This is a genomic window from Myxacorys sp., from assembly GCF_059501405.1.
In genome coordinates this window covers 1-56,304 of the sequence record NZ_JCACCM010000172.1, presented here as the reverse complement: position 1 = coordinate 56,304, position 56,304 = coordinate 1, and the positions used below count along the sequence as shown (strand labels likewise).

At 48.0% G+C, this 56,304-nt stretch carries 58 protein-coding genes (1 of these 58 only partly in view); 34 read left to right on the top strand and 24 right to left on the bottom strand.

What is annotated here, in order from left to right; all coding sequences use genetic code 11:
- A protein-coding gene (thrB, locus tag AC5I6P_RS24485; RefSeq protein WP_495696385.1) for a homoserine kinase crosses the window boundary here: on the bottom strand, positions 1-608 show its 5' portion. Its footprint begins 319 nt before the window's first position; the window shows 608 of its 927 coding nt (coding positions 1-608); it begins with the start codon at positions 606-608; its stop codon lies off the left edge, out of view.
- Between the two features lie 188 nt (positions 609-796).
- On the opposite strand from thrB, the gene AC5I6P_RS24480 reads away from it, so the two are divergent.
- Positions 797-1,417 (top strand): chorismate lyase, encoded by a 621-nt coding sequence (locus AC5I6P_RS24480; RefSeq protein WP_495696384.1) that lies wholly within the window; start codon positions 797-799, stop codon positions 1,415-1,417.
- Here AC5I6P_RS24480 and hpsU read toward each other — a convergent pair whose 3' ends face one another.
- The 5 genes from hpsU to AC5I6P_RS24455 all read right to left on the bottom strand — a co-directional run bounded on the left by hpsU (position 1,418) and on the right by AC5I6P_RS24455 (position 7,449).
- The gene (gene hpsU, locus AC5I6P_RS24475; protein WP_495696383.1) at positions 1,418-1,963 is read right to left on the bottom strand and encodes a hormogonium polysaccharide biosynthesis acetyltransferase HpsU; all 546 of its coding nucleotides are present in this window, start codon (positions 1,961-1,963) and stop codon (positions 1,418-1,420) included.
- Positions 1,964-2,034: 71 nt separating this feature from the next.
- Positions 2,035-2,970, bottom strand: coding sequence for a glycosyltransferase family 2 protein (locus AC5I6P_RS24470; protein WP_495696382.1), 936 nt, complete (start codon positions 2,968-2,970; stop codon positions 2,035-2,037).
- 474 nt (positions 2,971-3,444) lie between these two features.
- Positions 3,445-4,722: a glycosyltransferase family 4 protein gene (locus AC5I6P_RS24465; RefSeq protein WP_495696381.1), complete on the bottom strand. Its 1,278-nt coding sequence runs from the start codon at positions 4,720-4,722 to the stop codon at positions 3,445-3,447.
- Between the two features lie 772 nt (positions 4,723-5,494).
- Positions 5,495-6,382 (bottom strand): NAD(P)-dependent oxidoreductase, encoded by an 888-nt coding sequence (locus tag AC5I6P_RS24460; RefSeq protein ID WP_495696380.1) that lies wholly within the window; start codon positions 6,380-6,382, stop codon positions 5,495-5,497.
- Between the two features lie 80 nt (positions 6,383-6,462).
- Positions 6,463-7,449, bottom strand: coding sequence for an Hpt domain-containing protein (locus tag AC5I6P_RS24455; protein WP_495696379.1), 987 nt, complete (start codon positions 7,447-7,449; stop codon positions 6,463-6,465).
- A gap of 337 nt (positions 7,450-7,786) precedes the next feature.
- Here AC5I6P_RS24455 and AC5I6P_RS24450 point away from each other — a divergent pair, with 337 nt between their 5' ends.
- The 9 genes from AC5I6P_RS24450 (at position 7,787) to AC5I6P_RS24410 (ending at position 16,136) form a co-directional block, all read left to right on the top strand.
- Positions 7,787-8,833 (top strand): type IV pilin-like G/H family protein, encoded by a 1,047-nt coding sequence (locus AC5I6P_RS24450; RefSeq protein WP_495696378.1) that lies wholly within the window; start codon positions 7,787-7,789, stop codon positions 8,831-8,833.
- Positions 8,834-8,867: 34 nt separating this feature from the next.
- Positions 8,868-9,314 carry a VOC family protein gene (locus AC5I6P_RS24445; protein ID WP_495696377.1) on the top strand — a complete coding sequence of 149 codons (447 nt, stop codon included), beginning with the start codon at positions 8,868-8,870 and terminating at the stop codon, positions 9,312-9,314.
- Between the two features lie 247 nt (positions 9,315-9,561).
- Positions 9,562-9,702 carry a QAALIT motif small membrane protein gene (locus AC5I6P_RS24440; protein ID WP_495696376.1) on the top strand — a complete coding sequence of 47 codons (141 nt, stop codon included), beginning with the start codon at positions 9,562-9,564 and terminating at the stop codon, positions 9,700-9,702.
- Between the two features lie 23 nt (positions 9,703-9,725).
- Entirely contained in the window at positions 9,726-10,073 is a 348-nt protein-coding gene (locus AC5I6P_RS24435; RefSeq protein ID WP_495696375.1) for a DUF952 domain-containing protein, read from the top strand.
- Positions 10,074-10,177: 104 nt separating this feature from the next.
- The gene (locus AC5I6P_RS24430) at positions 10,178-11,890 is read left to right on the top strand and encodes an ABC transporter ATP-binding protein (RefSeq protein ID WP_495696374.1); all 1,713 of its coding nucleotides are present in this window, start codon (positions 10,178-10,180) and stop codon (positions 11,888-11,890) included.
- Positions 11,891-12,157: 267 nt separating this feature from the next.
- On the top strand, positions 12,158-13,747 hold the full coding sequence (gpmI, locus tag AC5I6P_RS24425; RefSeq protein WP_495696373.1) for a 2,3-bisphosphoglycerate-independent phosphoglycerate mutase: 1,590 nt from the start codon (positions 12,158-12,160) through the stop codon (positions 13,745-13,747).
- A 122-nt stretch (positions 13,748-13,869) separates the two neighbouring features.
- Positions 13,870-14,103 (top strand): preprotein translocase subunit SecG, encoded by a 234-nt coding sequence (gene secG / locus AC5I6P_RS24420; RefSeq protein WP_495696372.1) that lies wholly within the window; start codon positions 13,870-13,872, stop codon positions 14,101-14,103.
- 32 nt (positions 14,104-14,135) lie between these two features.
- Entirely contained in the window at positions 14,136-14,906 is a 771-nt protein-coding gene (locus AC5I6P_RS24415) for a peptidase (protein ID WP_495696371.1), read from the top strand.
- 30 nt (positions 14,907-14,936) lie between these two features.
- Positions 14,937-16,136 carry a DUF2252 domain-containing protein gene (locus tag AC5I6P_RS24410; RefSeq protein WP_495696370.1) on the top strand — a complete coding sequence of 400 codons (1,200 nt, stop codon included), beginning with the start codon at positions 14,937-14,939 and terminating at the stop codon, positions 16,134-16,136.
- Here AC5I6P_RS24410 and AC5I6P_RS24405 read toward each other — a convergent pair.
- Both AC5I6P_RS24405 and AC5I6P_RS24400 read right to left on the bottom strand, forming a co-directional pair.
- Positions 16,133-16,525 carry a histidine kinase gene (locus tag AC5I6P_RS24405; protein ID WP_495696369.1) on the bottom strand — a complete coding sequence of 131 codons (393 nt, stop codon included), beginning with the start codon at positions 16,523-16,525 and terminating at the stop codon, positions 16,133-16,135. The genes AC5I6P_RS24410 and AC5I6P_RS24405 overlap by 4 nt on opposite strands.
- A 197-nt stretch (positions 16,526-16,722) precedes the next feature.
- Positions 16,723-16,854: a hypothetical protein gene (locus AC5I6P_RS24400; protein ID WP_495696368.1), complete on the bottom strand. Its 132-nt coding sequence runs from the start codon at positions 16,852-16,854 to the stop codon at positions 16,723-16,725.
- A gap of 229 nt (positions 16,855-17,083) precedes the next feature.
- On the opposite strand from AC5I6P_RS24400, the gene AC5I6P_RS24395 reads away from it, so the two are divergent.
- The gene (locus AC5I6P_RS24395; protein WP_495696367.1) at positions 17,084-18,343 is read left to right on the top strand and encodes a molybdopterin molybdotransferase MoeA; all 1,260 of its coding nucleotides are present in this window, start codon (positions 17,084-17,086) and stop codon (positions 18,341-18,343) included.
- Between the two features lie 101 nt (positions 18,344-18,444).
- Here AC5I6P_RS24395 and ftsZ read toward each other — a convergent pair whose 3' ends face one another.
- The 3 genes from ftsZ to AC5I6P_RS24380 form a co-directional block, all read right to left on the bottom strand.
- Positions 18,445-19,752 carry a cell division protein FtsZ gene (ftsZ, locus tag AC5I6P_RS24390; RefSeq protein WP_495696366.1) on the bottom strand — a complete coding sequence of 436 codons (1,308 nt, stop codon included), beginning with the start codon at positions 19,750-19,752 and terminating at the stop codon, positions 18,445-18,447.
- A 104-nt stretch (positions 19,753-19,856) separates the two neighbouring features.
- Positions 19,857-20,684: a cell division protein FtsQ/DivIB gene (locus AC5I6P_RS24385; protein WP_495696365.1), complete on the bottom strand. Its 828-nt coding sequence runs from the start codon at positions 20,682-20,684 to the stop codon at positions 19,857-19,859.
- Positions 20,685-21,043: 359 nt separating this feature from the next.
- Positions 21,044-21,496: a DUF4168 domain-containing protein gene (locus tag AC5I6P_RS24380; RefSeq protein WP_495696364.1), complete on the bottom strand. Its 453-nt coding sequence runs from the start codon at positions 21,494-21,496 to the stop codon at positions 21,044-21,046.
- A 45-nt stretch (positions 21,497-21,541) separates the two neighbouring features.
- Here AC5I6P_RS24380 and AC5I6P_RS24375 point away from each other — a divergent pair, with 45 nt between their 5' ends.
- A complete protein-coding gene (locus tag AC5I6P_RS24375) occupies positions 21,542-21,838 on the top strand; it encodes a DUF2288 domain-containing protein (protein WP_495696363.1) in 297 nt (98 codons plus the stop codon).
- A 96-nt stretch (positions 21,839-21,934) separates the two neighbouring features.
- Here the strand turns inward: AC5I6P_RS24375 and AC5I6P_RS24370 are convergent, their stop codons facing one another.
- A complete protein-coding gene (locus AC5I6P_RS24370; protein ID WP_495696362.1) occupies positions 21,935-22,570 on the bottom strand; it encodes a YdcF family protein in 636 nt (211 codons plus the stop codon).
- A 136-nt stretch (positions 22,571-22,706) separates the two neighbouring features.
- Positions 22,707-23,591, bottom strand: a complete 885-nt coding sequence (locus tag AC5I6P_RS24365; RefSeq protein WP_495696361.1) for a tetratricopeptide repeat protein — start codon at positions 23,589-23,591, stop codon at positions 22,707-22,709.
- Between the two features lie 163 nt (positions 23,592-23,754).
- Between AC5I6P_RS24365 and thyX the strand changes: the two genes are divergently transcribed.
- From thyX to AC5I6P_RS24350, 3 genes are all read left to right on the top strand, one after another.
- On the top strand, positions 23,755-24,477 hold the full coding sequence (thyX, locus tag AC5I6P_RS24360) for an FAD-dependent thymidylate synthase (RefSeq protein WP_495696360.1): 723 nt from the start codon (positions 23,755-23,757) through the stop codon (positions 24,475-24,477).
- A 153-nt stretch (positions 24,478-24,630) separates the two neighbouring features.
- The gene (locus AC5I6P_RS24355; RefSeq protein WP_495696359.1) at positions 24,631-25,287 is read left to right on the top strand and encodes a MotA/TolQ/ExbB proton channel family protein; all 657 of its coding nucleotides are present in this window, start codon (positions 24,631-24,633) and stop codon (positions 25,285-25,287) included.
- A gap of 46 nt (positions 25,288-25,333) precedes the next feature.
- Entirely contained in the window at positions 25,334-25,999 is a 666-nt protein-coding gene (locus AC5I6P_RS24350) for an ExbD/TolR family protein (RefSeq protein WP_495696358.1), read from the top strand.
- Between the two features lie 54 nt (positions 26,000-26,053).
- On the opposite strand, the gene AC5I6P_RS24345 is transcribed toward AC5I6P_RS24350, so the two are convergent.
- Positions 26,054-27,256 carry a homospermidine biosynthesis protein gene (locus AC5I6P_RS24345; protein WP_495696357.1) on the bottom strand — a complete coding sequence of 401 codons (1,203 nt, stop codon included), beginning with the start codon at positions 27,254-27,256 and terminating at the stop codon, positions 26,054-26,056.
- Positions 27,257-27,994: 738 nt separating this feature from the next.
- Here AC5I6P_RS24345 and cobO point away from each other — a divergent pair.
- Positions 27,995-28,630: a cob(I)yrinic acid a,c-diamide adenosyltransferase gene (cobO, locus tag AC5I6P_RS24340; RefSeq protein ID WP_495696356.1), complete on the top strand. Its 636-nt coding sequence runs from the start codon at positions 27,995-27,997 to the stop codon at positions 28,628-28,630.
- A 399-nt stretch (positions 28,631-29,029) separates the two neighbouring features.
- Positions 29,030-31,699, top strand: coding sequence for an FG-GAP-like repeat-containing protein (locus tag AC5I6P_RS24335; protein WP_495696355.1), 2,670 nt, complete (start codon positions 29,030-29,032; stop codon positions 31,697-31,699).
- Positions 31,700-31,899: 200 nt separating this feature from the next.
- On the opposite strand, the gene AC5I6P_RS24330 is transcribed toward AC5I6P_RS24335, so the two are convergent.
- The gene (locus AC5I6P_RS24330) at positions 31,900-32,829 is read right to left on the bottom strand and encodes a peptidoglycan recognition protein family protein (RefSeq protein ID WP_495696354.1); all 930 of its coding nucleotides are present in this window, start codon (positions 32,827-32,829) and stop codon (positions 31,900-31,902) included.
- Positions 32,830-33,033: 204 nt separating this feature from the next.
- The gene (locus AC5I6P_RS24325; RefSeq protein ID WP_495696353.1) at positions 33,034-33,372 is read right to left on the bottom strand and encodes a hypothetical protein; all 339 of its coding nucleotides are present in this window, start codon (positions 33,370-33,372) and stop codon (positions 33,034-33,036) included.
- 355 nt (positions 33,373-33,727) lie between these two features.
- Here AC5I6P_RS24325 and AC5I6P_RS24320 point away from each other — a divergent pair, with 355 nt between their 5' ends.
- From AC5I6P_RS24320 to AC5I6P_RS24295, 6 genes are all read left to right on the top strand, one after another.
- A complete protein-coding gene (locus AC5I6P_RS24320) occupies positions 33,728-34,519 on the top strand; it encodes an LmeA family phospholipid-binding protein (protein ID WP_495696352.1) in 792 nt (263 codons plus the stop codon).
- A 144-nt stretch (positions 34,520-34,663) separates the two neighbouring features.
- A complete protein-coding gene (locus tag AC5I6P_RS24315; protein WP_495696351.1) occupies positions 34,664-35,293 on the top strand; it encodes a MotA/TolQ/ExbB proton channel family protein in 630 nt (209 codons plus the stop codon).
- Complete coding sequence (locus AC5I6P_RS24310; protein WP_495696350.1) at positions 35,280-35,681, top strand: ExbD/TolR family protein; 402 nt, start codon at positions 35,280-35,282, stop codon at positions 35,679-35,681. The genes AC5I6P_RS24315 and AC5I6P_RS24310 overlap by 14 nt, the downstream gene beginning before the upstream one ends.
- Positions 35,682-36,190: 509 nt before the next feature.
- Complete coding sequence (locus AC5I6P_RS24305; RefSeq protein ID WP_495696349.1) at positions 36,191-37,621, top strand: form I ribulose bisphosphate carboxylase large subunit; 1,431 nt, start codon at positions 36,191-36,193, stop codon at positions 37,619-37,621.
- 100 nt (positions 37,622-37,721) lie between these two features.
- A complete protein-coding gene (rcbX, locus tag AC5I6P_RS24300; protein WP_495696348.1) occupies positions 37,722-38,123 on the top strand; it encodes a RuBisCO chaperone RbcX in 402 nt (133 codons plus the stop codon).
- Positions 38,124-38,171: 48 nt separating this feature from the next.
- On the top strand, positions 38,172-38,525 hold the full coding sequence (locus AC5I6P_RS24295; RefSeq protein WP_495696347.1) for a ribulose bisphosphate carboxylase small subunit: 354 nt from the start codon (positions 38,172-38,174) through the stop codon (positions 38,523-38,525).
- A 270-nt stretch (positions 38,526-38,795) separates the two neighbouring features.
- Here the strand turns inward: AC5I6P_RS24295 and AC5I6P_RS24290 are convergent, their stop codons facing one another.
- Entirely contained in the window at positions 38,796-38,978 is a 183-nt protein-coding gene (locus AC5I6P_RS24290) for a hypothetical protein (protein WP_495696346.1), read from the bottom strand.
- Positions 38,979-39,009: 31 nt separating this feature from the next.
- Positions 39,010-39,351 (bottom strand): DUF6972 family protein, encoded by a 342-nt coding sequence (locus AC5I6P_RS24285; RefSeq protein ID WP_495696345.1) that lies wholly within the window; start codon positions 39,349-39,351, stop codon positions 39,010-39,012.
- 754 nt (positions 39,352-40,105) lie between these two features.
- On the opposite strand from AC5I6P_RS24285, the gene AC5I6P_RS24280 reads away from it, so the two are divergent.
- The 3 genes from AC5I6P_RS24280 to AC5I6P_RS24270 all read left to right on the top strand — a co-directional run bounded on the left by AC5I6P_RS24280 (position 40,106) and on the right by AC5I6P_RS24270 (position 43,319).
- A complete protein-coding gene (locus tag AC5I6P_RS24280; RefSeq protein ID WP_495696344.1) occupies positions 40,106-41,068 on the top strand; it encodes a response regulator in 963 nt (320 codons plus the stop codon).
- Positions 41,069-41,292: 224 nt separating this feature from the next.
- Positions 41,293-41,988, top strand: a complete 696-nt coding sequence (gene ubiE, locus AC5I6P_RS24275; RefSeq protein WP_495696343.1) for a bifunctional demethylmenaquinone methyltransferase/2-methoxy-6-polyprenyl-1,4-benzoquinol methylase UbiE — start codon at positions 41,293-41,295, stop codon at positions 41,986-41,988.
- 101 nt (positions 41,989-42,089) lie between these two features.
- Complete coding sequence (locus AC5I6P_RS24270; protein ID WP_495696342.1) at positions 42,090-43,319, top strand: DUF445 domain-containing protein; 1,230 nt, start codon at positions 42,090-42,092, stop codon at positions 43,317-43,319.
- On the opposite strand, the gene AC5I6P_RS24265 is transcribed toward AC5I6P_RS24270, so the two are convergent.
- Entirely contained in the window at positions 43,316-44,542 is a 1,227-nt protein-coding gene (locus AC5I6P_RS24265) for a UvrD-helicase domain-containing protein (RefSeq protein WP_495696341.1), read from the bottom strand. The genes AC5I6P_RS24270 and AC5I6P_RS24265 overlap by 4 nt on opposite strands.
- A gap of 214 nt (positions 44,543-44,756) precedes the next feature.
- Between AC5I6P_RS24265 and thyD the strand changes: the two genes are divergently transcribed.
- Positions 44,757-45,677, top strand: a complete 921-nt coding sequence (thyD, locus tag AC5I6P_RS24260; protein ID WP_495696340.1) for a thylakoid membrane protein ThyD — start codon at positions 44,757-44,759, stop codon at positions 45,675-45,677.
- A gap of 51 nt (positions 45,678-45,728) precedes the next feature.
- Here thyD and AC5I6P_RS24255 read toward each other — a convergent pair whose 3' ends face one another.
- From AC5I6P_RS24255 to AC5I6P_RS24240, 4 genes are all read right to left on the bottom strand, one after another.
- Positions 45,729-45,974, bottom strand: coding sequence for a DUF8620 family protein (locus AC5I6P_RS24255; RefSeq protein WP_495696339.1), 246 nt, complete (start codon positions 45,972-45,974; stop codon positions 45,729-45,731).
- Between the two features lie 122 nt (positions 45,975-46,096).
- Positions 46,097-46,309, bottom strand: a complete 213-nt coding sequence (locus AC5I6P_RS24250) for a hypothetical protein (protein WP_495696338.1) — start codon at positions 46,307-46,309, stop codon at positions 46,097-46,099.
- A 468-nt stretch (positions 46,310-46,777) separates the two neighbouring features.
- The gene (locus AC5I6P_RS24245) at positions 46,778-47,200 is read right to left on the bottom strand and encodes a tetratricopeptide repeat protein (protein WP_495696337.1); all 423 of its coding nucleotides are present in this window, start codon (positions 47,198-47,200) and stop codon (positions 46,778-46,780) included.
- A 91-nt stretch (positions 47,201-47,291) separates the two neighbouring features.
- The gene (locus tag AC5I6P_RS24240; RefSeq protein WP_495696336.1) at positions 47,292-47,660 is read right to left on the bottom strand and encodes a HesB/IscA family protein; all 369 of its coding nucleotides are present in this window, start codon (positions 47,658-47,660) and stop codon (positions 47,292-47,294) included.
- A 261-nt stretch (positions 47,661-47,921) separates the two neighbouring features.
- Here AC5I6P_RS24240 and AC5I6P_RS24235 point away from each other — a divergent pair, with 261 nt between their 5' ends.
- The 6 genes from AC5I6P_RS24235 (at position 47,922) to AC5I6P_RS24210 (ending at position 53,864) form a co-directional block, all read left to right on the top strand.
- Positions 47,922-49,547: a DUF6930 domain-containing protein gene (locus AC5I6P_RS24235; protein ID WP_495696335.1), complete on the top strand. Its 1,626-nt coding sequence runs from the start codon at positions 47,922-47,924 to the stop codon at positions 49,545-49,547.
- Positions 49,548-50,141: 594 nt separating this feature from the next.
- Positions 50,142-50,423, top strand: a complete 282-nt coding sequence (locus AC5I6P_RS24230) for an HU family DNA-binding protein (RefSeq protein WP_495696334.1) — start codon at positions 50,142-50,144, stop codon at positions 50,421-50,423.
- Positions 50,424-50,444: 21 nt separating this feature from the next.
- Entirely contained in the window at positions 50,445-51,518 is a 1,074-nt protein-coding gene (gene cobD / locus AC5I6P_RS24225; protein ID WP_495696333.1) for a threonine-phosphate decarboxylase CobD, read from the top strand.
- Positions 51,519-51,569: 51 nt separating this feature from the next.
- Positions 51,570-52,961, top strand: coding sequence for a dihydrolipoyl dehydrogenase family protein (locus AC5I6P_RS24220; protein WP_495696332.1), 1,392 nt, complete (start codon positions 51,570-51,572; stop codon positions 52,959-52,961).
- Between the two features lie 61 nt (positions 52,962-53,022).
- The gene (locus tag AC5I6P_RS24215; RefSeq protein WP_495696331.1) at positions 53,023-53,613 is read left to right on the top strand and encodes a rhomboid family intramembrane serine protease; all 591 of its coding nucleotides are present in this window, start codon (positions 53,023-53,025) and stop codon (positions 53,611-53,613) included.
- Positions 53,614-53,654: 41 nt separating this feature from the next.
- On the top strand, positions 53,655-53,864 hold the full coding sequence (locus tag AC5I6P_RS24210; protein WP_495696330.1) for a hypothetical protein: 210 nt from the start codon (positions 53,655-53,657) through the stop codon (positions 53,862-53,864).
- A 103-nt stretch (positions 53,865-53,967) separates the two neighbouring features.
- On the opposite strand, the gene AC5I6P_RS24205 is transcribed toward AC5I6P_RS24210, so the two are convergent.
- Positions 53,968-54,462 carry a hypothetical protein gene (locus tag AC5I6P_RS24205; protein WP_495696329.1) on the bottom strand — a complete coding sequence of 165 codons (495 nt, stop codon included), beginning with the start codon at positions 54,460-54,462 and terminating at the stop codon, positions 53,968-53,970.
- Positions 54,463-54,585: 123 nt separating this feature from the next.
- Between AC5I6P_RS24205 and AC5I6P_RS24200 the strand changes: the two genes are divergently transcribed.
- The coding region (locus AC5I6P_RS24200) for an NACHT domain-containing protein (protein WP_495696328.1) at positions 54,586-56,304 on the top strand (1,719 nt) is incomplete at its 3' end.

The following is a 56,304-nucleotide window of genomic DNA, read 5'->3' as shown; positions in this document are numbered from 1 at the left end:
TTAAAGATAGCATCAGCACGGCTATAGTCAGCAGGCAACACTTTTCTTGCGTCTGCCGTTGAAAGCTCAAAATCGGGAATGGCAACAATGGGAACAACGTTAGCATTCCAACTCAATTCGCAGATTTCCCAAGGGCGACAAGTTTCAGTCTCGGCATAGCCTGATGCTGCCAATCGACAACCACCCATCAGCGCCGGAACTACATTATCGGGATGACCTTCGATTTCCGTCGCTAAATCTGCTAACTGATCGGGGCTGAGCGGCGAACCTGCCAAAACATTCGCACCGACAATCCCGCCAACGATCGCCGTCGCTGAGCTTCCCAATCCCCGCGCTAAGGGGACATCCATTTGAATATCAAGGTGAATCGCAGGGATAGGTTTGTTAATGCGATCGCATAGCTTACAAAAGGCTTGATACACCAAATTAGTAGCAGTTGTAGAAACCCGATTCGCCTCTGCACCGCTCACGGTAATCCTTAAAGCTTCTCCATCAGATAGCGGTGAAAAGGCGAACTGATTGTAGAGAGTGAGTGCCGCTCCCAAGCAATCAAATCCGGGACCAATATTTGCAGTCGTGGCAGGAACTTTAACGGTGACAGTAGACATATGAACGTTTGCGAGAAAAGATGCTGAATGGACAACCCGTTTAGAAGATTACCAGCATTTCTCATAGCGCAGCACCGACATAATTTGCAGCCCTAGAAGATGGCTTCAGACTCCAAATTTATGAAGCAACCGCAGTAACTGAACTGAGAGCGTTATCATTAAAGATAAGTTAACTTCTGTAAAGCAACGTGACTGCCACCTTTAGACCCAAAGATAGCGCAATCTTGCCCACCACTTGGCACGCTCTCAGTCCTCTTTGGCAGGGCGGCGAACAGGACATTCAGCAAGGATTACCCCACACTCAACTTGCCCCAACTTGGCAGATGATGATGCTTGGAGATGGCTCTCCAACTCACTGTTTGCAGCTCCTCACAGGCGAACGCACAGAAGTAGATGTGCTAGATATGTCGCCGATCGGATTTGCGACCGATCATGCCCCAAGCTCGATTGAGAAAGTTCCTGGACCTCGTCTACGTCGCCAGATTTGGCTTAGAACAGCTTCTGGTCAACGGTTAGGATATGCCACCTCGTGGTGGGAGTTGAGCCACATTGATGACTATTTGCAGAATCGATCGCAACCCATTTGGCTAAATCTTTCTCGGCTTAGGGCCGAACTATACCGTGATATTCAAGGGTTGTACTACGGTCACTCCAAAGCCTTAGAAGAAGCGTTTGGACATCCAGGACCTTTCTGGGGACGCCATTATCTCTTCTGGCATCACGGACAGCCCCTAACCTTAATTTATGAAGTTTTTTCGCCTTACTTAGAAAAATATTTAGGTCCAATGCGGTTGGAGCGATCGACATAGCTAGGCTCGGAACTCTCTCTCATACTGAGGACGACAAGGCGTGCCCCAGCAAACTTGCTGCTCGGGAAGCGACGTGAAAACACTGCTGCGTGTACCTACGACTGCGTTAGCTCCAATCTGCACACCGGGAGCAATAAAGCAGTCCGTGGCGATCCAAGCGCCATTTCCGATCGCGATCGCTCCCGTCACCAATCCAAAACTCGGATCGTGCAGGTCATGACTTCCCGTACAGAGATAGGTTTTCTGCGAAATGACACAATGTTCACCAATCTGAATGCGATCGAGGCTATAAAACACTACATCATCCCCAATCCAGCTATAATCACCAATCTCCACGTTCCAAGGATAGGTAAACCTAGCGGTCGGGCGAACCAGAACGCCTTTTCCAACCTTCGCGCCAAATAGTCGTAGGATGCCGCGTCTAATGTTGTTAAACGGTTGAGGCGTGAGCGGGAATGTGATCGCTTGCACCAGCCACCACAACAACACAACCCACCCCGGACGACCGCGATCGAACCAGGATTGGTCATAGTTTTGTAAATTCACAAGGGGTTTAGCAGTCAAAATCGGTGCAGGAAGAGATCTCCGGTCACCCTCTCTCTCTATCTTCTCCAGCATTAAGACTCAGGTTGAGGAATGGGTTGAAGAGTTGGTACAGGTTGCGTATTCAACGTACCACCACACTGCTGTAGTTCGTAGAGTTTTACCCCAATCTGATATTCATATTGGCTGAGCAGACGCCCGTAAGTATAGCCAGCTTTACCATCTAAAAATCCGAGCCGAATAAAATAGAACAGTACAAATCTCAAGAAGGGCTTGAACGGCAACCTAACCCAAATCTTTTTGAGAAATCGCTTGCGCTGCACGGCATTCCCAAACAAATTAGCTCCGATCGTGCCACTATCGCCTTTTCCATTCAGCACATTCAAATACACCTGCGCTTCCCAGTTGGAATAGCGGTTGTGACGCTCTAGCCAGTGATACAGATCTTTGAAGTCAATGTGCAGCATATCGTTCTTTAGATAGCCAACCTTACCTGGCAGAACAACATGTTCATGAACTTCGTTATCGCCAGTATTGCGAATGTCTTCAGTATTTAAGTTTTCGTAGCGTCCTTTCGTATGTCTAAATAAGCGAAGATTCCAGTCTGGATACTTGCCACCATAACGGATCCATTGCCCTAAGAAAAAGACTCGACGATTGAGATAGTATCCATCATGGTCAGACTGAGCAATTGCTGCTTCAATCTCTTCCCAAAGTTCAGGCGTGATGCGCTCATCGCAATCGACAATCAGCACCCACTCATTGCGAAACGGCAGATTTTCCAGCGACCAGTTTTTCTTCTTAGGCCAGCGACCATTGAACTGGAATTGAACTAGCGTCGCGCCATACTTTTGGGAAATGTCAGCCGAACGATCGCTACTCTGGGAGTCAACAACAAACACCTCATCGGCTCTGGCAACGCTCTCCAAACAGGCGGGCAAATTCGCTTCTTCATTTTTTGCTGGAATTAGAACGGAAACCGGGACTTTAGCTAGATTAGAAGTCATCATTGTTAAGCCAACAGAGGAAATGTCGTCAAAATCTCAGACCAACCAGAAACCATCACTTTACAATTGCCTTAAGATGCAGGATTGATAGACAGATTAGCTTGATTTCGTCTTTATAATGCCCACGCGATTTGATCAAATTACTAAAAATTTTATATTCTGCAAATCGCTTTGTATTGCTCCAAAAATTGCTCCAAAAGTTGACAGCAACACGACTCACATCTTGGCAGCGGGTTTAATAGCAGACGCCTGCCGCAACGCTACGCAAGGAAGCATGAAGCCGTCTGATGTCTGTTACATCCTCAGGCACCTTCCAGAAGGTATCTCAATACCATTGCCACAAGAATCTTTGCGGCAGTCCTGAGCAACTCTGAAACGGCGTGATGAGAAGTTCTCTAGAAACACTCAAGCGGTCAAAAAAAGGGCTTATGCATGAAACATAAACCCTTAACTTTACTGAGAATCAAAAACAGCTAACTAACTGCTTGACTTATTCACACTCAATGCATAAGCAGGTTTAACTGCCTCAGAGCCTTCTTTCACCTTCTGGAACAGCGCTTCGTACTGATTCAACGCTTGCTCAAACGAATACCGCTCGATCGCATATTGACGACCTTGCTTGCCAAGCAATGCGGCATACTCAGGGTTTTTGTAAAGTTCCAAAATCTGCTGCGCCAATGCTTCTGGATGCTCTGGCTCTACAACCACGCCACCATGACTCTTCTCGATCGCTTTCGCTGCACTTCCGGTACTCGGCACTGAAGCAATCACCGGACGCCCACTTGCCAGCAGCACTTGCGTTTTAGACGGCATATTGAACGACACCACGTTTTGCTTCTGCACAATCAGGCCAACATCAGCCGCCGCCAACATTTCTGGAAGCCGCTCTCTGGGTTGGAAGGGCAGCAACATAACATTCTCTGCACCACAAGCCGCGCAATAATCTTTTAGTTTCGCGATCGCTTTTGATTCACCCACAATCACAAACGCAATTTCTGGAAAATCTCGCAATCGAGCCGCCGCCTCTACAACGGTTTCTAACCCTTGCGTCAGGGCGATATTACCGGAATATTGCACAACAAACTTACCTTCCAGATTATGTGCTTTTCGGAAGGCGTTGTCTTTCGGCAAAGGCTTGATGAAATTGACATCGACCCAGTTCGGAATGCAGGTGATTTTGCTTGATGGAACACCTTTACGCTCTAGATTATCGACAAAGCCATCTGCAATCACGCTTACTGTGTGGGCTGTGCGATAGGCAAACTTCTCTAGAGACTCAAGAACACGGATCATCAGCTTGTTCTTGATTAGCCCGACATGCACCGCCGCCTCAGGCAGAATGTCTTGAACGTTGAGAACGATCGGGCAGTTGTGCAGCCAACCTAAGAGGGCGGCAGGCACGCTCACAGGCAAAGGCGGCACAGTCAACAGAATCAAATCTGGTCGCCAACCTCGAAGCGCTTGGAAAAAGCTAGTGAAGACAAAGCTACTGTCTAGCAGGATGCGATCGACTAGACTTGGCTTTGGCTTAATCCACACATAGCTACGCTGGATCGTCACTCCGTTGCGTTCTTCCGTTGTGTAAAGCTTCCCCCGATACGCTTCGTAAATTTGTCGCTGCGGGTAATTTGGCATCGCTGTGATGACTCGAACATCATGCCCTCGCTTGGCTAAGCCTTCAGCGAGTTCGGTCATGAGTGGTGCAATCCCGATTGGCTCTGGATAGTAATTGTAAGAATAGATTAAGACACGCATAGCTTGTGTTGGACTCAAACGGTGACTGTCGCGTTCAACGGGTCATTCTGCGGGGGCGATGCGAGAGGTACAATCGAGTTGGGTAACTCAGAGGACACCGTGGGGATTTAGCTGGGGCTAAAGTGTCGATTAATGTTACTAGTGGGGCTGTTGTAACATTAACGACCTTGAAGTGTTCTCTAAAACCTTTTCAGGTGGTCTTCAGGAAATCTTTTTGCCTCTTCAAGAGTCTCTAAAGCTTTCTTGAAGAATATTTACTTACTTGCACTGAGCTTAAAATGCCCTTCTAAGTATTCTTTTTTACATTTATTTCTAAACCAAGTTCTATTAATTCACATTAATAGGGTGACTTAGACTATTGCCTGTACAAAAAACACTAAATGATGGCATTGGTGTGCCTGTAGAAGTCAGAGTTTGCCTAGAACGGTATCTGATGTATCTTTCATTTCAAGAGAAAGCTTTCCGGAAAGTACTGAGTTTTATTTTGTACCTCCAGGCCAAAGCTCTTTTAGCAAACCAAATTTACTCGAATAGATGCTCACCTTCAGTAAGCAAAAAACAACCATAGCCAATCAAGCGCTAATCATTTCGTGAAAGCTTCGGTCAAACTCAAACCAATACAACAGCTCAAGCTGATTCAGCCAAATCTAATTCAAGGTCTCCGTAAACAGATTCACCAGCAGTATATACGGCGACAGAGGGAAGTGAGCAAATTTAAACATAGCTGTTGTATCCATTACAGCTAAGAAGACTGGATAGCTACTAAGGCCCGTCACGATCGCTCAGCAAACGTCGAGGGAACGCTAGGACAAATTATGGAGAACAAAGCGGCATAGTCCCCTTCTGCAAGTTCCTGGTGAAGTGCCTGTTCAAGGACGTTGCGGACTCCTTTCACATTCTCAACGCTCAACTCATTAGCGTGAGCGGTTTTAATAAAGAGATCGATATCTTTTTTGAGATGTTTGGTTGGAAAATTAGGATTTGAATAGTTTCTATCCAGCATTCGCTGCAACTTCTTATCAAAGGTTGGCGCGTACAACGCACTTTTACGCAAAATACTCATGAACGCTTCTACATCCACATTCTGACGGACGACAAGCCCTAAACTGGCAGAAAAAGCGCTCGTCATTGAGCCAATCAGTTGATTTAGCGCTAATTTCACCGTAGAAGCAGATCCGACTGCACCTAGAAGGATTGGTTCTGAACCAAAAACATTTAGAAGAGGCAACACTCGCTCAAACTGCGCTGGTTCTGAACCGACCATCACAATCAGGTTGCCAGATTGAGCTTCTGGAATACTGCCAAGCACGGGTGCTTCGATATATTCTCCACCTGCTGCCACAACCTCATCTCGAATCTCTCGACTTTCATCTGGCGCGATCGTACTCATCTGAATCACTATGCGCCCAAAGAGATGTTGTCGTGATGCCTCGCTCAGCAATACGCTGCGAATCGCGGTGGCATCAGTGAGCATGAGAACGATCGCTTCAGAAGCCGCGATCGCGTGGTCTGGAGCATCCACAATTTTGGCTCCCGCCGTCTTTAGCGGCTCCAACTTAGCGGATGTGCGATTGTACGCCGTGAGAGAATGTTGAGCATCGATCAGCCGTTGCGCCATCGGTAGTCCCATCAGCCCAATTCCGATAAATCCAATCTTCACGGTTGATCTTCTCCTAAAACTCAAAAGCGCTGAAAGCATTACTCATTCAGCGCTCAGACCTCTAGATTTAATCCTAACTGTTACTGAATAGCTTTCATCAAAAACTCAGCAATTTCAATCAATTGGGATTTGTTGAACACTTCTAGCAAGGTTCTAGCTGCCGCTCTCGGTTCAAGCGGGATAGACACCTGTTTGGGAGTGGAAGCGCGTGCAGGTTGGGGAGCAGGGGCAGAGCGCAACGTTGTTGCAGGCGCAACGAGTTTCTGCAAATTAGCGCTGGCTGTAATTTCGGCGGTGCGTCCTGCTAAAAGCAAGTCACTGGCCTGCTTCAAGTCTCGAATTAGCACGGGCGCGATCGTGGCGTACGTGTTGTGAACTGCAATTCCTTCAGAGTTGCGCTCTGCGCTAATCGCCCGTTGAGCCATCTGAACCACAACAACCCAAGGTTTCGCCGTTGGACTAACCTGAATTAAGCGATTGCACAAGGCAATTAGCTGCTGACGACTTTTTGGAGAATCGCCCTGCTTAAACAGTTGCAGCATCGCCTTCAGAATGGCGTTGATCTGAGCCGCCGCATTTGCAGGAAGAGTAGAAGCAGATTTGCCCTTAGCGGCGGTAGGCATCGTTCCACTACCAGATGTTCCACCAGAGAGTAAAACTTGAAAATACTTCTGCAATTCATTGAAGGTTGGTTCTGCGGCTAACACCGCTTGCTGAGCCGCCTCTTCTCGCAATCCGAACGGGCTTTGAAGCTCTACGATCAGTGCCTTCAACGTATCAAAGCCAGTTAAAAACAGGTCTTCAACGCGCTGATCGACCTTAATCGAGTGCTCTTTGAGAATTTTGAAACAGTCCTCAAAGTGGTGAGCCGTTTTCTGAATGCTGTCAAAGCCGAGCATTGCCGCTCCGCCTTTGATCGAGTGCGCTGCCCGAAATAGCTCATTCACTCGCTCTGCATCTGCCATTGTCGATTTGAGATCGACTAATCCTTGCTCGATCGTATCGAGATGTTCTTTCGCTTCTTCAATGAAATAGCCAAGAATTTGCTGCTGCTTAACTGATTGCACTGCCCTGCTCCTGGAGTAATCAGTAACGATAGACGGTATTGTTCTGTTAAATACAAGTGTTCCCAAAAACCCCGTTCATTCACGGCGAACCGGGACTTAGCTGCCTACCCCAAAATCTCAACAAAAGAATCTCGTCAAAGGGTTTCCTGAAAGGGCATTCGCATGAGTGCATTACTTAAATGATTCAGAAAGGAGCAGAAGTGCAGCGTCCAATTCAGCTTTTTTCTAAAGATGATGTAGATTAAGAGCAAACTGCCGCCGTCGAAGCGATTGTGCGGTGTCAATTGGTTGTAAGTTGGTTGATTAGCGAATTACTCCACGTCGAGAACTTCTTCAGATGGAACAGTCGAATCTTTTGGATCTCGCTAAACAGGGTGAGCCAGATGCGATCGCAGCATTAATGAATGCAGTCTTAGAACCTAAAGGCATTACAGCCCATGCCGAACGAGAACACGACTGTTTAAATATTCTGTTAGAGTCTCCAAAAACCCTCAACCGGGAAACGCTCACTGCATTTATTCAAAAGGGCTTACTGGAGCTTGGAACGGATTCCATTAGAACTGTCAGAGCGCAAGGCAAAAAGCTTGGAACTGACTCCCTTTCTTGGACTCAAGAGCTTGAGCTATACCCGATTCTGCCAGATGATTTACTCTGGCTTGACGATCCTGATGCTGAACCAGAGGAACCAGAAGCGCCGATTGAGCTAAAAGAAGATAGCCATCTTTGGTTAGAAGATTTTGAAGTAGAGTTACCCCCTGAGCCAGCCGAAGAAGAGGCAGAGGAAGAATCCGAAGCGGGGGAGGAGCCTGAGGAGCCGCCCAGCGGTTTCTTCTCATCGCTGAAGACTTACTGGCTGGCTTACTCGTTGCCCATTATGCTGGTTGTGGTTGGAGCATTTCTCATCGGAGGCGTTGCCGCCTTTCTCTCTACCTCAAAAGCAGCGCAAAATCGGGTAGAAGAGGTGATGCCAACTCCTGACGAGCAACCGCCCGACGAAAAGCAACAACGGGCAGAAGCGTATCTCAAAGCGATGAACACGGCGCAAGAAAAGTTTTATCAACAGAATAATCGCTTTGCCAATAGCTTAGAAGAATTGGAGCGATCGGCAAATTTAATGGCTCAAAGCTACGACTATGCTTACCGACTAAAAGTGAGTGATGCTGCTTGCGAAGTTGCGCCCTGCACTAATCGCTCCCTCATCACGGCCTCACCACGAGAAGCTGGACTCAAGAGCTATATCGGCGGAGTATTTGCGACTGAGACAGGCACTACAGTTCCAGTCATTTGTCAAACTCAGAAGCCGTCGATGGATGCTCCGCTCGTTCCTGAATTCTCTCCTAAAGGGGAAGTTAGCTGCGCTCCCCGTTCGGCAAAGGTGCAGTAATAATGAGGGAAACTCCTATTTGTTGCTGTAACTTATGTCTCATCCCAATACTGTCCTTACCGGATGCTTACGAGGCGTTCATCATATTGCGTTAAATGTGCGGGACATGCAGGCGTCGCGTCACTTCTACGGCACGGTTTTAGGACTGCATCAACTGCAAGGCGAAGAAGTGCCCGCAACGTTAAAAGCAGAGGTTGCCTCTGGAAAGGTGACAAACTTCAGAACTCCCGATGGCATCATTCTGGATTTGTTTTGGGAACCCGACTTGCGGCCCCCCAATCCTGACCCAAAAGCAGCATTCACACGAGCGAATCATTTGGCGTTTGATATTGCACCGGAGTTGTTCGATCGCGCGATCGCAGTGTTGCACGAACATCGCGTTTTGATTGATCACGGTCCCGTCAGTCGCCCCACAGGACGCGGAATCTATTTCTACGACCCTGATGGTTTCATGCTTGAAATTCGCTGTAATCAAGCCTAGAGAGGGCAATACTCCTCAAGTTTGTGAACAATCCACAACAATTTCTGTGAAGAGTAAATCTTTAATTCAAGAAGATGCATCACAGAGAACGCTCAGACGTATAAGAACTTAAGCCAATAGCATGATTCTCTCTGAGAAAGGTGAAGCAAGCGCATCACTCTAAAGTAGTATCTTGCTATAGAAGTAATCCGCTCTTGCTTGGCGAAGATTCTTCATCGGTTTACAAACGTTTGGGTGAGGTCTAAAAATGTTGGCAAAATTGTTTCAAGCCGCAATCATAACTCTGCTACTCAGTGTTTGGGCGGGTGCAAGAACTCCGACAAACTCCACAATTTCTGGCACCGCTTTTCAGGCGATCGCATCTCCTTTTGAATTAAGTCTTCGCTAGGAAGCCGTTGTGCTGCAACCAAAATGTCATTAATTCTACACATTACCCAAAGCGACCAGTGGCAATACGCTGAACAGACTGGTATCTACCGGGGCGACACGTTAGATTCCGAAGGATTTATTCATTGCTCTAAACCAGAGCAGGTCGTATGGGTTGCTAATTCTTTTTACCAAGGGCAATCTTCTCTCGTGCTGTTGTGTATTGAGTCCGAGAAAGTTCAGGCTGAGATCAAATACGAAGGAGTGAATGGAGGCGAAAAATTTCCGCATGTGTACGGAGCGCTAAACGTAGACGCGATCGCCTTTGTCCTGCCTTTTGAACCTAATGCTGATGGATACTTCACCTTGCCTGATCAATTAGCCACCGCTTGAAGCCGCTCAGAAATCCATAACAAAATCAATATTGTCTCTCGAATTGTGTAGCATTTGTTAAGATTTTAAAACCGATAACCCGCTACCTGCCCTGGAGAGCTTTCATGCTGCGATTGGAACATATCAGTAAGATTTACCCGACTGGCGAAGTACTCAAGGATGTGAATTGGGAAGTTAAACCTGGCGATCGCATCGGTTTAGTTGGCGTGAACGGGGCAGGAAAATCAACTCAACTGAAAATTGTCGCGGGCGAAGTCGAGCCAACCTCTGGAGAAATCATTCGTCCGTCTAGTCTGCGAATTGCTTACCTGACTCAAGAATTCGAAGTTGATCCAACGCGGACAGTGCGGGAAGAATTCTGGCGAGCCTTTCAAGAAGCAAATAGTGTGCACGAAGCGCTCTCGCAGGTGCATGTGGCAATGGAGACGGCAACGCCTGATGAGCTAGACAAACTGCTGACTAAGATGGACAAGCTCCAACGGCGGTTTGAAGGAATGGATGGCTACGGGTTGGATGCCAAGATTGAAAAGATTTTGCCGGAATTGGGGTTTGATGGCGACGACGGCGATCGCTTAGTCAGCGCCTTTAGTGGCGGTTGGCAGATGCGGATGAGTTTGGGCAAAATTCTGCTGCAAACCCCAGATTTACTGCTGTTAGACGAGCCGACTAACCATCTGGATTTGGAAACCATTGAATGGCTTGAAATTTATCTCCGAGGGTTGACTACCCCGATGGTAATTGTCTCTCACGATAGAGAATTTTTAGATCGGCTCTGTAACCAAATTGTCGAAACAGAGCGAGGAGTATCTACTACTTATCTCGGCAACTATTCTGCTTATTTGCAGCAGAAACAAGAGATGCGAGACGCTCAGTTAAGCGCTTTTGAGCGGCAGCAGAAAGAACTTGAGAAGCAACAAGCCTTTGTTGATCGCTTTCGTGCGAGTGCCACTCGCAGTACCCAAGCTAAAAGCCGCGAGAAACAGTTAGACAAGATTGAACGGATTGAAGCGCCTGAGGCAAGCGGGCGATCGCTGCACTTCCGGTTTCCACCCGCTCCCCGAAGCGGTCGCGATGTCGTGATCATTAAAGATCTGACGCACACTTACGATGACAAAATTTTATTTCTCGGAGCAGAATTACTGATTGAACGCGGCGATCGCATTGCAATTCTTGGCCCCAATGGAGCCGGAAAATCGACCTTACTTCGATTACTAATTGGATCTGAAGCCCCGACCGAGGGAACAGTAACGTTAGGGGATCATAACGTTATTGCAAGTTATTTCGAGCAGAATCAAGCAGAAGCGTTGGATCTCAAAAAAACGGTGTTGGACACGATTCATGACGAAGTACCTGACTGGAAAAATGAGGAAGTCCGGACATTGTTGGGTCGATTTTTGTTCAGTAGTGATACCGTTTTCAAGAATGTGGAAGCCTTGAGCGGGGGCGAGAAAGCGCGACTTGCACTCGCAAAAATGTTGCTGCGTCCAGCCAACTTGCTGATTCTCGATGAGCCGACCAATCACCTAGACATTCCGGCTAAAGAGATGTTAGAGGACGCCATCCGCAACTATGATGGCAGCGTCATTATCGTGTCTCACGATCGTTACTTCATTTCGCAAACCGTTAACAAAATTGTTGAAATTCGAGACGGCGAATTGCGGCTATATCGAGGCGACTATCACTACTACCTTGACAAGATTGCCGAAGAGAAAGACAAGGCAAAGCTTTTGGAAATTGAAGCTGAAAAATCAGAGAAAATAGCAGAAAAACGCGCGAAGCAAAAAGAAAAAGAAAAGGCGAGAAAGGGGCAAAAGTAATTCTCAGTTTGCTAAAAAATGGAAAGCAGAGAAAAGAGGACTGGGGATCACTCATTCAACCGTTGCAATGAGAGTTTCTACTCATTTACGAATGGAGAATTTCGATTGACTATTAGAGCGTAAGTTCTCAAAACCTGGCTTAAATCTCGTCTTAGCTCCACTACAAAAAAATGTTTTTTCTCGGTGGTAGATAAGGTAGGACTCTCAATTGCAGTGGTATGATTTGCGGAGAAATATTAAGTGAAAGGGCATGAACATATGGGGCAAATGCCTGTTTCTCCCGTAGTCCTGATTATTCTAGATGGATGGGGTTATCGCGAAGACCCAGACGGCAACGCGATCGCAGCTGCGAAAACTCCCGTCATCAACAGCCTATGGGCTGCCTATCCTCACACTCTGATTCGGACATCGGGGAAAGATGTCGGTCTGCCCGAGGGTCAAATGGGCAACTCGGAAGTGGGGCACTTGAATATCGGCGCGGGTAGGGTCGTCCCTCAGGAGCTAGTTCGGATTTCAGATGCGGTTGAAGACGGCAGTTTGCTCAAAAATCCAACATTGGTCGAGATCTGCCAAACGGTTCGCATTAAGGGAAGCAAGCTTCATTTGGTGGGGCTATGTTCCAACGGGGGCGTTCATTCTCATCTGAGCCATCTGTTTGGATTGCTCAACTTGGCAAAAGCGCAAGGCATTCAGGATGTTTGCATCCACGTTTCAACGGATGGACGCGATACTCCTCCCACCTCCGCGTTAGAAGACATCCGAAAAATACAAACACAGATCGATCGGATTGGCATCGGTCGCATTGTGACTGTGGGTGGGCGCTACTACAGCATGGATCGCGATCGCAGGTGGGATCGCGTTCAGAAAGCCTACGACGTGATGACCCAGCCCAGCGAAGGCACAGGACAATCGGCGTTAGACGTACTGAAAACCTCCTATGAGCAAGGCATTACCGACGAATTTGTAGTTCCCACTCGAATTGCTCCGGGAGCCGTTGAAGCGAATGATGGCGTGATTTTCTTTAATTTCCGCCCCGATCGCGCGAGACAGCTAACGCAAGCATTCGTTGATCCTCACTTTTCAGGATTTGAGCGCTCTAGAATCGAGCCGCTTTCGTTTGCCACGTTTACGCAATACGATCCGTCGATGCCGGTCGCGGTCGCATTTCAACCTCAAAACTTAGATAACATTTTGGGCGAAGTCATTTCTCGTCAGGGTTTGAGGCAATTCCGCACTTCCGAAACGGAGAAATACGCTCATGTGACGTACTTCTTCAACGGCGGGCTAGAAGATCCGTTTCCCGGGGAAGATCGAGAGTTAGTCCCTAGTCCAATGGTGATGACCTATGATCACCAGCCTGAAATGTCCGCGGGACCGCTGACCGATGTGGCGATCGCGGCGATTGAAAAGCGGATTTATTCGCTCGTTGTGATCAACTACGCCAATCCTGACATGGTTGGACACACAGGACAGATGGACGCGACGATCAGCGCCCTTGAGACCGTCGATCGCTGTTTAGGCAAGCTCTTAGAAGGAGTCATTGGAGCGGGAGGAACTGCCATTATTCTTGCGGATCACGGCAATGCTGAAGTGATGTGGGATGAAGAGGGCAATCCTTGGACAGCACACACCACGAATCCAGTGCCGTTTATCTTAGTCGAAGGGGAAGGAATCAAGATTCCAGGACATGGAACTGAGGTCACCCTGAGAGACGATGGACGATTGGCAGATGTCGCGCCAACGATTTTGGACATTCTGAATCTAGAGCAGCCCATAGAAATGACTGGGCGATCGATGATTCAGAAAGCCGAGTTTGATGTCAGGGCAAACCGGACGCCTGTGAAAATTGCGCGATAATTAGAAAGAGAATTTGAGTTGTTCGCGCCCTTTTGGGCTTTGCATTCATTGCAAACCGGTCTTTCACCGTCGATCTTTTGCCTAGAACTCGATTTTCAGCTTTCACTTTAGGGATTTGTACGATGACGCTTATTACTGCTTTAAGGGCGATTTGGATGTTCTCTGCTGTGGGAATTATCATTCTTGTCCTGCTGCATAGCCCAAAGGGGGATGGTTTGGGCGGTTTGGGTGGACAAGCCCAACTGTTTACCAGTGCTAAAAGTGCTGAAACGACGTTGAACCGGACAACGTGGATTTTGACCGTTCTGTTTATGGGACTGACTGTGATTTTGAGTGCGGGTTGGCTCGGCCGGTAAGCCTGAACAGACGACGTTGTGGAGAATTGCCCATGAATTGGATTGGGCGACGGATTAATCGATTGATTAGAACGCATCTAAGCGCTATCTTTTGTGGCATTGGATGCGTTTTTTTGCTGTCTATGATTCCTGCGATTAGCGCAGAGCGCAACTCTGTAGGAAACGCTCTACAAGCTTCTACAGGAATCACCGCCCTACCAGCGGCTCAACGCCACCCCCTACCGCCAACTCTAGCTCAGTGGCGCAGTCTGTCTGAGCGCGGAAATTATTTTGAGCGGGTAGAGCGGACGCCGCCTGAGTATCTCGTATGGTCGGAGTTTCCGATCAAGGTTTATATCGATGCTAGGCAAGGTGGAGGAAGATCTCAAGTCTGGGTGGAAGCGGTGAAGAACGCGATCGCGCAGTGGAGCGTTTATTTGCCTTTAACAACCGTGGCGCAGGCGCAAGACGCCGATATTACAATTGTGCGTTCGGCTCCCCCGATTCGATTTCCACCTGTTGCGCGAGTGCGATCGGCAGAAACGCGATTTGAACTTTACACGAAGGGATCACCCGGAATTTCATATCATCGGTGTTCGATTTTTATTCAACCGAGCCAGGCAGACGTATATTTATTAGCGGCGGCACGCCACGAGTTGGGTCATGCTTTAGGAATTTGGGGGCATAGCCGGCTTGAAACGGATGCGATGTATTTCTCGCAGGTGCGCGATCCCTTGCCTATCTCCGAGCGGGATGTAAACACGTTGAAGCGGGTGTATGAGCAACCAACCCGATTAGGATGGAAGGTTTCTAAGAGAGAATAAAGATTAACTTGAAAGGAAAATCATAGCCGCATGACTAAGCAAGATCTAGTTGACCGAATTCAAGCCTTTAACGCGGGGCGCAGGCCTAAAACGTTGAAGCTGAAATATAAGGCGATGACAAAAAACGCCTTTGGATTTCTGCGCGGAACGTGTCATTTGTTCTACCAAGATTTGCCTGTTGATATATTTGCAAAAGCGCCTCCTGTGTGGATTTGCGGTGATCTGCATTTTCAGAATTTTGGTAGCTTCAGAGGTGACGATCGCTTAGTTTACTTTGATGTGAATGATTTTGATGAGGCGGTACTTGCGCCTTGTACGTGGGATATTGCTAGATTCCTAACGAGCGTTCTAGTCGGAGCGCATACGCTGGGGGTGAACGACGAAGACGCGCAAGATTTGTGTGAATACTTTTTGAACACGTACACGGCAGCATTGGAAACGGGAAAATCCAGCGCTGTGCATTGTGCAACGGCAACAGGGCTGGTTCAAGATTTGCTGGAGCATCTAACAACGCGAAATCGTCAGCAGTTTTTAGATGAACGAACTGATCTCAAAAAGAAAACACGATCGCTGAAATTAATCCCAGAGAAAACGTTTGCCGTGAGCGATGCTGAGCGAGAAGCCGTCACAACCTTGATCAACACGTGGGCATCGCATCAACCCAATCCTAAATTTTTTAACGTGTTAGACGTTGCCCATCGCATTGCTGGAACGGGCAGTTTAGGGTTAGAACGCTACGTTATTTTGGTCGAAGGCGACGGCTCCCCTCACGAAAATTATCTGCTGGATCTTAAAGCAGCGCGATCGTCATCGCTTCTGCCTTATGCCCCACTGCCGCAGCCATCTTGGAACAGCCAAGCCGAACGGATCACAGCGATTCAGTTCCGATTTCAAGAATCGGCTCCCGCATTGCTCAATCCGCTCAGGCTTGATGGTAAATCGTTTGTGCTGCGAGAACTTCAGCCCACTGCCGATCGGGTTGACTTGAACCAATGGAATGGCAAGCTAAAACGGCTCGTGAAAGTGGTGCAAACCATGGCAGGAGTAGTGGCTTGGGGACAGTTGCGAAGCAGCGGACGACAGGGATCTGCGATCGCAGATGATTTAATTGCTTTCGCTCAAGACGCTGCTTCGTGGCATCCACTCGTGTTGGATTACGCACGATCGTATGCCTCCCAGGTGGAAGCAGATTATCAAATTTTTGAAGCGGCCTGGAAGGATCTCAGTTAATGATCTCCGCCCACCGTTGCCGATTGAATCCATGGCTGACAGGCGTTGATCCCTAATTCTGGATTCTGCTTATACGCTTCATCTGTGACCCAAACGCTGACCGTGCGATCGTCGCCAACAAAGTAAAGATAGCGAGCCGTAGGATCATACTTCAGACCGACTTTGAGGTTGGAGTAGTCATCTTCGCAGATCTCGAAGCCAAATCGCACCACGATTTGAGCGATTAAACATTCTGGCGTGTCGTGAGATTCACCTGAAACATCGCGTTCCTGCCAAAACTTATCTAGAAATCGTTCTAGGGTGGGTAATACTTTTCCAGGGGAGCCATCGCGACTGGCATAAACGAGCGCTGGGTTTCCCTCAACAATAAAGTGACAGGGAGTATCCATAAAACAAATAAAGCTGGAGGCATGAAGGATGACTCGATCATTTCATACTTCTTGCGAATCTACCGAATCTTTTCAAGGTTTTTCGGTGCTATTTCTGCAACTACAGATGCTGAATCCGCGATCGCAAAAGCGATTCCCATAAACTCAATTCCTGTATCCCTGACCTCAATTCCTGTTTCTCTAAACTCAATTGCTGTTTAGGCGATCGCAAAAGCGACTTCCATAAACTCAATTGCTACTTGTGAGATCCTAATCGCTGTCTCCACAAACTCAATTGCTACTTCTGCAAACTCAATTGCTACTTCTGCAAACTCAATTGCTGCCTTCACAAACTCAATTGCTACTTGTGAAGCTCAGTTGTTACTTTTGCGATCCCAATTGCTACTTCTGCAATTCCAATAACTGTCTCTACGGCTAAATGCAAAGATGTTGCCCTTCATCCTCAATCTTCTGTTTACAGCAGAGGAGAAAGCTAGAGGCATTGTATCTAGAGCACGACAGACGGCTTGGGGCTGAGATGGGATACTAGGAATACCTGTTGTAGTAAATGTCTAGCATATGCTGCCTGCTCAAGAAGCTGAAGCGTTAATTCTCGAAGCCGTTCAAGCATTAGACGTTCAGCAAGATGTGGAACTCGTTGAGTTAGAAGCGTGCCACGATCGCATTCTCGCATCTCCAGTCACGAGTCGCCTCGATTTTCCCCACTGGGACAACTCCGCGATGGACGGCTACGCAGTTCGATTTGAGGATGTGAAAAGCTGTAGTGCTGATCAACCTGCCGTTCTAGAAGTTATTGAAGAGATTCCGGCAGGCTATCAACCTCAAAAAAGTGTTCAACCTGGTCAAGCTGCCCGAATTCTAACGGGGTCAGTGATGCCGACCGGAGCAGATACGATCGTCATTCAAGAACATACCCAACGGCAAGCGGAAACGGTGTTAGTTTTAGAGCCGCCGTCTGAACCGCAAGCGTTTGTTCGGCATCAAGGAGCGTTTCATAAGTCAGGTGAACCCCTTTTATCGGCTGGAATTGTTCTCAAAGCCCCAGAAATTGCAGTTTTAGCTGCCGCGCAATGTGTTCAAGTGCCTGTATTTCGGCGTGTGCGAGTGGCAATTCTATCGACTGGAGATGAATTAGTTTCCCCAGAGCAACCATTGCAGCCAGGACAAATTGTAGATTCTAATCAATACGCTTTAGCGGCCCTTGTCGCTGAACTCGGAGCCGAACCGCTCACAATGGGCATTGTGCAAGACGATCCAGACCGTTTGAACGGCGCAATCGCGTCTGCCATCCAATCCGCCGACATCATTCTTTCTTCAGGCGGCGTTTCGGTCGGCGATTACGATTATGTCGATCGCATTTTGGCAGAACTAGGAGCCGAAATTCACATTCGCTCTGTCGCCATCAAACCCGGAAAGCCGCTCACCTTTGCGACATTTCCCAACACTCTATATTTTGGTCTTCCAGGCAATCCGGTTTCTGCGCTAGTGACATTCTGGCGATTTGTGCAGCCTGCCATCCTTAAACGGTCAGGATTAGCGCGAGACTGGAAACCGAGATTTATTAAAGCGATAACGACGCAAGATCTGCGATCGGATGGAAAACGCGAATCGTATTTGTGGGGCAACGTTGAAATCTTCGACGGCGCTTACCGATTCACTCCAGCAGGCGGCAGCAGCAGTTCCGGTAATTTGATTAATTTGGCAGGCACAAATGCTTTAGGAGTCGTTGCGATTGCTTCCAGCAACAGCGAAGCTTCCGCGCAAACTCACGTTCAGGCAGGAGACACAATCCAAATGCTGCTCACTTACGGGAAGTAAGCCGAAATTTAGTTAGCAGAAAGCAAAAATGGATGCAGCCGAGTCAAAGATCTCGGGCTTGCATCCATTTTTGCTTTTATGACTAATTATTGTTCTGTCAGCTACTTCTGCGGTCTGCGTCTTTGCAGAAATTCGGGAATATCCAGTCCACCGGGTTTCTGTTGTTGCTGCTTTTGCTCAGGATCAGCTGTAGGTGTTGCTGCAGGGTTAACCGAAAGCCGCTTTGGAACTGGAGCCTCCGTTTTGCCCATAACCGTCGGCTGGACGTCTGGGGAAAATCCAGTTGCAATCACCGTAATCCGAATTTCTCCTTGAAGCCGATCGTCAATCACCGCACCAAAAATGATATTGGCGTTGGGATCAACCGCTTCATAAATAATTTCGGCGGCAGCATTAACCTCGTGCAGCGTCAAATCCTGCCCCCCCGTAATGTTGAACACCACACCCCGCGCTCCATTGATTGAAGCTTCTAGTAAAGGAGAAGAAATTGCTGCGATCGCCGCTTCTCGCGCTCTCGACTTGCCAGAACCGATACCAATTCCCATCAATGCCGATCCCGCGTCCGCCATGATCGCCCGCACATCGGCAAAGTCAACGTTGACTAATCCCGGAATCGTGATGATATCAGAAATGCCCTGAATGCCCTGGCGCAACACATCATCTGCCGTGCGAAACGCTTCTTGTACCGGAGTCTGCTCCGAAATCACCGACAATAATTTGTCATTCGGAATAATAATCAGCGTATCGACGCGACTTTGCAGCGCGGCAATTCCTTCTTCCGCTTGACCCGTGCGACGACGTCCTTCAAACGTAAACGGACGAGTCACCACCCCGACGGTTAATGCGCCTAATTCTTTTGCCACTTCTGCCACGATCGGAGCCGCGCCGGTGCCTGTACCGCCTCCCATGCCAGCCGTAATAAATACTAAATCTGAATGTTCCAGCGCTGAAGCAATTTCATCGCGAGATTCTTCGGCGGCTTTTTGCCCGATCGCGGGATTGCTACCAGCCCCCAGTCCTCGCGTCAATTTCTGCCCCACCTGCAACCGTTTGGGTGCAGAAGATTGAGCAAGCGCTTGAGCATCGGTGTTGATTGACCAAAACTCAACGCCCGACACATCACTTGCAATCATGCGATTGACCGCGTTTCCACCGCCGCCACCCACACCGATAACCTTGATTTTCGCCATGCTCCCAGGCACAATATCACCGCTCCTTACATCTTCGCCAGGTACAGCTTTGAGTCCAGCAGATTGCCCCATATACAAACCAGAATTAAAGGGGTTAGAAGGTTCTGCTGACGTTGAGAAATTATTCGATGACCCCTCCGCATGAGAGCTTTCGTAGCCTTGCTCTTGCCTCTCATGAAGTGTCATTGGAACGGTATTTGACTCATTATTAAGCGTCATTGGAATCTCAAGCGATGGGAGGACAGACAGTAATTTGGGTTCGGACAGCTTTAGGCGTAGTCGAAGAAATTAGCTAATTGGGAAATTGTCCCACACCTTATGCGTTATGGAGTACCTAATTTTACAGGAGTTTTGGACGCATTCATCTGAACCTTGGGGGATTCGGGGTCGCTCAAATCAATATACGAAATTTGATTGGGGTTAATGCGGCTGTTCAGACGGCGCATTTGATCGAGCCGTCGGAGTTGATTGGGAAAATTAGCGCTGTAAGCGCCGAAATGAACGATCCCAAATTCTGTTTTCAACATTAAGTTTGAGGGATCATCCCACCTCACTTCAAGAACCTTAACTTGGCTTTGAAGAAGGGTTTGGTAAAACGCTGACCAATAGGGGCGATAAGATTCTGGCTTACCTGTAACTTTTAATGTTGGCAGTTTAAAGTTTTGATTGAACGCCGTATAGCTTTTGAGGGGAATCAATAGACCGCTCTCATCTAAAAGCGTAGATTGAGCAGCAGTAGACTGAGCGCCGCTCGACGTCGAGACGGCAACCGGAACCCGCTCCTGAATTCTGACCGTCAAACTCGGTGGAAAGAGTTGGCGATCGACAGTGGCTTGAGCGATCGGGGCTTCTGACTTGAGCGCTTCTGCGATCGCTTGCGGCTGAATCTTGAAGAGCGACTGTGGATACGTGAGCGGCAAGCGCGATCGAAGGGCTTGCGGTGAGATCAGCCGGTTGCCTTCGATCTCAACCTGCTCAGGCTCACGAATCACCCAAGCCGGTAAAGTTGCTGCCCAAACGGAGCCAGCCGCAAGTCCTAAAACGGCGATCCTCCGCCAGCCGCTCTGAAAAAATCGAACTCGCCGTTGGCGACGCAGGGTGCGTCGCCGGTGGTTTAAGTCAGTGGGCGATACGGGGGCGATGCTAGTCATCCTGTTCTCACATGGGGGCAAAGGGGGAAAGTGGGTCAGACTTAGCCATTCTGCCAAGCCTCACAAATCTCAACTTAATTTAACGAATGGTCGTGAACTTTAAAGAATGGGAGCGCTCAGGCGTTGTCAGCCCTACTCTAATCGATCTGCTTTGCAATCAAACAACTTTTTTGAGAGACCATTTGAGAGGCTAGTAGTCTATCAAGCTTAGATTGGGTAGCGGTGTAGACCTGTTGATTAGCTTTGACGCAATGTTGTAGAGACACAATTAATCGCGTCTTTCACAAGGGCGATGCGATCGTTCAACCACCGTTCAACCATAGGCTTACACCACTAACCTCTCATTCCCCTAAAACTCTTTAGGAATTTGAAGCTTCCTGTAAAAGAGTTGCGACTCGCTCGCCAAACTCGGGATCAACGTTTGCCAAGCTCAAAAGCTGGAGATATTCTTGCCGAGTTAATCCTGCTTGTTCAATGATGGCGATCGCGCCTATCTCAATGTCGCGCTGAAGGCGGAGAGATTCAGAGTCAGTCTCTGCTGCTTGCAGTTCTCCTTCTCGACGCTCGATTAGGCTTACAACCTGAAGACAGGCGGAAACGAACTGACTGAGTTTCTCTGAAGAAATGGTACTCGCATCGATCCCCACACTAGGAGCACTAGGAGCCGTTTGGGAGGTCACGATAGAACTATTTTCGGTAGCAGATGCAGCCAACGTTGCGCTAGGGTTAGCTAATGTGAAACATAGGGCGATCGCGATGGCGAGTAGAGTTTGCAGCGTTTCCTTCAAGGTTATGTGCAAGGCTAATTGCATCTAGACGTCCTTCTATTGAAACTCTAGCCTTGAGAATACAGCGAGATGTCGGATTTAAGAGACGAACTAAAAGAAACGGTAGATGAAGCCGAGTGGGATTGGCTAATGCCACATGAAGAACGAGGCGCGGTCATTGTTGTAGCAGAAGGATTGGACTTAGTTGAGGTTGGAGTCGCGATCGCGAACGATAATGTGACCTCAGTTCAACATTGGATTGGTGAATGCTTGCTCTATAAGCCATCAGACGAGCAGAAAGCCGTTTGGAACCAGAACCAGGAAAAACGCTTTAACGCGCTCATTGTTCAGCCTTATGTTCTGGTGCAAGAGAAAACACAGTCCTAAAATTTTGTCGTTGTGAAGTTCTTAGGATGCGGCAGTGTCCTGATTCTCAGGCCAAAAAACTACAACAGCCGTCTCCAATTATTCATCCTTCCGTAATTATTCGTCCTTCCAATGCGCTAACGTCGAACCCGTGTGTCCTGTAGTGACCCAAAGAATCGCTCGTCCGCCATCCCGAAGCACTTTTATAAAGGGTTCGGGCTCCCTAGCAGGTTCGGACTCCGTAGCAGACGGGACAGAAACTGTCTTGAGGTGAATTCCTCGACTTCCCAACACGATTTCGCCAATGACACGGGCACGCTGCATGTGGTAGTCCGACGTAACCAGGTAAACGCTGCGAACGCCTCGTTGCTGAAGCTGATCGACCAGTGTAGTGAAATTCGTAACCGTATCAACCGCTTGATAATCGAGATTCAACCGCTCTAAATCTACTCCAGCTTCAGAAAATACCCATTCTGTATATTCTCTGGGTGTTCCTGATGAAATCCAGATCGGTAAATCAGGATGCTGTCGAGCAAATTTGGCGGTGAACTGTTCTCGATCTTTAGACCCGCCTAACATAAGAATGGCGTCTGGCTGCTCAAAGTGAATCTGAACCGCACGAACCCCAAACCAGATCACGAGGGGCAGCGCCACCCAAAGCCAGAGAGACGAACGGCGAGACCGTCCCCGTTTGGTGGAACGCTGTCTAGAGATAGACTTTGATTCTGGAGAAAACTCGCTTCGCGATCGCATGATGCCACCCAAAACTAACCACTCTCACACTTCACTCTTGATCGCGACGATCCCGGACACCCGAGCGATGTCAAGAGTCGCAAACCATTCAGATTAACTTCAGAAGACCCTCGATGCTCACCGGATTTAGCGCATGTTACTGACTAAGGCTGTCAGGAGGCGTAGTTCTCTCGGATTGAGCTTGGGCAATCGTAGCTTGAATTTTGGGAAGCGCGAAGAACTTTTGGGCATCGGCTAACAGGCGAGTGCCCCAAAGATTGTCTTTCAAAAACTTAAGATCGCTGTAGCGGCTGTCCATCTTAATTGCAGATTCACCCAGCGCTAATCCCTGAGCGCGATCGCCTTTTGAATAGAGTGCGATCGCCACTGCCAGTTTGGGTTCAACAGCTTTCGCATCTAGTAAAACCGCCTGCTTCCACAGTTTAATCGCTTCGCTGGGATCTCCCGCTTCATATCTCAACAACCCGATATTGTTGATGGCGGGCCAAAATTCTTTATCTTGAGAAAACGCTTTTTGGTAACTCTCGATCGCCTCTTTCGGCTTTTTCAGCATCATGTAGGCATTGCCCAAGTCAAATAGCGCTCCTGGCGTATTTGGTTTCAGCTTGAGACCCGTTTGAATGTAGCTGATTGATTGGTTGTAGTCCGTCTTCTGAAAATAGGCACTGCCAAGTGCAAATGGAATGGCAGCATTTCTCGGATCAAGGCTTTGAGCGCGCTTGAGGGAGGAAATTCCCTTATCCAATTGATTGGTTTGTAAGTACAAACTGCCCAAAACCGCCCAAGACTCGGGGGCTTTTGGCGCAAGCTGAGTGGCAAGTCGTGCCCGGGACACTGCCAGCGGAAACTGCTGAAATTGAGCAAGCTGCGTTGCCTCTTGAAGCAGTCCCAGTCCTTGTTGCTCTAATTTAGTCAGATCAACTTGAGGAGTATGAGGGATAAGCTGTGCGGATGCAGGTTGCATCACAGCGACCAATCCCAACGCTAAGCAGGCGGAAATCAGAGAAAATCGTCTTGCCACAATGAGACTTGAAAAACGACAGGGTGCTGTCAGTTAGCTTAATCGATCTTGCTGGCGATCGTGACAAAAACTTAAAGGACTAGCCCTGCCGTTTCCGATCACGGTACTCTATCTGTTTCAAACCCCTCTACATAGAAAACTCACAGCTTCTCCAACTCAACCTATGGATCGCTTTAAAGTCGAAGTTATCTCCCAAACGCCCAACCCCCAGCAAACGATTTATGCGGCGATGCACCAGGATTATGCAGAAGGTTTTGTCTGGGACGATCGCGATCGCTTTCCCGATGAGCGCAAAGCTGGAGAGATGATTATCAAACACTTGCTTGCAGGCAATAGAGGGCACTACGGGCCGCTAGAGCATCCTCAGATTGTGCTCAATTGTGGCTGGTTTCCCCACAGCACAATGCAGCAGATTCGGACGCATCGGGTAGGAATTTCATTCGATGTCCAATCTTTTCGTTATACGGGGCAGCGCGTTATTGATGTGGTCGAAGGCAAGCGCGAAGTCGAGGAAGTCTTCTATCTGCGCCCGCTAGGATTTTATAGCGATCGCCAAGGCAAAAAATACGAATACACGCTCGAACAGCGTCAGCAAGATGTTGAGTGGTGTCTCGAAGCGTGCAAGCGGTATCAAACCCGCATTCAGCAAGGGTTTTCAGAAGAACATGCGAGAGGCTTAATTCCGTTTGATGTGCGGCAGCATTGGGTGATGTCAGCCAACGTGCGATCGCTAATGCACCTGTTAGACCTGCGTTGGAAGGCAGACGCTCAACTAGAAGCCCAAAAACTGTGTGAATCCAGTTGGGATCACTTTAAAGCTTGGGTTCCAGAAATTGCAGAGTGGTACGAAACCAATCGGTTGAAGAAAGCCCGGCTCTCGCCTTAAGACTATTCCTGACCGTCATTTTGGTTCTGCCTTATTCTGAGATTCTCTCGAGCTTTCCGTAGAAAGCTTAGGGGATCTGCAAATTTGGTATGCTTCTGATTTGAAGTTGCAAAATTAACATTTTTAAGGTCAGGCACGCATGGGAGGAGATGAATGAATATCGTAGAACTATTTCAGAAAGGCGGCGTGACCATGATCCCGCTCCTGCTGCTTTCAATTTTGACGCTCACCGCCGTAATCGAGCGATCGTGGTTCTGGTTCAACATTTTAAACAAGGAAAAAGAAGTCGCAAATCGCATTCTGGATACCTCAAAGCGGGATTGGATCGCCGCCACCGAAATTGCGCGGCAATCATACGATCAGCCAATTGGACGGTTCCTTTATTCACCCATGCGACTGCAAGATCCCGATCCCGAACTCTTTCGGCTCGCGTTAGAATCGACCGCCGACGAAGAAATTGCATCCATGCGTCGCGGCGACAAAATTTTAGAAGCCGTAATTACGCTCGCACCCTTACTTGGACTGCTCGGAACCGTGATTGGTCTGATCATTTCGCTGCAATCCATTCGGATTGGAGATATTGGAACTGCCTCTACAACGGGTGTCACCTCCGGAATCGGGGAGGCGTTAATCAGCACAGCAGCGGGCTTAGTTGTCGCAATCGTTGCAGCCGCCTTCTACCGCATCTTCCAAAGCTTAGTTTTCAATCAAGCTAAAATGTTTCGACGGACAGGCAACGAATTAGAAGTGCGTTACCGGCAGCAATGGCAACTTCAACACGGGAAAGCGCTGCCTGAACGCCTCAACTAACCCTGCTTCAAGCCAAACGATCGCATCCTCCTATTCTTCGTCTCCTATGAAAATTAATTTTGACTCCCCCGGCGAGGAGGCTCAGATTCAGATTCTTCCGCTCATCGACGTGATTTTCTGTATTCTGACCTTCTTCATCCTGGCAGCCTTGCAATTAACTCGTCAGCAAGGCATCAACTTGGATTTACCGAGGGCCGCGACCAGCAACGTGCAAATGCGAGAAACGCTAGTCGTCACCATTGATTCCACAGGACAAACCTATGTAGACACGCAAGTTGTCAATCGTGCTCAGCTTTTTCAAGTGCTGAAGAACTATCAGGCTCAGCGACCAGACGGGTTACTGGTACTTAGAGCCTCTCAAACGGCATTTTACAACGACGTGATTCAGGTGCTGGACATCCTAAGATCAGTCGGCGGCGATCGCGTTGCCCTCGCGACTGAGCCGACAACTCAAGTGCCCGGACAATCACAAACTCCAGTCGCCCCAGGACTTCAATCTCCAACACCTGCTCCTGGTTTACCCGGATCGCCTCTCAGTCCAACCAATCCTGCAAATCCAAACGGACTGCAACAGCTACCCACTGCTCCGAGCCAAACCCAACCGCTTCCTGGTCAATCAGCACCTCTCGATCAAAATCCCGCAGGTCAACTGTCACCACAGCCGTCGTCTGATTCTGGCGTTCCTCCGGTGCCCAATCAATCGGGCCAGTAGAACAAAAAAAAGGCAAGCATTTCTGCCTGCCCGATTAGAAACTAGCGACTGAACTTAATGACGACTATTACGAATCGGAGTGCCGCATGGATAGGTTGCAATCGGTTCGCGTTCAACCTTTGCAATGAAAGAACTGGCTTCCGTAACGGAGTCAGCAGGGCGCAACTTTGCAGCTTCATAGTCCGCCTTCAGTTTGGCCATCATCTCAGGACGCCGATCATAGAGACGCTTGAGCGATCGCGGCTGACATTGATTAATCACATAAGCGGTGAGAATCGGCAGCGCGATCGTACTGTCGGTGTAGCAAACGATGGTATTTGGCAACTCATCGGGGTCAACCTTCCCCCAACTCACCGCTTCATTTGGCGTTGCACCCGATAAACCACCGGTATCGGGACGGGCATCCGTGACTTGCACAAAGTAGTCGTGTCCTCTTTCTTCTAAACCCAACACCTCGTGCAGTTGAGGTTGGGTTTGCAGCAAGAAGTTTTTAGGACTGCCGCCGCCAATGATTAACGCAGCACTCTTTCCATCTACACCTGGAATCCCGGACTCACGAGCCGCATAAGCGATCGCGGCGGTTTCGTTCACATCCACAAGCGGATCAATTTGCAACGCTGATCCTTCTAGCGCCATCGCAGCTAGGTTCATGCCAATCGAGCTATCTCCCGGAGACGAGGTGTAAATCGGAACGCCGCATTCATATGCCGTAGCCAAGAGTGAGGGATTTTTCACTCCGATCCGACGCTCCACTTCATGCACATACTTTCCGAGCAGATAGTGAAATTCTGCCGTTCCCATGCGCTTCTGAAACGGTTCTGCCTTAATAATTTCTCGAATGAAGGCATCTGTACCCAGCAGCACATCGTAGTCAAACACGATGTCATAAATCCGAATTCGGCCCTCTTGGCGCAGTTTGACATCATCGACAAAGGGGTTGCTGGCATACAAGTCCAAGCCCAACCCATAGTGCATGTCGTGATACAAATTAGCTCCGGTGCTAATCATCCAATCCACAAATCCGTGACGGATCAGGGGAGCCAGCACCGACGTTCCAAAACCCGCTGGGGTCATCGCACCCGACAAGCTGAGTGCCACCGTTACGCCATCTTGCATCACTTCGCGGCTTAGCAAGTGACAGGCTTCCCGCAGCCTTGCTGAGTTATACGCAGTGAAATAGCCATCAATTAGGTCTACAACACTAATTTCGGCAGGCATGGGGGAGGGCGTAATTTTGTGACTGAGAAGTTTGGACATTGTTGCACTCCAAAAAAGTTAAGACGCATAAAGTGAGGTTTAGAACAGTAGAAGTCAGTTTAATTAACTGACGCAGAGAAAACTTCCGCACCACCTTGAGGATGGGCAAAAAAGCGGTTCAGCACGACAAGGGAAGTCATGTTTAGAACTTGGCGAAGTCAACCAAATTTTGCACAAGGGACTGCCAAACAGCCAGTGCGACATTTAGTAGCAACACACCTACCTGCAAAAGCTTGGAAGCTTCTCAACGAATTGAGTCGACGCTCTGATGATTAGGCATCTAAACCTCGTGGCCCATCATCAGATAACCGACTCCATGAATTGTTTATTTTTTGAAATTCTTCCTACAGAGAAGATGACCGATCCAGTTCGCAAATCCAACCATTAAAAAGCGTTTCAAGAGCTAGTTGCAAACCTAGAGTTACAGATCGGTCAGTTCATACTGGGCGCTTCGCAACGATCTGCCCAAGAGAGCGCAGGGTCACATTGTCGCTTGCGCTTTAACTTCATTTCCAGATACCACAGCGGACGCCAAGGGTATCCAGCAAACGAGAACGGTTTCAATGTTTTTGTAACCTGTTACTAAGCACGGACTAGTCCATAGTAACATCAATGCTCAAAGGCAATCTAGTTAAATAGGTATAGACTTTTCAGATTAGTTAAAGGCTCAGTCAGGCTGGTAGGCTAGAAGTATCTAGAACCAAAGTGTTGCAAATCTGCCTCTAGCTTCCTACGCTTATGACTATCTCTTCAGAATCGTCAGATCAATCGTCTTTAAACGCTGCTCAGCATCGCCTCAAAATGCAGCGTCGTAAAGAAGTTCAAGACAAACGATTGGCAGAGCGCGATCGCGAGAAAGGATTGATCATTGTCCATACCGGAAATGGCAAGGGCAAAACTACGGCAGCGTTGGGAATGGTGTTGCGATCGCTCGGTCATGGCTATAAAGTGGCGATCGTGCAGTTCATTAAAGGGGCGTGGGAACCCGCCGAGAAAGCTGCGTTTGAGAAATGGGGCGATCAGCTTGAGTTTCACGCTCTTGGAGAAGGCTTTACTTGGGAAACTCAAGATCGCGATCGCGACATTCAAAAAGCAACAGAAGCGTGGGAGCAAGCGCTATCTTACATTCACCATCCTGACTTTAGATTAGTTCTGCTTGATGAAGTGAATATTGCGCTTAAGCTGGGCTACCTGAATGTTGAAACAGTGCTGGCAGGGTTAGACCAAAAGCCAGAAGAATCCCACGTCATCCTTACAGGGCGAGGAGCGCCACCGGATTTAATCGAAAAGGCTGACCTAGTAACAGAGATGACCCTAGTTAAGCACCCTTTCCGCGAACAGGGGGTAAAGGCCCAACCCGGAATCGAGTTTTAACTGAGTTTTAACTAAATCTTGTATCAACAAGTCCATTCAAATCAGATGCCCATGATCCACCCTTTAGGATCGTGGGCATTTTTTCTGTTTTCTCTATTTACCAGAAATAAAAGCCTCTGAACTGAAGTATTGCTTCCGTAAATCATCAAAAGTTTGAAGAGACTGCAAAGCACTGAACATTTTTTCAGTATTAACTCTGAGGCCTGTTTCCATTATTTGTATAAATCTGTACTTGTACAAACGCCTTATTCGTATCTTTGCTAAGCAGGTCAGCGTTGCTAACCTTCATCAAAAAAATACAAGACGGTTGGTTGACCTTAAGAATCGGGGAATTCTAGAGCCTGAAGCCAGAAAAGTTTGCTGTCCTTTCACGTCCTTTGCTCATAGAGAATAACTGCCATGCCTACCGATGAACAATTTGCTGCGGCAAAATCGCTCGATAGTCCCTTCAGCTTACAGATCGAAGAGGGAACGCTCAGCAGCAGCAATACTAGCCAACTATACAAAGTTTCTGCTAGCAGCAGCAGCAGCCTAAATGCAAGACTTGCTTTGACCGACTTAACAGGCAACGCCCTGCTCAAAGTTTACGGTAGCGATCGCACCGTTGAATCAAATCAGCCATCTCGCTTGTCTGAGTCCATCCTGCTCGACAGCATTCCTTCAGGAACCTATTACATTGAAGTTGCGTTAGATCCTGCAGCAGTCACATCTGCTAATTACAAGCTCAACGTTGAGTTCAATACAACAGGAGATTTCAACAACATCGTTTGGCACAATGCTGCCGCTCAGCAAGCTGCAATTTGGCAAATGTCAGGTAGCACCCTGACAGGTTTTAGCACCATCAATGGGGTTGGGCCAGAGTGGCAAACTCAAGGATTCGACGACTTTGATGGCGATGGAGAGGATGACATCGTTTGGCGCAATCTAAACTCAGGGCAACTCGCATTCTGGTTTGTCAAAGACAAGCAAGTCGTTAGTGCTGTTCTCGGTAACACAGTTCCCCTCGATTGGAAGGTTGTTGATACGGTGAACCTTGATGGCAACAAATTTGCTGACTTAGTTTGGCAACGGTATGAGGGCGGAGTTTCTACCGGAACAGTTGCTTTGTGGCAGATGCAAGGCGCTACGATAGCCAATTCTGGACTGCTTGAATCTGCAAAAGGATGGTCAATTGAGAAGATCGGCGACTTTGACGGGGACAACCAAGACGATTTGTATTGGCGCTCTACAGATGGAGGCACTGCGGTCTTCTTGCTGAGTGGCATAACCAAGCTAGAGGGAGCACTTGGACCTAGCATTCCGTTGGAGTGGAAGCTTCAGTTCGTTTCCGATCTAAATGCTGATGGCAATGACGATCTCATCTGGCGAAACGAACAGACTGGAACGTTTGGGCTTTGGCTGATGGACGGACTGCAATTTAGCGACACTAGAGCAATCGAGTCGGGGTTAGGTTGGCGAATAGAACAAGTGGCTGATTTCAATAAAGATGGCAAGGCAGACCTGTTCTGTCGCAGCGTCAACAACGATGTTGCAGTCGCTCTAATGGATGGTCTCACAACTAGCCAATTTGTCAGTTTGCCGTCTGTTGGGCAAGAGTGGAAAGTAGAACAAGTGGCCGATTTCAATGGAGATGGCAAAGCCGATCTCCTATGGCGCTCTGAATCTTTGCAATCGGCCGCAATTTGGCTGATTGATGGAACTGCAACCACAGTAAGTCTCCTCAAGGATAGCAATGGAGCAGATCTCAGCAAAGCGTACAACGGCATCGACGCGGGGTGGAAAATTCAGGGGACGCTTGAGCGTAAATTGACCTCTCAACCGTTCAGCATTAGTGGTGCTACGCTCGAAACCGCGTTTAACATCGGGATGCTAGACGACGCTGGTAAGTATCAGGACAAAATCGGTCTGGGTGAGAATGACTTCTATAAGTTCTCGGTTGGCATTGAGACTGATCTAACCGCTTCGGTGAGTGGAGAGGCCTTAGTAGAACTCTATAAAAATGTGAATGGGGCCTGGACGAAGCAAGCCTATCAGGCAGGCACTATGGAAAAGATCGAGAGAGGCGACTATTATGTCCAAATTGGCGGAGCAACACAGGCAACGACTTATACGCTAGACATTCTGGGTGTACCGCGCCGAATTGATTTGTCGGGTACAGCATTTGCTAGTGAGACTCCTTCGTTTGCCTTGGTTGACAGCACTGATCCTGCTGCTAACAAGGTTAACGCCACCTTCCAGATTAAAAATTTGGAAACCTTTGTCGCGAGCGATTTCACAGTGTCGTTCTATATTTCGCGTGATTCAGTGATTGATCCGTTCGACTCTGTTCCAACCAGAGGAGACCAAAAACTGGCGATCGCACTCAATGGTAATCAAGAAGCCATTATCTCTGGCAAAGACTTGTTGGTGAAGAAAGGATTGGGTAAGAATGGCACCTTTGACGGCAACGTCACGCTAACGCTTCCAGGCACACAAGACGGTTTCTGGACAATTGACAAGCCCTACTACATTGGTATGGCAATCAATCTGATCGGTTACCAGAATGAGACGAACGCTACGGATAACTTCAACGTCGCGCTGGGCAAGGATAAATTGGAGCTTAAAGTTACGGACGTTCCGACCATCGACCTCAGCGGACAGAGCCTGATAAACACAACTTCTGGCAGTAGCTTCCAACCCGGCGCGACGATCAATTTGCAATACGCTGTTGCAAACCTAGGTAGCAGACCCACTTCAAGTGACTTTAAAGTCAAGTTCTATGCTTCGCTTGACCCGGACATTAACCCGGAGCAAGATAGAGAAATTGGGGCTGATGTCGTAACTGAAAGCATCCTCAAACAGAGCGTCAGTGGAACCCGCTCTATAGGGGTTATGCTTCCAGACAGCTCATGGAGCGAGCTACAAGGCAAGTCTGGAAACATACCAATTTATATTGGCATGTACGTTAACGCTGACGTCATTGACATTAGCGATGTTGACCCCAGTAATAACGTTAATCAAGGAGTCGCTCGTCCAGATAATTCACGGTTTGACATCTTCCAAACCTTTATTAATCTCGACAATAATTAATGTCAATGTCTATGTCAAAAATCTTTAGATTGGACGAGAACTAGACATTCGTTGAGTCAATCACAGCTCAAATCAAAAGGGATACAACAAACGGTTGTATCCCTTTTTTGCTGTCCTACCCTTTCTGAGTCAGCAAACGTGGATGATCCAGAGCGTGAACAGTGAGTATTTACGGATAAAGGCGATCTGGATCAATGCTGCTATTCTTCCTGAGCGATCGCAGGAGTAGAACACTGCATTGAGATCTCCCGATTTCTGGGGTAGAGATAGAGCAACCTGAAAAAGTACTGAGAATCGAAGCTTCTAGGATCGCTACGTTGGCGAGAGCGATCGACCAGTCGATGAGTAGTGATCCGTGCGTCGGGCACACCTGTTTTGGCAACTAGCCAAGCAAGAGACTGATATTGTGCTCTGGTATAGCCGCTATGACTGCTTCTGTTCCCTCGCCCATCTGGCGGTGAAACCAAAGAGATGTGGTAAGCAAAGTTATTAACTGAAGCTGGAAAGTTTGGATTCGTTTTAACCGCTTCTTCTGTAGAACCCCCAAATGCTGAGTTGCCTGCCCCAAAGGCGCGCCGATCGGGCGGAACCATGTAAACGACCGTACCATCTTCTTTAATCAAAGTGTGGTAGCTCACCTGATCCGCATCTTTAGGATGCGAGGTTCGGAAATAGTTGATGGTTGACTTTGCAGAGCCAACAGTTTCATGTAAAACGACGATCGCATCATTTTGAACTGGCTTACCGTACAAGTCCTGAAGGAATCGTCTACCAAAGTTTGTTGGATGTGCCAAGATAACTTCTTCTCTAGGGCTGTAGCTCGGTGAGTCTGTAGATAAGTCTTTACTCGCTGCTGCATCTAAGCCTTGCCTAAAGCGGCTGAGCGGAAGTTGCCCTGTAACAGCCGGAAGTCGTCTATATTTGCTGGATGAGGTAGAAGGTCTGACAGCACAAGCACTGGATAATAATCCTCTAGTGTCTGCTGATGTGGGTTGGAGGGCAACGGTTAAGCTAGTAGAAAGTTGAATTCGTTTACCTTCTATCCATTCTGCGTCTCCAGCGCGAATAGTGACGAGCAGAACTGCTAAACCGAGAGTGACGATCGCAAGCGCCCGCAGAATTTTTTTCATAGTGAACTTGGCTAACTAGATGTAGAGAGCAGTAGCAAAACGTTTGATTCGGTCTTCCCTAGCTCAAAATAAGGGTCTTCTAAAGTTAAGCAAAGAGAGGCCTCAACTGAAAACATGTGTTCTAAATAACTCACGCCACCTAGAGATGACAGAGAAACTGTTTCATTCAAGTTTCATTCAAACGGATCAAACTCTACTGACGCTCTAACGCCGTCTTTGTTCTTCTAGTTTTGTGACTCGTTCTTTAAGTTCAATCACCAGCGTAGCCAGCCGATCAAAGCGTGAATCGGCGGAGGTAGGTTGTCTATAAACAGGCGGCGCAGTGGATGGTGCAGTTCCACTTGAGAGCGATCGGGCGGCGGCTAACTGGTTCACCTGATTTCTTAATCCCGCCAGATCTGTTTCAAGGCGCGAAAGGCGAGAATCGAGGCTAACTTGGGCGTGGACAGGCGACCAAGCGTGTACTGCGATTAGAAGAAAGATAGCCACTCCAGCAATTGGCGCTGCCAATCTCCGAAGGATTACTAACCATCGGTGCATCATACATTGTGCTGACGTTGGTTGACTGTTTCAACAGAACCTTATCTAGAAGCCCTTTGTCATCTAGCTCCGGGCTAGTTAGGAATTTGTTCACTGTTTTTAGAACTGCCATTCTTTGTCTTGATTTAGGAAAATTCATTCCTCATTCGTCACAGCATTCCTTATTTGTTACAGATTGAAGCGTTGGTGTAGTGATTGCCTCTCCAGCTCCTCTCCAACTTTTCTCAAATACGTCTACAATTCTGATGACTGCTACAAGATAATCCTATCGAGAATTTTTACTTCTACTGTAAATTCAGAGTTATATTTCTTAACTAGTTGTTACAATGTCAGAGAACTATTGTGAGCGAGGAACTCCATGTTCGGTGGCTTCACTGGTCTCAAAACACCTTCTAGTACAGACTTTGGCGAGCAAATGCTCAACAAAGTTGCTAGCCAATCGATTCGTCACCTTTTCTCTGAGAGCGAATCTGTCGATATTTCTGTGCGCTGTTTTCCGTCGAGCAAACTGCTTCAGGGTAGTATCGACAGCTTTAAAATGAGCGGACAGAAGCTTTTAATTCGCAAAGAGTTTTGGGTTGAAGACATGTGGTTCGAGACGGATGCTGTCTCGATCGATTTTGGCTCCATCATGTCAGGCAAGATCCGGCTTAAGCAGCCTACCCAAGCAGTAGCTCAGGTAACGCTTACGGAAGCAGGGATCAATCGTGCCTTCAAATCTGAATTAGTAGCGAAGCGGTTGGTTAATGTGACTGAGCCGACTCTGATGGACTTGTCGGGTGGAGAGCCAATTTCTTTCACTGATATTGAACTGAAGCTGTTGCCGGACAATCAGATCCGGATTTTTGCCAAAGCGGCTTTGCCTAATGGATCGGTTCCAATTAGCCTAACGTCTACGTTAGAAATTTCTCGTCGACGTCGCATTCTATTTCAAAACTCGCAGTTTGAGCCTGATGTTGTTCCCGAAGAGCAACGAGGGATTTCAGAGGTTTTGACGAACGCTTTTGCAGAAATTTTAAACAACATGGTGGATCTCGATCGCTTTGATCTCGATGGTGTGATGTTGCGCCTCAACCGTTTAGAAACCGAGGGCGATAAGCTCATCTTTAGTGGTTACGCCGAGATTGAGAAATTTCCAAGTAAAACTTGAGTGGGGAGTTAAAAGGCTTGGAGTGATTATTACTCGCAGGTTTCTGTAGGGACTAAAGAGTTGCTACTTACAGTTCTATTTTGTTAAACGATGCGATCGTCATTGATAATTGTTGGTTGTCAATGACCTACTCTATAGCCCTCTATGAATTGGATCATTACTAGCATTTGGTTGCTGCCCTTGCTTGGGTTTTCGATTCTAGCGGTAGCGCTGATTATTGAACGAATTGCGTTTTGGGTGAGAATCGGAAAGCGCGGCGATCGCTTTGTCCGAGAAGTTCTTGCCCTATACAAACGTAGTCCAAAGGGAGCATTTGCCCTGTTGGAGCAGAATACAGATTTGCCAATTGCGCGAATTTTTATAGCGGCTCTGGAGCTAGAGTACGCGACTCCCGAAGAATTTCGTCTAGCTCTAGAAAGTGCAGCTCAAGCCGAAATTCCTCTACTTAAACGATTTAATACGGTCTTTGACACGATTATCAGCCTTGCACCCTTACTAGGACTGCTGGGAACGATTCTAGGATTAATCACTTCGTTCGCGTCTCTGCAACTCGGTGATGTGAGCGGAACCAATGCTCAGGGCGTGACGGGTGGCATTAGCGAAGCTCTGACTTCAACAGCAGCAGGATTGGTCGTAGCAATTTTTACTTTAATGTTTGCAAATACCTTTCGAGGGTTGTACATCCGACAAATTGCTCGAATTCAGGAATACGGTGGACAGTTAGAATTGCTGTACCGTCGCCGCGGAGATGGAGTGCCTTATGCGTCTTCCTGAAGAACCCGATCTGCCCCCTCAAATCTATCTCGCGCCGATGATTGATGTGGTCTTCGCATTGCTGACGTTTTTCATTCTGTCTACGTTATATTTGACGCGATCGCAGGGTCTTCCTGTTTCGTTACCCAAAGCGGCGACTGCTCAATCTCAGAATACAGCGCAAATTGTAGTTAGTCTCGATCAAAAGGGCAATTTAGCGTTAGATAAGCAGGCCGTTAAACTCGATACTCTAAGCGATCGAGTCCGCGCATTACTAAGTAGAAACCGTCAAGCTGTTGTAATTATCAATGCCGATGAGCGGGTGAACCATGGGCGGGTAATTACAGTGATGGATCAGCTACGAACCATCCCTAATATCAGGCTGGGAATTGCAACTGAGCAGCCGTGATGTGGGTGCGGTTCTCTAGAGGCGCGATCGCTGGAGTATGCAGACGAGACGCATACATTTGAGTATCTAAAATTTTGAGCAGAAATAAAATTTGCGATTGGCTGAAGCTCCAGGTTCTGAAGAATGGTGCTAACAGGACTTGGCAATCGAACTTTGCGTAGCTTTAAAACATTTCAATGTTCTACAGATTTAATTAAACGAAAGCGACCGCAATAAAACTTTTCAAAACTTGGGGATCGATTAGCTCCCGTTATCAATCGCTACAGAATGTTTGAATTGAACCGAAACGAGATCCTGATATGATTCTGAAAAGTCCGCGCCTAAACACCGAATCAGGACGCAATTGAAGAAATCGATTCCCGCCTAGGGATCGCTACGATGGCAAACTGATTCCTAGTGACTATACGCAACGTCTTGTCGCCAAAGGGTAAAGAGCAGGTTAATGCCTGGTCACTCTGGTGATGTTTGCTTGGTAAGGTCTTGAACTAATTTTTACAGGAAGGGACATAATGTCTTACGCTCAAACTAGCACTCAGTCGAAAACTGGGTATAAAGCCGGGGTACAGGATTATAAGCTGACCTACTACACACCGGACTACACGCCCAAAGATACGGACGTTTTGGCGGCGTTCCGCGTTACTCCTCAGCCTGGCGTTCCCCCTGAAGAAGCAGGTGCAGCTGTGGCGGCTGAATCGTCTACCGGAACTTGGACAACGGTTTGGACAGACTTGCTGACCGACCTCGATCGCTACAAGGGACGTTGCTACGATATCGAGCCTGTTCCCGGCGAAGACAATCAGTTCATCGCCTACATCGCTTATCCCCTCGATCTATTTGAGGAAGGGTCGGTCACCAACTTGCTGACCTCCTTGGTGGGTAACGTATTCGGTTTCAAAGCGCTGAAAGCGTTGCGTCTAGAAGATCTGCGCATTCCGGTTGCTTACTTGAAGACCTTCCAAGGGCCTCCTCATGGTATCCAGGTTGAGCGCGACAAATTGAACAAGTACGGCCGTCCGATGTTGGGCTGTACGATTAAGCCGAAGCTTGGTTTGTCTGCAAAGAACTATGGTCGCGCCGTGTATGAGTGTCTGCGCGGTGGTTTGGACTTCACCAAAGACGACGAGAACATCAACTCTCAGCCCTTCCAACGGTGGCGCGATCGCTTCTTGTTTGTAGCTGACGCAATTCACAAAGCCCAAGCCCAAACCGGCGAAGTTAAAGGTCACTACCTCAACGTAACGGCTGGAACCTGCGAAGAGATGATGAAGCGGGCTGAGTTCGCGAAAGAACTCGAAATGCCGATCATCATGCACGACTTCTTGACGGGTGGTTTCACCGCCAACACCTCGCTGGCACACTGGTGCCGCGACAACGGAGTGTTGCTGCACATTCACCGCGCTATGCACGCCGTGATTGACCGTCAGAAGAATCACGGTATTCACTTCCGCGTGTTGGCGAAGTGCCTGCGGATGTCTGGTGGAGACCACATCCACACCGGAACCGTTGTCGGTAAGCTTGAAGGAGACAAAGCGGTTACCCTCGGTTTCATCGACTTGCTGCGGGAAAACTACATTGAGCAAGATCGTTCACGCGGTGTCTATTTCACCCAAGACTGGGCATCGATGCCGGGTGTGATGGCGGTTGCGTCTGGTGGTATTCACGTGTGGCACATGCCTGCTCTTGTAGAAATCTTTGGCGATGAGTCGGTGCTTCAGTTTGGTGGTGGTACGCTGGGTCACCCCTGGGGTAACGCGCCTGGTGCAACGGCAAACCGTGTAGCGCTCGAAGCGTGCGTTCAAGGACGTAATGAAGGTCGCGACCTGATGCGTGAAGGCGGAGACATCATCCGTGAAGCGTGCCGTTGGTCTCCTGAACTTGCTGCTGCTTGCGAACTGTGGAAGGAAATCAAGTTCGAGTTCGAGGCACAAGATACGATCTGATGAACCGAGATGAGGGACGCCTGCGGCAACGCTGTGCAACGAAGGCGGAACTGATATTCTTGAACTTCATCCCTCATCTCTCCTAATTCATCCCTCCCCTATGGATCTCAAGCAAATTGCGAAAGATACGACCAAGACGCTGATCAGCTATCTGACCTATCGGGCTGTGCGAGTTGTTCTAGAGCAGCTAGATGAAACTGAACCAAAACGAGCGTACTGGCTTCATCAGTTTTCCGCGCGGGAAAGCATTCAAGATGGAGAGCAGTTCTTGAGACGCCTTTTTTTGGAAAAGCCAGATCTGGCGTTTAGAATCTTGACGGTGAGAGAACATTTAGCGAGCGAGATTGCGGATTATTTGCCAGAACTGTTGCAGAGCGGTATGCAGCAGGCAAACATGGAGCAGCGCAAACAGCAGTTGGAGCGGATGACGCAAGTTGACTTGAGTGGTGATGCGCCTGCGGAACCATCCGAGACAGCCTCGGAGGAGCCTGAGGCGACCTGACCTTGATCTGTTACTAAGACTTTATTTACTTCACGCCTGAGGGAATCCATGAGAACTTTACCGATTGAGCAGCGTTACGAAACGTTTTCTTATTTGCCTGCTCTGACTGATGCTCAAATTGCGCGGCAGATTCAGTACACGCTTGATCAGGGCTACTTCCCCTGTATTGAGTTTTCAGAAGCTCCGACTCCTCAAGAGTATTACTGGACGATGTGGAAGCTGCCGTTGTTTAACGCGACTTCTCCTCAAGAAGTGTTGAATGAAGTGCAACAGTGCCGTTCTGAGTACGGTGGCTCTTACATTCGCGTTGTGGCATTTGACAACATCAAGCAATGTCAAGTGATGAGCTTTATTGTTCATAAGCCCGGTGCTAAGAACAGTGGTAGCGGCTACCGTTATTAATCAGCGGACTTAATAGGCTGTGATGATCGCTTTACAAAATTTTGTGCGATCGTAGCTTAATATTAAAACAAGGGGAGGAAAATCATTTTCCTCCCCTTGCCTGTCTGAAGCATCGTAAAATTCAAGCATCAAATACTCTCACAGTGCAATACTTCTGTTCCCTACATCGCATTTCAGATAAAAAAGAAGTTGGCCTTTCTATCTGAAATGCGATGTAGGCGTGATCATATGAGCAAATAGATTAAACACTACTTCTGCGATGACAACTGATTACAACTGAGAGGCGGAAAGCCGTCCTTCAATCGGTTCATATTCATCTTCTAACAGCCAATGTTGCGCTTCGTCGTAGCTAGAACTATCAAAGATCATCGCATAATTTTGAGCAGGATCAAAAACGCGGCAACGACCCGACTCATCCCCTAGTAGTAGGAGAATGTAGGGCGGGGACAGCATCGGCTCAATCCAAACCTCAGCAAACTGCCACTCATTCTTGGCTGGGTCGGGTACGGGGAATGACGTGATATCGGTTTTTTGCATCTATTTTGACCTCACCGTAGAATAGAGAAACCGTTGAACCGTCCGGATCAATTCGATTACCAATCGACTCGGTAAAGAGCAGACCATAACGCTCATATCTCCGAACGACACCTGTCCATTCTCCCCTATCGATAATCGCTTGAGTAACGATGAATTGAGTTGCTTCGTCATTGAATACATGAGCAGATCTGCCTCGTCTCAATAGCCGCCGCACTGGAGCAGTATCGGGTAAGTGTTTCGCAGAATGTCTAAGGTCAAGAAAAATTTCACGATTAATAATTCCACTCATATTAAATTTTTAATATAATTCTTTTAAGTAAATAGGCTGAATCAAACATAAGAATGACTGAAAGTTTTATCAGTCGCGGCTTATGTGCAAAGTAATTGCGCCCATCTGCTTATTATATCATTAAATCATTTAATTAAGTAACTCCTTTAATCGCTCTATTTGCTGTAGATGATAGTCGATTTTTCTCTGTATAGCTTTCCTAATTAACTCATCTTCAGACACTACATCAACCGGTTCAACCGTTTCTATATAATCGCGTCTTGATGCGACTGCATCACTTAAGTAATACTTTCCATGGGAGTCTCGACAAATGTATTTCGCACGGAACGCATTAGAAACGGTTACTTTAGGTACTCCTGCTATCTGCGAAACCTCTGAGTCACTGTAGTGCCTTTCTGGATCTTGCTTCATAACAGCTATAACTTTTCCAATGTTAGATTGGGGTCTAGGACTTTTGAAATTCATCACTGTGTAAGTTAAATATTTTCTTATTAATTATACTGTAAGGATTTCATATTATTAAATGACTCAAAACAAAAGATAAGCTCATGTTTGGGCGAGATCGCAGATGGGAGGTGAGGCATTTGCGATCGCACATTCCAAAACACCCGAACTGTTACAAATTCTGGTGAAGTGGCAAGACTAGAGAATAGTGATCCGCTGCACAAAGGTTCTGCTGGATGTACGACTCGCCCTGGCGACGCTCCACAGGATCGCGTTAACCGTTCTCCCGCTTTGCCAAGGAGCAAATAATATGGAATACAGCATTCCAGAACTTGACAGTGTTACCCGTCAGCTAATGAGCCTAGAACGTCCTAAAAAAACCAAAATGCTTGTCGTAGACGACGAGCCGGATAACTTAGACCTACTTTACCGGACGTTTCGACGTGATTTTCACGTCCTCAAAGCAGAAAGCGGCGTTCGGGCATTGGAACTACTGGCAACCGAAGGCGAAGTTGCCGTGATTATCTCCGATCAGCGAATGCCTGAAATGAAAGGAACCGAATTTCTCAGTCGGACGGTTCCACAGTTTCCTGACACGATGCGGATTATTTTGACCGGATTTACCGACGTTGAGGATCTCGTTGAAGCGATTAATTCTGGACAGGTGTATAAATACATTACCAAACCGTGGGACCCGAACGAGTTGAAAGCGGTGGTTCAACGCGCTGCCGAAACCTACGATTTGCTGAAGCAGCGCACCGAAGAGTTGCGGCGATCGCAGTCGCAAACGGCTTTACTTTCTACACTCATTCAGATTGCTCAAGAAGTGACCACTGTAGACAACAGCCTTGAATTGATGGCAACAGCCTTTGGCAAAAGCTTCTCGGCAGATGGTAGTCTTCTGCAATTAGTTGAAAACGGTGGACTGGTATCGACCTACGGCAGCTACAGCCAGGAGGGAGAACTTGAAAATTGGCTAGAACGTGATCCGATGGTGAAAGACGCGATCGCCTCTAAGAAAATGCAGGTTTCCGTCAATGTCCCGGCCGATACGGCGTTGTCTGAAGTGTCGCACTACAGCAATTCTGGTACTCAGGCACATCTCATCGTTCCCATTACCTATTGCGGCAAAGTTCTTGCAATTTTATCTCTGCAATGGCAACAGCCATGTGTTTTCCGGGAAGATGAGCTATTTCTGCTGCATTTAGCGGCGCAACAAGTGGCGCTAGCACTCATTTGCACTCAGTCTAAGCGGGTTATGGCTCAAGTCTAAAGTAGGACTTCTATAAAAAACTGATCAGCCGTGATAGCGGATGTAGCGGATGGAATTTGACCATAATTCCATCCGCTACATCCGCTACATCCGTTACAAATGTTGCTACCGTGATGCCTGTCTTCTAAATCTTGGTTCGGCATGTCCCAAACGAACCCTTCAAAACCTAGAATTTTAGAGGGATCTCGTCCAATGTATTGCCTCTCAAACCGAGATTTTAACTAATGACGGCTGATAAAGTTCAAGCTCTTTTTAATCGCATTGCACCCGTTTATGATCAACTGAACAACTCGCTGAGCTTTGGTCAGCACCGCATTTGGAAACGGATGACGGTCAAATGGAGTGGGGCGAAGCTGAGAGATACGTGTTTAGATTTGTGCTGTGGAAGTGGTGATATTGCCCAACTGCTGACAGAGAAGGTCGGCAGAACGGGGCAGGTGTATGGAGCTGATTTTTCGGCGGCGCAACTTCAAGTGGCCCGCGATCGCAGCGAACGTCGTTGCCTCAAACCTCCGATTCACTGGGTCGAAGCCGATGTTTTAGATCTCCCCTTTGCGGATGGTCTATTTGACTGTGCCACGATGGGCTACGGGCTACGCAACGTCACCGATATTCCCCGCAGCCTCAAGGAAATTCATCGCGTCCTCAAATCGGGTGGAAAAGCGGCCATTCTCGATATGCATCGTCCTGAAAACGCTTGGGTTCGGGTTTTTCAGGAGTGGTATCTTGACGAAGTTGTCGTTCCAATGGCGCAACGCTTTGACTTTACGGAAGAGTACGCCTACATTGCGCCTAGTCTCGATAAGTTTCCGATTGGCTCTGAGCAGATTGAACTCGCGTATCAAGCAGGTTTTTCAAGGGCAACACACTATGCGATCGCGGGCGGTACGATGGGAGTGTTAGTTATTCAGAAGGAATGAGGGATGAGGGATGAATCAAGAATTCAGTAGGAATTGAATTTGATATCCCGCTTAACGCCCTTTCATCCCTCATCCTTCATCCCTCATCCCTCTCTACGCCTGTGGATCTCTCGACAGTTTGGCTCCTTGCGGCTCCTCCTATTGTGGGTGGCATTATTGGCTATTTCACCAACGATATTGCCATCAAAATGCTGTTTCGCCCTTATCGGGCACTTTACATTGGCAAGCAGCGGCTTCCGTTTACACCGGGCCTAATTCCGCGCAATCAAGAGCGATTGGCGAAGCGTATCTCTGACACGATCATGGGGTCGCTGCTGACGCCAGAAGAATTGCAGAATTTAGCAAGGCGGTTACTGCAAACCGATCGAGTTCAAGCCGCGTTGCTGTGGTTGCTGCGGCTGTCGCTCGATCAACTTGAAGCAGATAAAGAGCAGAAAACGGCAAAAATTTTGGCGAATATTCTGCGAGATTTGTTTGGTCAATCTCTGCCTCGGCTGTTAAAGGTGTTGGCGCGGCGAGAAGACTTTCTGGAAGATCAGCTAAACCACATTTTTGATCAAATCATTCTGGAATTTCAACTGACCGATGACCAAGCTGGAAAGTTGGCAGAATGGATGCTCCAGACGGTGGTTCCGCCCGATGTGCTGCGGCAAACCTTGATTGATTTCCTCACCGATCGCAATATCCAGGTGATTGACGAAGGCTTCCGGGAAAAAACAAGTGGCACCTATTGGGTGGTTGCCAACCTGTTCGGCATTCGTAATTCACTGGTTCGGTTGCGGGCGTTTTGTCTAGATGAAAAAGAAGCGTGCAATTCGGTTCTGGCAGAATTGATTTTTTCGCTCGGCGTGAAACAGCGTTTAAAGGAATGGATGCAAAACCTGTCGTTGCAAAATCTTCCGGTTTCAACGGTTCGACAACTGCGCAAGACGATGCGAGATAGTGTCCGCACCTATTTGCAAGATAAAGGCTCTGATGTGCTTCAGGGCTTAAGCGGCTCTGTGGATTGGCAGAACGTTGCTTCAGTTGTTTTGAGTCGTCTACAAACGTCTGAAGCGGTTAACGAGTCGCTAGGAGTCGTGAGTCAAGAGTTGGCGTTAATCTTAGAGCGTTACTTAGAGAAAGATCTAGAAAAAATTGTGGCGGAGGCAATCCCAATTCTCAATATTGACCAGGTGATTACCGATCGCGTCAAAGCGACTTCTGCGGCTGATTTAGAAACCGCGATCAACGGCATTGTGAGGAGTGAACTGCAAGCGATCGTGACGTTGGGCGGTATTTTAGGGTTTGTGATTGGTATTCTCCAATCGGGCGTCCTTCTATTGCGTTAAGCTTCTTTTAGTTGGGGCGGTGCGCTGAGGGCGGCTTCGACCTGCTCTACGATCGCAGTCTTCTCCTCATACAACAGAACTAGATGGTCTCTAGCACGAGTCATTGCGGTGTAAAGTCCCGCTTTTTCTTCAAAGTCGCGATCGTCAAGTTCTTCTGTTCTATCAATTGTTCTATCAATTCTAACTAAAATTACCGCATCAAACTCTACTCCTTTAACCGCATTCCAAGAATCAACAATCACAAAGGGACGATGAACGATGTGGGTCATCCGTTCTCCCGATTTTAGGGGCGCATGATGGTTGATTCCAAGGTTCTGTAGCGCTTTGCTGATAGCAGATTTCAGCGATTTTGCAGAGGTATGAGTGGGAGGAACCAGGATTGCGATCGACGATTCAGAATGCGTTGTTAACGCCATTTGTACTTGTGCTGCAATTTCCGTTGCGATGTGTTCGCGATTGATGTGCAACAGCAGTGGAAAAACGCCTGAACTTCTGGAAAGTTTTTTCTTCGGTTCAATAATTTTGTCGATCGTTGGACTATTTTCGCGCTGCGCTGTCTTCATTCCCGCTTCATCTAGCGCAGGTTGAATAAACCACCATGCCAGTTCTAGAATTTCCGGTGAATTTCTGTAGTTAAGGTCAAAGACCTGCGATCGCCCAACGACTTCAATTCCTAACTTTGCCCAACTCCAGCCGCTTTTTCTACGATGCGCTTGCCCGTAAACCGATTGCGTATTGTCGTAAACGAAAAATAGAGAATTGGTTTGCGAATCCAAAACCTTCAGTACCGCCCCAAACCACTCATCGTAAAAGTCTTGTGCTTCATCAATCAGAATGGCTTGATATTTCAGCTTAGACTGTTCAGCCAGCTTGATGATCTTCTGCCTTGATGTTTCATTCTGGTCAAAGTTATAGCTGTACCTCAGTCGATGCGCCCACTGATGGAAGGTGCAGCATTCAGCTTTGACGCCCTTGTGAGTCAATTGAGCTTCGATCCATCCTTTCATGAAGCGGTTGTAGGACAGCACTAAGACCGATTCATAATTGTCTTCAACAATCTTTTCAACGCGATCTTTTAGAACGAGCGACTTCCCTGACCCGGCGACACCCCGAATAAGAGAGTGTCCTTTCATGTTGAAGTTCTTTGCTTTGGTTTGCTCATCGTTTGGGTGTGTGTGGATCAACCGTTGCTTCACCGTTTGCTGAAAGTCGATCCATTGCATAACCGTACTCCATTTCATCTGGTCGAAGAGTACCCAGACGAAACTATAGGCGAACACTAAACAGGACTGAGGCAAAGGCTTCTCACGGGCATCGAAGCTGATTAACAGGTCTACACCACTGCCCAGATGTGATAACGGATGTAGACTCAAAATCTCTTATCGGTCTGCTCCAAATCTGGTTTAAAGTGAGATCTAGCGTTTTCAGGCTCAATTCATGAAAGTCGCAGTGACAGGGGCAACGGGTTTTGTTGGCACACGATTGGTGGAACGATTGCAGTCAGAGGGACATTCCACTGTTGTTTTGACGCGCAGTGCATCGAGTGCAGAAAAAGTGTTTCCCAAATCGACCTATTCCAATGTTGAGATTGTGGCGTACAACCCAATGGAGTCGGGGAGTTGGCAAGATGAGATCGCAGGCTGTGACGGGGTTGTGAATTTGGCAGGAGAAGCGATCGCCGAGCAACGCTGGACGCCAGAGCGAAAACAATCCTTGATGGATAGTCGAAAGATCACAACTCAGAAAGTTGTAGAAGCGATTGCTAAAGTGAACTCGAAGCCGTCTGTTTTGGTCAATGCATCGGCGATCGGCTTCTACGGCACGAGCGAAACGGCCACCTTTGATGAAACGAGTCCATCGGGCAATGATTTTTTGGCAGAAGTGTGTCAGGCGTGGGAAGCAGAAGCCAGTAAGGTCAAGGAAAGCGGCACGCGACTCGTGATTTTGCGGTTTGGAATTATCTTAGGGATGGGCGGCGCGTTGGGTAAGTTGTTGACGCCGTTTAAATTGTTTGCAGGCGGCCCAATTGGGAGTGGAAGGCAGTGGTTTGCTTGGATTCACCGGGAGGATGTGGTGAATTTAATTCTAAGAGCGCTAACGCACTCAGACATGGAAGGAGTTTACAATGCGACGGCTCCGAAGCCGGTTCGCATGGCAGAGATGACGACGGTGTTAGGTGAAGTAATGAATCGTCCATCGTGGTTGCCAGTTCCAAGTATTGCGTTAGAGGCGCTATTAGGTGATGGTGCAAAAGTTGTGCTAGAAGGTCAAGAAGTTTTGCCAAAACGAACGTTAGCGAGTGGATTCGAGTATCAATATCCAACGATTCGGCAAGCGCTAGAGAATATTCTGAGCTAAATCGCTTCAGTTGAGCAGACTCTGGAAACACGATCGCGTGTAACTTCAAGTTTAGCTATCTGGACTGAACCGCTTTGCAACCCAACTGCTGATGCCGCTTATGAGTGCGCCTGCCATCAAAATGCCGAGGGCGGGTTGCATGACGGGTTCCCAGAGTTTGTACCAGAGATTTAAGCCGAGAGAGACGTTTGCAGTGTGACCAATAACCGCGATCGCAAGCCAAACAAAGCTAAATAACACAAAGAATAGATCCAGCATCAGCGCTAGATTTAACCACTTAAAGAATTGTTCTTTCATAGATGACAGCGTAACAGTACCTCTGTTCACGTTACCAAAAAAGAGGGCTACCTCTGACGTGTCAGGGCAGCCGTATGATTATTAAATGGTGATTAAATGCCGATATTGAGAACAGCAGAAGCTTAAAGTTCTTCAAATTCAAATGGAGCAGAATCTTTCTTATGAGACATTTGCAAATTTGCAGGATCAACATAGTGGCAAACCGCATCGCTAAGACAAATCACCGCCCAGCCTGACTCAGCAATTTCGACCAACTTGTAGCCCGACGCATGTTGCACAAAGTAGCCCTTGTGATTCCGTGTACCTGCTCTAACACCTACATATTGAGTTTCCATTGCCAAATGCTCCTTAAGCTAGGTTAAAATTCAAGTAGTCGGGTGGAGCGACTGTTATGATTTAGCATCATAACTATTAGTTAAACCCGCTCCAGAAGGATCTGAAAAGCTCAGCTTGGGTTTGTTAGCATTACTCGGAAGTGCCTTTCTTAAAGCAGAAAGCCCTTCTAAATCCGATCTGTTGCTAACTGAAAGACTGTGATCAATGGAATGAATTCCTTTGATTTCTAGATACTATCATCCTGTTTCTAAGAATTCCATTAACTTATGTTTGATCGTGTTACAATGTATAAATCATTCTGGTTCTTAAATAAGGCGAAAACTCCCCAAATTTAACTTCACGGTAGTTAAGAAAATTGCTATAAATCAGATGTAATAGTAAGTTTGGGGATCGCTATTGGGTTCACTAAAAAAGAGCCAGCCGAAAAGTGCTGACCCTAGACAGTGTGAATAAATTTGAAGCAAAGATCAGAATTCTGCCACCCATGCTTTTACCCGCTCTAAGCTTTTCCAGTTTGGCTTGCGGGCGAGTCCATCCTCAATATTCTGCATGACTTCTTCTTTCAGCTCGGGCACTGCCATTGTCAGTTGTTGCGTGATTTCAATGTGAGGTCGAACGCCGGATTTTGATAGCTCTAACATCGCCAGCACCAAGTTCACGCGGGCTTGAGGATCTTGAGGATTGATCTTGACGGCTTTCTGTGCCGCCGTCAATGCAGGCGTCGGTTTATCAGTTAAAAGGTAGAGCCACGCGAGGCACGTCCAAGCGGCACTCGTTTTGCGGGAGCGATCGCAAATTTCCTTAAACATAGGAATCAGTACTTCCGGGTCTTCTCCAGCTTTGTAGCGTTCTAGTCCCTCATCGAATAAGGCTTCAACAGTTTGAGTCATGATCAGGCTAAGCGGTTAAACAACACGTTAAACAAAAAATCATTCGCCACTAAGGACGAATGACTCACACTGTATGATGACAGGTTTTCAGTTACGCAGAAAAGGACTTGCCGCAACCGCAGGTTTGATTTGCGTTGGGATTGGTAAACTGAAAGCCACCGCCAATCAAGGCATTGCTGTAATCCAGCATCAAGCCGTACAAATAAAGTAGGCTCTTTGGATCGCAGATCACCTTGAAGCCATCGTAATCATAAACTTCATCATCAGGACGGATATTGCTCGGCTCTTCAAAATCCATCGTGTAGGACATGCCAGAGCAGCCGCCGCCTCGCACACCAACACGCAAACAGAGATCCTTGCCCTGCTGGTCGCGCAGCATCTTGACTTGCTGAACGGCAGTTTCGCTCATCAGAATGCCGCGTTGAGATTGATTTGGTTGAGACTGTGTTGCTTGTGTCATCTTGCGCGATCGCTCCTTATAATAAGCCGATCAAAATTGATGCTTGCTATCTAAATTACTATTCTATCGATTCTTTCGCAAAAATGAACCCCTGCTTGCGTCTCCAAATCTTTGCTAAGCGCACCCGCTCTCAAATGTCTATGCTGGTAGCAGCACTTCGATGCAAATAAATTAGACATCCAGTGTCGGAATGACGTTATCCGACTAAGATGAAAGCTACGATTCGTGTGAAAGTTGCGTTCTCGGTTCACTCACTTGGTTATGAATGGTCTTAATCCTTCTACTCGTCGGCGATTGCTGGAGCTACCTCAAATTCAAAGCGTGTGGGAGGGTGATCGGCGATCGTTCTCGCAAGACTCAGCGACAGATACTCCTTGGAGCGATCCAACTTTGGCAAAGCCCCCAGCAGATGGAGAGTGCATTCTCTGGGTAGATGGGTCGCAGGGCATGGTGCGATCGATGGATGTTGTACCGCTGGAAACGGGGCACGAAGCGATCGTCCGGACTCTGCTCCGGGCAATGGAGCATCCTCACAATCCGGCAAAGCCTGCTAGACCGCAAAAGATTGTGGTGCGCGATCGCGAAACCCTATTTTATTTGCGCGGCGTTCTTCAAGATCTAGACATTACGTTAGATTACGTTCCCGATTTGCCGCTGATTGACGAAATCTTTCGAGGCTTTCAAGAAACCTCGAATAGCCGTCCACCGTCGCTGCCGCCCGAACATGCAGAGGAACTGCTAGAACGGGCTGAGCAACTTTGGAATGATGCGCCTTGGGAATTGTTAGCCGACCATCAAATTTTAGAGCTTGAAGTCAATCGGTGGGATTTGAAATCGGTGTATGCCTCTGTGATGGGCATGTTGGGCATGGAATACGGCGTGTTGCTGTATCGATCGCTCGATTCGCTGCGGCAGTTTCGGGAGCGGGTGTTGTCGCAAGACTCCATTGAACATATGGAGGAAGCGTTTTTAGGACAGGACTGTTTGTTTTTGACCTATGAAACGGAAGGAGATGACGAGGAATTTGATCAAGACTTTGAGTTAGCTGAGTTTGCTGAGCCAGAGCTAAAGCCTGTGTTTGGCAACTTGCATCCGCTAGAAGGCATTCGCTCGTTTCTCTACGACGAAGAAGCGATCGCATTTTCCACGATTTTAGAAGCGATGCATCGCTTCCTTAAACAGCATCGCCGCAAACTCGAAGGCGACAACTTTCCTGCAATTTCTAGCCGCTACAAGATTTCTGCTGAGGGAGCGTCTGTTTCTATCAAAGTATCGACCCTGCCAGATGTGGCAGACGAACTGTTTAGCCTGGTGGATGAGGCGGACGATGAGATCGACATGCCTGTGATTCGCGACGACTTAGTGCCGGAGAATGCGTTTCTCAGTCTGGGTGTGATTCCCTGGGAGATGGTGGAACGGATGCGATCGCAGCTTGATCATTACCAGCCGGGTGAACCAGCGGAAGCGGGAGAAGGCTTGCCCGTAATTTTGATTCAAACGTCGCGCCCAAAAGCAAAATCGATGATTGAAACCATTGCGGCGGCAGGCGGTATTCGAGGGATTTGTTTTAATCCGGGTGCCGATCCGTTTATGGGCGATCACTACGATTTGGGACTGTTTCAAACCCAAAACGGAGAACTTCATCTGTTTGGTGAGTTTGGAGAAGACGATCCAACCCACGTTCAGGCCCGCAAGAAGTGGGAGCAGCGCTGCAAGAAAACGAAAGGCTATTGCGGTTTGGTCATTGCGAAGGGATTGACGGGCGCCAGTCGAGGCAATCCAAACCTTAAAGATATGATGGCACTGTTTGAGGTTGAGGCAATCTCTTCAGACGAGTTGGGACTCGGAACTTTGGAACGGAAGCTTGCGGTGGATGGGCTGAGATGATGGCTCGCGATGGGCTAGGACGGTCAAGTAATTGCGAATTGCACCAACGCTGCAAGTTCTGAAGGAACGGGCGGGCTGTTTGCCTAGTTTACACCAGCAAGATATCTCAATTCATCGTTTTGAGCAGTGCTGTGACGTGCGCTTTCAGATACGCGATGTGTTAGCTAAATATTAACTTTTGCATCTATATCCGTGTATGCTGCGTGAGCGGTTCGAGTCTTGCGTTGTGTGATTTGGTCTTAGATGAGACGAAGCAATAGCGATCGCACCGCTCAAAATAATCAGATTGCGATCGCGAGGGATCATTGCTAGAAGCTTAAGAAACCGTGAGATCTGATCAGGAAAACTGATTTTTTAAGCATTAATACTCAGTATTTTTTGAAAGAATTGAGAAAAAATTCCGAGATCCATATAAATTAACGGTTTCAGGGGTTCACATTCCTGCAACAACCTATAGAATAGGTCATTGAAAAATCGAGAAAATGAGCATTCAAGCCGATCCCAGCCGATCCTCTTGACTTACCTTGATTTTTCTTACTTCTGTCTCAACCTGAGACAAATAACTAAACCATCCGTCATTCTGAGGAAATTAGTATGAACAAAGGTGAACTCGTTGATGCAGTTGCAGACAAAGCAAGTGTGACTAAGAAGCAAGCTGATGCCGTTTTAACCGCCGCGATCGAGACGATTGTTGAAGCGGTTTCGACGGGTGATAAAGTAACGCTGGTAGGCTTCGGCTCGTTTGAGTCCCGTGAGCGCAAAGCACGGGAAGGACGCAACCCCAAAACTGGCGACAAAATGGAAATTCCGGCGACTCGCGTTCCCGCATTTTCGGCAGGAAAGCTGTTTAAGGAAAAGGTTGCTCCTGAAGCCTAATCTATTGTTCAAGTTCGCGTATTGGCAGAAAATCACTTGGCTCAACCCGTGCATGGAGGAAACTTACAGTGGGCAGCATCGATCGCTGACTGCTCTCCTTCGGCAATTCTTGATTTTTCTGCCAGTATCAATCCCTTGGGTCCACCGCAATCGGCGGTTTCGGCGATTCAAGACCATCTCTCAACGATTCGGGACTATCCAGACCCAGAGTATCGGCAGGTACGATCGCGCTTAGCGCAACTTCATCAGGTGTCGCCAGACTGGATTCTGCCAGGAAATGGGTCCGCAGAGTTGCTCACATGGGCAGCTTGGGATTTGGCAGCGCTAGAGGCCACAACTCTGGTAACGCCTGCTTTTGGAGATTACTTTCGGGCATTGAATGCCTTTGATGCAAAGGTTGTGCGATGCCCGCTTGCTGTTGAGCTAGGGGAACAAGGACTGTCACACCTTGACCCCGTATTTCATCGCTCTGGGCTGCTTCTAAACAATCCTCATAACCCAACGGGTCAACTGTTCAGGAGAGCGGCAGTCCTGCCCCTGCTAGAGCGGTTTGAGTTAGTTGTTATCGATGAAGCGTTTATGGATTTTCTGCCCAACGAGCTAGATAGCTTGGTCAATGAGGTGCAGAACTATCCCAATTTAGTTATTTTGCGATCGCTCACGAAGTTCTACAGTTTGCCAGGATTGCGGTTTGGCTATGCGATCGCCCATCCGGAGCGGCTCAAAGCGTGGCAACAACGCCGCGATCCGTGGTCGGTCAATACGTTTGCGGCAGCGGCAGCCGAAGCTTGCGTACAAGATACAGCGTTTCAGAAACAGACGTTTGATTGGTTGAAGAGCGCTCAGAAGCAATTATTTGATGGGCTTTCGCGAATTTCAGAACTGTCGCCTCTTCCCAGTGCCGTTAACTATTTTCTAGTGAAATCGAACTGCTCAGTCTCGACGCTTCAGCAAGAATTACTGAAGCGCCATCAAATTTTAATTCGCGATTGTTTAAGTTTTCCTGAACTCGGCGATCGCTATTTTCGGGTGGCCGTCCGGTTACCTGAAGAGAATAATCTTCTCTTGGATGCTTTAGCGAGTGTATTACACTGATGCACTAAGCGATGTACTAAGCTGGCAAAGCGATAAGTTACGAATAATACTATGTCTGTTGATTATGATTTGGTGATTATTGGAAATACGATCGCAGGGTTTCATGCTGCATTGCAAGCTGCACAGTCACGGGCACGAGTTGCTTTAGTGCAGCAAGGTTGCCAACCTCAATTCAGCCGTCATTCTGCCCTTTCAACGCTGGGAAATACCTTTGATTCTATTGAGCGAATGAATGCCTTGCGGGTCTATGCTGATCCGATCAAGACGAGTTCGCTCTCGTGGGCTGAGGTCAATGGGTGGATCGATGCGATCGCGCAGGATCAACAAGAACTCTATTCGCCAACGATTCTTGCCAGTATCGGGGTCGAGTTTATTGAACAGTCGGGTGAATTTTGCCGCAAGCCGCAGTCTGGATTTGTGGTGAATGGTCGAGTGCTGCGATCGCGCGCTTTCTTGATCGCGACTCGTCATCGCCCCAGAATTCCTGAGATTGACGGTTTACAAACGCTCGATTACCTCACGTCCGAGTCTCCGATCACCCACTTGCCAAAATCGTTAGCGATCGTCAGTCATTCTTCGACGGGTGCTGAACTCGCTCAAACCTATGCTCGATTGGGAACTGAAGTTACGCTGGTTGTGAATCAGCCTCAGATTATTCCGAATGCCGAGCCGGAGGTCGCGTTCCTTCTACAAGCTACGTTAGAAACAGAAGGGGTACGGATTCTGAGCGGCAAAATTATGCAGATTAGAACAGCGGATGGTAAAAAGATAATTCAAATTGGCAATCAAACAATAGAAACAGATGAAATTCTGCTGGCAATGGGTTGGGAATCAGAACTAGCAACGCTGAACTTAGAAGCGATGGATGTGCGATTGCCCATGAAAACCAATGCAAGGTTGCAAACCAATAATCCTCGCGTTTACTATTGCGGCAGTTTCGAGGCAGCCGTCGCGAAGTATGAAGCTGCGATCGCGGTCAAAAATGCTTTATTCTTTCCGAGACACAACGCTAGATATAGTGAAGCCGCTAAAATCGCGTCAACTGATCCAGAAATCGCTTGGATAGGATTGACGGAATCACAGGCGATTCAGAATTATGGTAAAGATGTTGTCGTCTTACGCCGATCTTTTACAACGCTACTGAAGCCGCAGCTTAGAGGGAAAACAACAGGGTTATGTAAACTGATTGTGCGTCGCAATGGGCAAATTTTAGGCGCGCATATTGTTGGGTTAGACGCGGGCGAAAGTTTGAGTGCTCTTGCGATCGCAATTCAACACAAGATCAAACTCCAACAGCTTCAAACGGCATTTCCCTCGCCTACTCTATCCGAGATGATTGGTCAATTAGCCACCGATTGGAAAGAGCATCGATCTCAACGCAATACGTTTCTACAAGACAGTGTGGCAAGCTTTTTAGCGTGGCGACGCTCCATTTCCAAGTGAAATTGACTCACTACAGAGCGAGAATTAGTCTAACAACGCTTGAGATAACGAGATCCTCTGAATGCAGCCTATTCTTACCAACGACTTTCAAACCCAAGCCAAAATTCTCGGCAGCCTCATCGCTCTGATGTGGGGACTAGAGATTTTTGATCAACTGCTGCTGCAAAATCGCTTAAATCTTCTAGGGATTCGTCCCCGGAGCCAAACTGGGCTGCGCGGAATTTTGTTTGCACCGTTACTGCATGGCACTTGGAACCATTTAACAGCGAATACGGTTCCGTTTGTGGTCTTGGGTTGGTTTGTGATCGTTAGAGGCATTGAGGAGTTTGCGATCGCGACTGCTGTTCCTTGGGTGTTGAGTGGGTTAGGAGTTTGGCTGTTTGCCGGACGCAATACGCTACATGTAGGCGCGAGTGGAGTTGTTTTTGGCTACTTTGGGTTTCTGCTGTCGCGGAGCTATTTTGAACAAGATCTGTTGTCGGCGGCAATTTCACTGATTGTTGTTCTGCTCTATGGCCCGCTAATTTGGGGCCTTTTGCCCACGCGACGTGGAATATCTTGGCAGGGGCACTTGTTTGGGTTTATGAGTGGTGTTCTTACGGCTCGCTATCTGCCCCAGTTAACCCAGTGGTTTGAGAAGATTTTGAACTGAAAATTGTTATACGAATAGAAAGTTTCTTTCTTCCTAAAGCATTGCTCCTTGGTCACGATGAACGGTTGCTTGGCGTCGATGGACAGTTGCTTGGCGTCGATGGACAGTTGCTTCGTGTCGATGGACAGTTGCTTGATATCAATGGACAGTTGCTTTGTGTCGATGGACAGTTGCTTCACACTGATGCATCGTTCTGTTTTGTCGATGAAATCATGCTTGTTGCTGATGGGTACATTCTATTGCGTCGATGAACCGTTGCTTCGCTAAAAAGAAACGTTCCTATCTTGAGATAGAAACGTTGTGTCACCCAATAGATTGAACCAGTTTAGAGGAAGGTTTTCCGATCGCGAGTGATCAAGAAGCCTCAACAGGGATAGATTCTGAATTGGATTCCGCCGTATCTTTCTTATTACGACGGGCAAACTGCTGCTTGAGTTGCTCTACAACAATCTTCATCCCTGGCAGATCGTCATGAGCTTTAACGGCGTCGTAAACCTTCAGAGCGGCTGTATACGCCTCACCTTGGGCAGCAAAAAAAGTGTCATCGACCAAGCTTTGGAGTTCAGTGAGTGCAATTAGTACTGGATAGAGTTCCTCTATCAACTTCACATCTTTGTACATTTCTTGCACATCAAACGATCGCGGTAGACAATCCGAATGTTGCTGTGCGGCAGTTAAGCAATTGAGCATAAAGCCTCGGCTACGATCGCCAACTTTCGGCGAGGCTTTGCGTTCTTCTGCGCTCAAATGTACCAGGAATGGCATGGCTTGTTTGATCGTGTCGATCGCGCCCATGACGGCTTGGCGATCTTCTGGGCTTAAAGTGGCACTGACTCGATTTAATGTCATATATATTACATAGAATGGTGTTCTTTACTTAGATAGCCTTGTTGCTGGTGCATCGTCGAGGGGGTCAGACACCCTACGATCGCATAGTATGGGGAACAAGCACGTTCTACCATTGCCCGATCGATGTCTTCTCAGTTTCAGCCCTATCTTCAGTCGATCGCGGCGACTTATGAAAAGTGGTCGGAACTCTACACGCTGACCGACGCGCAGGGCAGAGAGAAGATTAGAGCAAAACAGTCTGCGCCGTTTGATTTTGGCTTGATAGTGCAGACGGTGAAGCGGGAGGAGCGAGAACAGCGGAACGAAGAAAAGGTTGAACGATTCCCAGTTCTCGAAGGGATTCGTCAGTATGCAGACCAGCACGTTTTGCTCGTTGGGCGACCGGGTTCGGGAAAGTCTACGGCGTTGGCACGGTTGATGCTGGAAGAGGCGGAGGCAGCCCTCACCCCCAGCCCCTCTCCCAAGCTTGGGAGAGGGGAGGAAGACTGGCGAATTCCAGTACTGGTGGAATTGCGCTACTGGCAAAGCTCGATCGAACAATTAATTCTCAATTCGTTGGCTCGTCACGGGCTATCGGCTGACCAATTTGAAGCGGTATTGTCTCGATCTCTAATTCTCTTCGATGGGGTGAATGAATTGCCGTCGGAGGAAGCGCGATCGCAGCTTTCAGCGTTTCGCCGCAATCGTCCCAAACTGCCGATGATCTTCACCACGCGAGATTTGAGTCTTGGGGGAGATCTCGGCATTGAAAAGAAGTTAGAAATGCAGCCGCTTACGGAAGCGCAGATGCAAGCGTTTGTTCGAGCGTATTTGTCGCCAGAGCAAGCAGAACAGATGCTGCGGCAATTGAAAGAGCGATTGCGAGAGTTTGGACAAACACCGTTGTTGTTGTGGATGCTGTGTGAATTGTTTCAGCAGACGGGCACGATTCCAGAGAATTTGGGATTGGTGTTTCGGGAGTTTACCCAGGGCTATGAGCGGTATTTGAAAGAAGATGTGCGGATTGAGGGCGATCGCGATTGGTGGAAGCCTGTGCTGCAACAGTTGGCGTGGGTGATGATGCAGGGGGAAAAGCCGACGGAGATTCGGGTTGCGATCGCAAAGGAAGAGGCGGTGAGAGCGATCGCTCAATTCCTGAATGGGAAAGTGGCGTATGCAGAAGATTTTGCGCGGAAGTGCCTGCGGGATTTGCAGAAGCATCATTTGGTTCAGGCAGGAACGAATCCTGAGGAGCTAGAGTTTCGGCATCAATTGATTCAGGAATATTACGCGGCGGAGTCTTTGCTGAATGGAGTTGCTGGGCTAGAGGATGAGTTACTAAAGCAGGATTTTTTAAATTATCTGAAGTGGACAGAGCCTGTGGCGTTGATGTTGGCATTAGTAGAGGATGAGACGCAGACGGTTCGAGTTGTGAAGCTGGCGGTGGAGGTAGATTGGAGATTGGGAGCAAGACTAGCGGGAGAAGTGAAGCGGGAGTTTCAGGGGCAGACTGTCGGACTAATCAATGCTTTGAACGTGACGACTTGGTTAAAGGTTAAGCTTCTGGGAGAGACGCGATCGGACTGTAGCATTGAGAGCTTGCTGCAACTCGTGGAAGATTCCGATTCCAATAAGCGTAGGAGTGCGGCAGAGGCGTTAGGCATGATAGGCAGCGAACAGGCAATTCCTGCATTACTGCAACTCGTGGAAGATTTCGATTTCTATGTGCGTAGGAGGGCGGCAGAGGCGTTAGGCAAGGTAGGCAGCGAACAGGCAATTTCTGCATTACTGCAACTCGTGGAACATTCCGATTTCTATGTGCGTAGGAGGGCGGCAGAGGCGTTAGGCAAGGTAGGCAGCGAA

What these genes read in the sequence shown, in the direction of transcription:
- AC5I6P_RS24345 (WP_495696357.1), bottom strand. Translation starts at nt 27,256, where the DNA reads ATGTCCAAACTTCTCAGTCACAAAATTACGCCCTCCCCCATGCCTGCC.
- AC5I6P_RS24235 (WP_495696335.1), top strand. Translation starts at nt 47,922, where the DNA reads ATGAATGGTCTTAATCCTTCTACTCGTCGGCGATTGCTGGAGCTACCT.
- AC5I6P_RS24325 (WP_495696353.1), bottom strand. Translation starts at nt 33,372, where the DNA reads ATGATGCACCGATGGTTAGTAATCCTTCGGAGATTGGCAGCGCCAATT.
- rcbX (WP_495696348.1), top strand. Translation starts at nt 37,722, where the DNA reads ATGGATCTCAAGCAAATTGCGAAAGATACGACCAAGACGCTGATCAGC.
- AC5I6P_RS24445 (WP_495696377.1), top strand. Translation starts at nt 8,868, where the DNA reads ATGTCTCATCCCAATACTGTCCTTACCGGATGCTTACGAGGCGTTCAT.
- AC5I6P_RS24430 (WP_495696374.1), top strand. Translation starts at nt 10,178, where the DNA reads ATGCTGCGATTGGAACATATCAGTAAGATTTACCCGACTGGCGAAGTA.
- AC5I6P_RS24415 (WP_495696371.1), top strand. Translation starts at nt 14,136, where the DNA reads ATGAATTGGATTGGGCGACGGATTAATCGATTGATTAGAACGCATCTA.
- AC5I6P_RS24265 (WP_495696341.1), bottom strand. Translation starts at nt 44,542, where the DNA reads ATGCAATGGATCGACTTTCAGCAAACGGTGAAGCAACGGTTGATCCAC.
- AC5I6P_RS24330 (WP_495696354.1), bottom strand. Translation starts at nt 32,829, where the DNA reads ATGAAAAAAATTCTGCGGGCGCTTGCGATCGTCACTCTCGGTTTAGCA.
- AC5I6P_RS24395 (WP_495696367.1), top strand. Translation starts at nt 17,084, where the DNA reads ATGCTGCCTGCTCAAGAAGCTGAAGCGTTAATTCTCGAAGCCGTTCAA.
- AC5I6P_RS24380 (WP_495696364.1), bottom strand. Translation starts at nt 21,496, where the DNA reads ATGCAATTAGCCTTGCACATAACCTTGAAGGAAACGCTGCAAACTCTA.
- AC5I6P_RS24320 (WP_495696352.1), top strand. Translation starts at nt 33,728, where the DNA reads ATGTTCGGTGGCTTCACTGGTCTCAAAACACCTTCTAGTACAGACTTT.
- AC5I6P_RS24315 (WP_495696351.1), top strand. Translation starts at nt 34,664, where the DNA reads ATGAATTGGATCATTACTAGCATTTGGTTGCTGCCCTTGCTTGGGTTT.
- AC5I6P_RS24240 (WP_495696336.1), bottom strand. Translation starts at nt 47,660, where the DNA reads ATGACACAAGCAACACAGTCTCAACCAAATCAATCTCAACGCGGCATT.
- AC5I6P_RS24385 (WP_495696365.1), bottom strand. Translation starts at nt 20,684, where the DNA reads ATGACTAGCATCGCCCCCGTATCGCCCACTGACTTAAACCACCGGCGA.
- AC5I6P_RS24205 (WP_495696329.1), bottom strand. Translation starts at nt 54,462, where the DNA reads ATGACATTAAATCGAGTCAGTGCCACTTTAAGCCCAGAAGATCGCCAA.
- AC5I6P_RS24450 (WP_495696378.1), top strand. Translation starts at nt 7,787, where the DNA reads ATGGAACAGTCGAATCTTTTGGATCTCGCTAAACAGGGTGAGCCAGAT.
- AC5I6P_RS24250 (WP_495696338.1), bottom strand. Translation starts at nt 46,309, where the DNA reads ATGGAAACTCAATATGTAGGTGTTAGAGCAGGTACACGGAATCACAAG.
- AC5I6P_RS24215 (WP_495696331.1), top strand. Translation starts at nt 53,023, where the DNA reads ATGCAGCCTATTCTTACCAACGACTTTCAAACCCAAGCCAAAATTCTC.
- secG (WP_495696372.1), top strand. Translation starts at nt 13,870, where the DNA reads ATGACGCTTATTACTGCTTTAAGGGCGATTTGGATGTTCTCTGCTGTG.
- AC5I6P_RS24335 (WP_495696355.1), top strand. Translation starts at nt 29,030, where the DNA reads ATGCCTACCGATGAACAATTTGCTGCGGCAAAATCGCTCGATAGTCCC.
- AC5I6P_RS24285 (WP_495696345.1), bottom strand. Translation starts at nt 39,351, where the DNA reads ATGAGTGGAATTATTAATCGTGAAATTTTTCTTGACCTTAGACATTCT.
- cobO (WP_495696356.1), top strand. Translation starts at nt 27,995, where the DNA reads ATGACTATCTCTTCAGAATCGTCAGATCAATCGTCTTTAAACGCTGCT.
- AC5I6P_RS24410 (WP_495696370.1), top strand. Translation starts at nt 14,937, where the DNA reads ATGACTAAGCAAGATCTAGTTGACCGAATTCAAGCCTTTAACGCGGGG.
- AC5I6P_RS24470 (WP_495696382.1), bottom strand. Translation starts at nt 2,970, where the DNA reads ATGATGACTTCTAATCTAGCTAAAGTCCCGGTTTCCGTTCTAATTCCA.
- AC5I6P_RS24305 (WP_495696349.1), top strand. Translation starts at nt 36,191, where the DNA reads ATGTCTTACGCTCAAACTAGCACTCAGTCGAAAACTGGGTATAAAGCC.
- AC5I6P_RS24370 (WP_495696362.1), bottom strand. Translation starts at nt 22,570, where the DNA reads ATGCGATCGCGAAGCGAGTTTTCTCCAGAATCAAAGTCTATCTCTAGA.
- AC5I6P_RS24280 (WP_495696344.1), top strand. Translation starts at nt 40,106, where the DNA reads ATGGAATACAGCATTCCAGAACTTGACAGTGTTACCCGTCAGCTAATG.
- AC5I6P_RS24245 (WP_495696337.1), bottom strand. Translation starts at nt 47,200, where the DNA reads ATGACTCAAACTGTTGAAGCCTTATTCGATGAGGGACTAGAACGCTAC.
- AC5I6P_RS24440 (WP_495696376.1), top strand. Translation starts at nt 9,562, where the DNA reads ATGTTGGCAAAATTGTTTCAAGCCGCAATCATAACTCTGCTACTCAGT.
- AC5I6P_RS24295 (WP_495696347.1), top strand. Translation starts at nt 38,172, where the DNA reads ATGAGAACTTTACCGATTGAGCAGCGTTACGAAACGTTTTCTTATTTG.
- AC5I6P_RS24220 (WP_495696332.1), top strand. Translation starts at nt 51,570, where the DNA reads ATGTCTGTTGATTATGATTTGGTGATTATTGGAAATACGATCGCAGGG.
- AC5I6P_RS24375 (WP_495696363.1), top strand. Translation starts at nt 21,542, where the DNA reads ATGTCGGATTTAAGAGACGAACTAAAAGAAACGGTAGATGAAGCCGAG.
- ftsZ (WP_495696366.1), bottom strand. Translation starts at nt 19,752, where the DNA reads ATGACGCTTAATAATGAGTCAAATACCGTTCCAATGACACTTCATGAG.
- AC5I6P_RS24290 (WP_495696346.1), bottom strand. Translation starts at nt 38,978, where the DNA reads ATGCTGTCCCCGCCCTACATTCTCCTACTACTAGGGGATGAGTCGGGT.
- ubiE (WP_495696343.1), top strand. Translation starts at nt 41,293, where the DNA reads ATGACGGCTGATAAAGTTCAAGCTCTTTTTAATCGCATTGCACCCGTT.
- AC5I6P_RS24230 (WP_495696334.1), top strand. Translation starts at nt 50,142, where the DNA reads ATGAACAAAGGTGAACTCGTTGATGCAGTTGCAGACAAAGCAAGTGTG.
- gpmI (WP_495696373.1), top strand. Translation starts at nt 12,158, where the DNA reads ATGCCTGTTTCTCCCGTAGTCCTGATTATTCTAGATGGATGGGGTTAT.
- AC5I6P_RS24310 (WP_495696350.1), top strand. Translation starts at nt 35,280, where the DNA reads ATGCGTCTTCCTGAAGAACCCGATCTGCCCCCTCAAATCTATCTCGCG.
- thyD (WP_495696340.1), top strand. Translation starts at nt 44,757, where the DNA reads ATGAAAGTCGCAGTGACAGGGGCAACGGGTTTTGTTGGCACACGATTG.
- AC5I6P_RS24405 (WP_495696369.1), bottom strand. Translation starts at nt 16,525, where the DNA reads ATGGATACTCCCTGTCACTTTATTGTTGAGGGAAACCCAGCGCTCGTT.
- AC5I6P_RS24255 (WP_495696339.1), bottom strand. Translation starts at nt 45,974, where the DNA reads ATGAAAGAACAATTCTTTAAGTGGTTAAATCTAGCGCTGATGCTGGAT.
- AC5I6P_RS24355 (WP_495696359.1), top strand. Translation starts at nt 24,631, where the DNA reads ATGAATATCGTAGAACTATTTCAGAAAGGCGGCGTGACCATGATCCCG.
- AC5I6P_RS24465 (WP_495696381.1), bottom strand. Translation starts at nt 4,722, where the DNA reads ATGCGTGTCTTAATCTATTCTTACAATTACTATCCAGAGCCAATCGGG.
- AC5I6P_RS24350 (WP_495696358.1), top strand. Translation starts at nt 25,334, where the DNA reads ATGAAAATTAATTTTGACTCCCCCGGCGAGGAGGCTCAGATTCAGATT.
- thyX (WP_495696360.1), top strand. Translation starts at nt 23,755, where the DNA reads ATGGATCGCTTTAAAGTCGAAGTTATCTCCCAAACGCCCAACCCCCAG.
- AC5I6P_RS24435 (WP_495696375.1), top strand. Translation starts at nt 9,726, where the DNA reads ATGTCATTAATTCTACACATTACCCAAAGCGACCAGTGGCAATACGCT.